The organism is Halalkalicoccus subterraneus (genome assembly GCF_003697815.1).
Taxonomy (GTDB): Archaea; Halobacteriota; Halobacteria; order Halobacteriales; family Halalkalicoccaceae; genus Halalkalicoccus; species Halalkalicoccus subterraneus.
The window spans coordinates 1-51,652 of the sequence record NZ_RDQG01000051.1 but is presented as its reverse complement, the minus strand read 5'-3'; the positions used below and the strand labels follow the sequence as shown (position 1 = coordinate 51,652).

At 66.6% G+C, this 51,652-nt stretch carries 60 protein-coding genes, 2 tRNA genes and 1 pseudogene; 38 read left to right on the top strand and 25 right to left on the bottom strand.

Annotated elements, in window-relative coordinates; all coding sequences use genetic code 11:
• Positions 1–715: orotidine-5'-phosphate decarboxylase (gene pyrF / locus EAO80_RS12800; RefSeq protein ID WP_122090272.1), on the top strand; the 715-nt coding region annotated here is incomplete at its 5' end.
• A 52-nt stretch (positions 716–767) separates the two neighbouring features.
• Complete coding sequence (locus EAO80_RS12795) at positions 768–1,562, top strand: inositol monophosphatase family protein (RefSeq protein WP_122090271.1); 795 nt, start codon at positions 768–770, stop codon at positions 1,560–1,562.
• A gap of 79 nt (positions 1,563–1,641) precedes the next feature.
• On the opposite strand, the gene EAO80_RS19780 is transcribed toward EAO80_RS12795, so the two are convergent.
• Entirely contained in the window at positions 1,642–1,782 is a 141-nt protein-coding gene (locus EAO80_RS19780; protein WP_162993995.1) for a hypothetical protein, read from the bottom strand.
• Between the two features lie 73 nt (positions 1,783–1,855).
• On the opposite strand from EAO80_RS19780, the gene EAO80_RS12790 reads away from it, so the two are divergent.
• Complete coding sequence (locus EAO80_RS12790) at positions 1,856–2,311, top strand: J domain-containing protein (RefSeq protein ID WP_122090270.1); 456 nt, start codon at positions 1,856–1,858, stop codon at positions 2,309–2,311.
• An 83-nt stretch (positions 2,312–2,394) separates the two neighbouring features.
• Positions 2,395–4,014 (top strand): GTPBP1 family GTP-binding protein, encoded by a 1,620-nt coding sequence (locus EAO80_RS12785; protein ID WP_122090269.1) that lies wholly within the window; start codon positions 2,395–2,397, stop codon positions 4,012–4,014.
• Here EAO80_RS12785 and EAO80_RS12780 read toward each other — a convergent pair.
• The 4 genes from EAO80_RS12780 to EAO80_RS12765 form a co-directional block, all read right to left on the bottom strand.
• Entirely contained in the window at positions 3,996–4,472 is a 477-nt protein-coding gene (locus tag EAO80_RS12780) for a hypothetical protein (RefSeq protein ID WP_122090268.1), read from the bottom strand. The two genes, EAO80_RS12785 and EAO80_RS12780, sit on opposite strands and share 19 nt — an antisense overlap.
• Entirely contained in the window at positions 4,469–5,401 is a 933-nt protein-coding gene (gene mch, locus EAO80_RS12775; RefSeq protein ID WP_122090267.1) for a methenyltetrahydromethanopterin cyclohydrolase, read from the bottom strand. Before mch ends, EAO80_RS12780 begins: the two co-directional genes overlap by 4 nt.
• 38 nt (positions 5,402–5,439) lie before the next feature.
• Positions 5,440–5,748 carry an MTH1187 family thiamine-binding protein gene (locus tag EAO80_RS12770; protein WP_122090266.1) on the bottom strand — a complete coding sequence of 103 codons (309 nt, stop codon included), beginning with the start codon at positions 5,746–5,748 and terminating at the stop codon, positions 5,440–5,442.
• Positions 5,749–5,817: 69 nt separating this feature from the next.
• Positions 5,818–8,043 (bottom strand): CDC48 family AAA ATPase, encoded by a 2,226-nt coding sequence (locus EAO80_RS12765; protein WP_122090265.1) that lies wholly within the window; start codon positions 8,041–8,043, stop codon positions 5,818–5,820.
• A gap of 195 nt (positions 8,044–8,238) precedes the next feature.
• Between EAO80_RS12765 and larC the strand changes: the two genes are divergently transcribed.
• Positions 8,239–9,486 carry a nickel pincer cofactor biosynthesis protein LarC gene (larC, locus tag EAO80_RS12760; protein WP_122090264.1) on the top strand — a complete coding sequence of 416 codons (1,248 nt, stop codon included), beginning with the start codon at positions 8,239–8,241 and terminating at the stop codon, positions 9,484–9,486.
• 83 nt (positions 9,487–9,569) lie between these two features.
• On the top strand, positions 9,570–9,716 hold the full coding sequence (locus tag EAO80_RS19775; RefSeq protein WP_162993994.1) for a hypothetical protein: 147 nt from the start codon (positions 9,570–9,572) through the stop codon (positions 9,714–9,716).
• A 1-nt stretch (position 9,717) separates the two neighbouring features.
• On the opposite strand, the gene EAO80_RS12755 is transcribed toward EAO80_RS19775, so the two are convergent.
• A complete protein-coding gene (locus EAO80_RS12755; RefSeq protein ID WP_122090263.1) occupies positions 9,718–10,443 on the bottom strand; it encodes a hypothetical protein in 726 nt (241 codons plus the stop codon).
• A 77-nt stretch (positions 10,444–10,520) separates the two neighbouring features.
• On the opposite strand from EAO80_RS12755, the gene radB reads away from it, so the two are divergent.
• The 6 genes from radB (at position 10,521) to EAO80_RS12725 (ending at position 14,432) form a co-directional block, all read left to right on the top strand.
• Positions 10,521–11,222, top strand: coding sequence for a DNA repair and recombination protein RadB (radB, locus tag EAO80_RS12750; protein ID WP_122090262.1), 702 nt, complete (start codon positions 10,521–10,523; stop codon positions 11,220–11,222).
• A 285-nt stretch (positions 11,223–11,507) separates the two neighbouring features.
• Complete coding sequence (locus EAO80_RS12745; protein WP_122090261.1) at positions 11,508–11,831, top strand: 30S ribosomal protein S24e; 324 nt, start codon at positions 11,508–11,510, stop codon at positions 11,829–11,831.
• On the top strand, positions 11,831–11,965 hold the full coding sequence (locus tag EAO80_RS12740) for a 30S ribosomal protein S27ae (protein ID WP_122090260.1): 135 nt from the start codon (positions 11,831–11,833) through the stop codon (positions 11,963–11,965). Before EAO80_RS12745 ends, EAO80_RS12740 begins: the two co-directional genes overlap by 1 nt.
• A gap of 17 nt (positions 11,966–11,982) precedes the next feature.
• Complete coding sequence (locus tag EAO80_RS12735; protein ID WP_122090259.1) at positions 11,983–13,548, top strand: bifunctional N(6)-L-threonylcarbamoyladenine synthase/serine/threonine protein kinase; 1,566 nt, start codon at positions 11,983–11,985, stop codon at positions 13,546–13,548.
• Positions 13,549–13,587: 39 nt separating this feature from the next.
• Complete coding sequence (locus EAO80_RS12730) at positions 13,588–13,863, top strand: DUF5808 domain-containing protein (protein ID WP_122090276.1); 276 nt, start codon at positions 13,588–13,590, stop codon at positions 13,861–13,863.
• Between the two features lie 38 nt (positions 13,864–13,901).
• On the top strand, positions 13,902–14,432 hold the full coding sequence (locus EAO80_RS12725; protein ID WP_122090258.1) for an XTP/dITP diphosphatase: 531 nt from the start codon (positions 13,902–13,904) through the stop codon (positions 14,430–14,432).
• A 5-nt stretch (positions 14,433–14,437) separates the two neighbouring features.
• Here the strand turns inward: EAO80_RS12725 and EAO80_RS12720 are convergent, their stop codons facing one another.
• The 4 genes from EAO80_RS12720 to EAO80_RS12705 form a co-directional block, all read right to left on the bottom strand.
• The gene (locus tag EAO80_RS12720) at positions 14,438–14,623 is read right to left on the bottom strand and encodes a hypothetical protein (protein ID WP_122090257.1); all 186 of its coding nucleotides are present in this window, start codon (positions 14,621–14,623) and stop codon (positions 14,438–14,440) included.
• 38 nt (positions 14,624–14,661) lie between these two features.
• On the bottom strand, positions 14,662–15,132 hold the full coding sequence (locus EAO80_RS12715) for a DUF7384 family protein (protein ID WP_122090256.1): 471 nt from the start codon (positions 15,130–15,132) through the stop codon (positions 14,662–14,664).
• Positions 15,133–15,300: 168 nt separating this feature from the next.
• A complete protein-coding gene (locus EAO80_RS12710; RefSeq protein WP_122090255.1) occupies positions 15,301–15,975 on the bottom strand; it encodes a potassium channel family protein in 675 nt (224 codons plus the stop codon).
• Positions 15,976–16,035: 60 nt separating this feature from the next.
• On the bottom strand, positions 16,036–17,088 hold the full coding sequence (locus EAO80_RS12705) for a DNA-methyltransferase (RefSeq protein ID WP_122090254.1): 1,053 nt from the start codon (positions 17,086–17,088) through the stop codon (positions 16,036–16,038).
• Positions 17,089–17,294: 206 nt separating this feature from the next.
• Here EAO80_RS12705 and mbhE point away from each other — a divergent pair, with 206 nt between their 5' ends.
• The 8 genes from mbhE (at position 17,295) to EAO80_RS12665 (ending at position 23,684) form a co-directional block, all read left to right on the top strand.
• On the top strand, positions 17,295–19,649 hold the full coding sequence (mbhE, locus tag EAO80_RS12700; protein ID WP_122090253.1) for a hydrogen gas-evolving membrane-bound hydrogenase subunit E: 2,355 nt from the start codon (positions 17,295–17,297) through the stop codon (positions 19,647–19,649).
• Complete coding sequence (locus EAO80_RS12695; protein WP_122090252.1) at positions 19,646–20,104, top strand: MnhB domain-containing protein; 459 nt, start codon at positions 19,646–19,648, stop codon at positions 20,102–20,104. Before mbhE ends, EAO80_RS12695 begins: the two co-directional genes overlap by 4 nt.
• A complete protein-coding gene (locus EAO80_RS12690) occupies positions 20,101–20,454 on the top strand; it encodes a sodium:proton antiporter (RefSeq protein WP_122090251.1) in 354 nt (117 codons plus the stop codon). The genes EAO80_RS12695 and EAO80_RS12690 overlap by 4 nt, the downstream gene beginning before the upstream one ends.
• A complete protein-coding gene (locus EAO80_RS12685; protein ID WP_122090250.1) occupies positions 20,451–22,034 on the top strand; it encodes a complex I subunit 5 family protein in 1,584 nt (527 codons plus the stop codon). The genes EAO80_RS12690 and EAO80_RS12685 overlap by 4 nt, the downstream gene beginning before the upstream one ends.
• Positions 22,031–22,603 (top strand): Na+/H+ antiporter subunit E, encoded by a 573-nt coding sequence (locus tag EAO80_RS12680; RefSeq protein ID WP_122090249.1) that lies wholly within the window; start codon positions 22,031–22,033, stop codon positions 22,601–22,603. The genes EAO80_RS12685 and EAO80_RS12680 overlap by 4 nt, the downstream gene beginning before the upstream one ends.
• The gene (locus EAO80_RS12675; RefSeq protein WP_122090275.1) at positions 22,596–22,889 is read left to right on the top strand and encodes a monovalent cation/H+ antiporter complex subunit F; all 294 of its coding nucleotides are present in this window, start codon (positions 22,596–22,598) and stop codon (positions 22,887–22,889) included. The genes EAO80_RS12680 and EAO80_RS12675 overlap by 8 nt, the downstream gene beginning before the upstream one ends.
• Positions 22,886–23,233, top strand: coding sequence for a monovalent cation/H(+) antiporter subunit G (gene mnhG / locus EAO80_RS12670; RefSeq protein WP_122090248.1), 348 nt, complete (start codon positions 22,886–22,888; stop codon positions 23,231–23,233). Before EAO80_RS12675 ends, mnhG begins: the two co-directional genes overlap by 4 nt.
• 97 nt (positions 23,234–23,330) lie before the next feature.
• Complete coding sequence (locus EAO80_RS12665; protein WP_122090247.1) at positions 23,331–23,684, top strand: 4a-hydroxytetrahydrobiopterin dehydratase; 354 nt, start codon at positions 23,331–23,333, stop codon at positions 23,682–23,684.
• Between the two features lie 499 nt (positions 23,685–24,183).
• Here the strand turns inward: EAO80_RS12665 and EAO80_RS12660 are convergent.
• Positions 24,184–24,255: transfer RNA gene (locus tag EAO80_RS12660), tRNA-Thr, on the bottom strand.
• A 61-nt stretch (positions 24,256–24,316) separates the two neighbouring features.
• A complete protein-coding gene (locus tag EAO80_RS12655) occupies positions 24,317–24,958 on the bottom strand; it encodes a DUF7114 family protein (protein ID WP_122090246.1) in 642 nt (213 codons plus the stop codon).
• A 53-nt stretch (positions 24,959–25,011) separates the two neighbouring features.
• Between EAO80_RS12655 and EAO80_RS12650 the strand changes: the two genes are divergently transcribed.
• Entirely contained in the window at positions 25,012–25,686 is a 675-nt protein-coding gene (locus EAO80_RS12650; RefSeq protein ID WP_122090245.1) for an enoyl-CoA hydratase/isomerase family protein, read from the top strand.
• Positions 25,687–25,690: 4 nt separating this feature from the next.
• Here the strand turns inward: EAO80_RS12650 and EAO80_RS12645 are convergent, their stop codons facing one another.
• On the bottom strand, positions 25,691–26,479 hold the full coding sequence (locus EAO80_RS12645; protein ID WP_122090244.1) for an NAD+ synthase: 789 nt from the start codon (positions 26,477–26,479) through the stop codon (positions 25,691–25,693).
• 177 nt (positions 26,480–26,656) lie between these two features.
• On the opposite strand from EAO80_RS12645, the gene EAO80_RS12640 reads away from it, so the two are divergent.
• Positions 26,657–26,727: transfer RNA gene (locus EAO80_RS12640), tRNA-Gly, on the top strand.
• A 101-nt stretch (positions 26,728–26,828) separates the two neighbouring features.
• Positions 26,829–27,110, top strand: coding sequence for a hypothetical protein (locus EAO80_RS12635; protein ID WP_122090243.1), 282 nt, complete (start codon positions 26,829–26,831; stop codon positions 27,108–27,110).
• A 3-nt stretch (positions 27,111–27,113) separates the two neighbouring features.
• Here the strand turns inward: EAO80_RS12635 and EAO80_RS12630 are convergent, their stop codons facing one another.
• Together EAO80_RS12630 and EAO80_RS12625 are read right to left on the bottom strand one after the other, a co-directional pair.
• Positions 27,114–27,737, bottom strand: coding sequence for a hypothetical protein (locus EAO80_RS12630; RefSeq protein ID WP_122090242.1), 624 nt, complete (start codon positions 27,735–27,737; stop codon positions 27,114–27,116).
• 169 nt (positions 27,738–27,906) lie between these two features.
• Positions 27,907–28,815, bottom strand: coding sequence for an acyltransferase (locus tag EAO80_RS12625; RefSeq protein ID WP_122090241.1), 909 nt, complete (start codon positions 28,813–28,815; stop codon positions 27,907–27,909).
• Positions 28,816–28,958: 143 nt separating this feature from the next.
• On the opposite strand from EAO80_RS12625, the gene EAO80_RS12620 reads away from it, so the two are divergent.
• Together EAO80_RS12620 and EAO80_RS12615 are read left to right on the top strand one after the other, a co-directional pair.
• A complete protein-coding gene (locus tag EAO80_RS12620) occupies positions 28,959–30,002 on the top strand; it encodes an aldo/keto reductase (protein WP_122090240.1) in 1,044 nt (347 codons plus the stop codon).
• Between the two features lie 13 nt (positions 30,003–30,015).
• Positions 30,016–30,177, top strand: coding sequence for a hypothetical protein (locus tag EAO80_RS12615; protein WP_211330705.1), 162 nt, complete (start codon positions 30,016–30,018; stop codon positions 30,175–30,177).
• Positions 30,178–30,183: 6 nt separating this feature from the next.
• Here the strand turns inward: EAO80_RS12615 and EAO80_RS12610 are convergent, their stop codons facing one another.
• From EAO80_RS12610 to EAO80_RS20400, 3 genes and pseudogenes are all read right to left on the bottom strand, one after another.
• Positions 30,184–30,378 carry a hypothetical protein gene (locus tag EAO80_RS12610; protein ID WP_122090238.1) on the bottom strand — a complete coding sequence of 65 codons (195 nt, stop codon included), beginning with the start codon at positions 30,376–30,378 and terminating at the stop codon, positions 30,184–30,186.
• Entirely contained in the window at positions 30,375–32,114 is a 1,740-nt protein-coding gene (locus EAO80_RS12605) for a heme-binding protein (protein WP_122090237.1), read from the bottom strand. The genes EAO80_RS12610 and EAO80_RS12605 overlap by 4 nt, the downstream gene beginning before the upstream one ends.
• A 41-nt stretch (positions 32,115–32,155) precedes the next feature.
• Positions 32,156–32,412: pseudogene (locus EAO80_RS20400) on the bottom strand (hypothetical protein).
• A 77-nt stretch (positions 32,413–32,489) separates the two neighbouring features.
• On the opposite strand from EAO80_RS20400, the gene EAO80_RS12595 reads away from it, so the two are divergent.
• The gene (locus EAO80_RS12595; protein ID WP_122090236.1) at positions 32,490–33,008 is read left to right on the top strand and encodes a PadR family transcriptional regulator; all 519 of its coding nucleotides are present in this window, start codon (positions 32,490–32,492) and stop codon (positions 33,006–33,008) included.
• Here EAO80_RS12595 and EAO80_RS12590 read toward each other — a convergent pair.
• Genes EAO80_RS12590 through pyrH form a run of 4 tightly spaced genes read right to left on the bottom strand, consistent with a single transcriptional unit; the run spans position 33,005 to position 37,417 of the window.
• Entirely contained in the window at positions 33,005–34,759 is a 1,755-nt protein-coding gene (locus EAO80_RS12590; protein ID WP_122090235.1) for a site-2 protease family protein, read from the bottom strand. The genes EAO80_RS12595 and EAO80_RS12590 overlap by 4 nt on opposite strands.
• Positions 34,760–34,804: 45 nt before the next feature.
• Positions 34,805–34,984, bottom strand: coding sequence for a DUF7836 family putative zinc-binding protein (locus EAO80_RS12585; protein WP_122090234.1), 180 nt, complete (start codon positions 34,982–34,984; stop codon positions 34,805–34,807).
• 41 nt (positions 34,985–35,025) lie between these two features.
• Positions 35,026–36,702, bottom strand: a complete 1,677-nt coding sequence (gene lysS / locus EAO80_RS12580; RefSeq protein ID WP_122090233.1) for a lysine--tRNA ligase — start codon at positions 36,700–36,702, stop codon at positions 35,026–35,028.
• On the bottom strand, positions 36,692–37,417 hold the full coding sequence (pyrH, locus tag EAO80_RS12575; protein ID WP_122090232.1) for a UMP kinase: 726 nt from the start codon (positions 37,415–37,417) through the stop codon (positions 36,692–36,694). The genes lysS and pyrH overlap by 11 nt, the downstream gene beginning before the upstream one ends.
• 90 nt (positions 37,418–37,507) lie before the next feature.
• On the opposite strand from pyrH, the gene EAO80_RS12570 reads away from it, so the two are divergent.
• From EAO80_RS12570 to EAO80_RS12560, 3 genes are all read left to right on the top strand, one after another.
• Positions 37,508–38,335 (top strand): molybdopterin synthase, encoded by an 828-nt coding sequence (locus EAO80_RS12570; RefSeq protein ID WP_122090231.1) that lies wholly within the window; start codon positions 37,508–37,510, stop codon positions 38,333–38,335.
• A gap of 232 nt (positions 38,336–38,567) precedes the next feature.
• Entirely contained in the window at positions 38,568–38,813 is a 246-nt protein-coding gene (locus tag EAO80_RS12565; protein WP_122090230.1) for a DUF7123 family protein, read from the top strand.
• Positions 38,814–38,862: 49 nt separating this feature from the next.
• Positions 38,863–39,969, top strand: coding sequence for a site-2 protease family protein (locus EAO80_RS12560; RefSeq protein WP_122090229.1), 1,107 nt, complete (start codon positions 38,863–38,865; stop codon positions 39,967–39,969).
• A 1-nt stretch (position 39,970) separates the two neighbouring features.
• Here EAO80_RS12560 and thiL read toward each other — a convergent pair whose 3' ends face one another.
• A complete protein-coding gene (gene thiL, locus EAO80_RS12555) occupies positions 39,971–40,843 on the bottom strand; it encodes a thiamine-phosphate kinase (protein ID WP_122090228.1) in 873 nt (290 codons plus the stop codon).
• A gap of 88 nt (positions 40,844–40,931) precedes the next feature.
• Here thiL and EAO80_RS12550 point away from each other — a divergent pair, with 88 nt between their 5' ends.
• The 5 genes from EAO80_RS12550 to hisS all read left to right on the top strand — a co-directional run bounded on the left by EAO80_RS12550 (position 40,932) and on the right by hisS (position 44,845).
• Positions 40,932–41,393 (top strand): 30S ribosomal protein S19e, encoded by a 462-nt coding sequence (locus EAO80_RS12550; RefSeq protein WP_122090227.1) that lies wholly within the window; start codon positions 40,932–40,934, stop codon positions 41,391–41,393.
• Positions 41,394–41,436: 43 nt separating this feature from the next.
• Positions 41,437–41,790: a DNA-binding protein gene (locus tag EAO80_RS12545; protein ID WP_122090226.1), complete on the top strand. Its 354-nt coding sequence runs from the start codon at positions 41,437–41,439 to the stop codon at positions 41,788–41,790.
• Positions 41,791–41,797: 7 nt separating this feature from the next.
• The gene (locus EAO80_RS12540) at positions 41,798–42,388 is read left to right on the top strand and encodes a DUF7411 family protein (protein WP_122090225.1); all 591 of its coding nucleotides are present in this window, start codon (positions 41,798–41,800) and stop codon (positions 42,386–42,388) included.
• 36 nt (positions 42,389–42,424) lie between these two features.
• A complete protein-coding gene (locus EAO80_RS12535) occupies positions 42,425–43,285 on the top strand; it encodes a DMT family transporter (protein WP_122090224.1) in 861 nt (286 codons plus the stop codon).
• A gap of 261 nt (positions 43,286–43,546) precedes the next feature.
• A complete protein-coding gene (gene hisS, locus EAO80_RS12530; RefSeq protein ID WP_122090223.1) occupies positions 43,547–44,845 on the top strand; it encodes a histidine--tRNA ligase in 1,299 nt (432 codons plus the stop codon).
• Positions 44,846–44,964: 119 nt separating this feature from the next.
• Here the strand turns inward: hisS and EAO80_RS12525 are convergent, their stop codons facing one another.
• Positions 44,965–46,257, bottom strand: coding sequence for an MFS transporter (locus tag EAO80_RS12525; RefSeq protein WP_245998610.1), 1,293 nt, complete (start codon positions 46,255–46,257; stop codon positions 44,965–44,967).
• Positions 46,258–46,447: 190 nt separating this feature from the next.
• Here EAO80_RS12525 and truA point away from each other — a divergent pair, with 190 nt between their 5' ends.
• Both truA and EAO80_RS12515 read left to right on the top strand, forming a co-directional pair.
• The gene (gene truA / locus EAO80_RS12520; protein ID WP_122090222.1) at positions 46,448–47,248 is read left to right on the top strand and encodes a tRNA pseudouridine(38-40) synthase TruA; all 801 of its coding nucleotides are present in this window, start codon (positions 46,448–46,450) and stop codon (positions 47,246–47,248) included.
• Between the two features lie 38 nt (positions 47,249–47,286).
• The gene (locus EAO80_RS12515) at positions 47,287–47,520 is read left to right on the top strand and encodes a hypothetical protein (RefSeq protein WP_122090221.1); all 234 of its coding nucleotides are present in this window, start codon (positions 47,287–47,289) and stop codon (positions 47,518–47,520) included.
• Here the strand turns inward: EAO80_RS12515 and EAO80_RS12510 are convergent.
• Complete coding sequence (locus EAO80_RS12510) at positions 47,508–48,830, bottom strand: M28 family peptidase (RefSeq protein WP_122090220.1); 1,323 nt, start codon at positions 48,828–48,830, stop codon at positions 47,508–47,510. The two genes, EAO80_RS12515 and EAO80_RS12510, sit on opposite strands and share 13 nt — an antisense overlap.
• A gap of 90 nt (positions 48,831–48,920) precedes the next feature.
• On the opposite strand from EAO80_RS12510, the gene pepF reads away from it, so the two are divergent.
• Together pepF and EAO80_RS12500 are read left to right on the top strand one after the other, a co-directional pair.
• Positions 48,921–50,711: an oligoendopeptidase F gene (gene pepF / locus EAO80_RS12505; RefSeq protein WP_122090219.1), complete on the top strand. Its 1,791-nt coding sequence runs from the start codon at positions 48,921–48,923 to the stop codon at positions 50,709–50,711.
• A 53-nt stretch (positions 50,712–50,764) separates the two neighbouring features.
• A partial coding sequence (locus EAO80_RS12500; protein ID WP_122090273.1) for an AAA family ATPase occupies positions 50,765–51,652 on the top strand: 888 nt, incomplete at its 3' end.

The following is a 51,652-nucleotide window of genomic DNA, read 5'->3' as shown; positions in this document are numbered from 1 at the left end:
CGACCTGCCCCGCTGGGCGTTCAACCGTCGGATCATCGACGCGACCCACGAGCACGCCGCCGCCTACAAGCCCAACGCCGCCTTCTACGAGGACAGTGAGGGCTGGCGTGCGCTGACTGAGACGATCGCCTACGCCCACGGGAAGGACGTTCCCGTGATCCTCGACGCGAAACGCGCCGACATCGGCAACACGGCGAGACGGTACGCGAAACTCGTCGATCCCGATCGGCCCAACAGCGCCGACGCCATCACCGTCAACCCGTATATGGGTCGAGATTCGCTCGAACCGTTCCTCTCGAAGGCAGAAACGGGCGTGTTCGTGCTCTGTCGAACCTCGAATCCCGGAGGAAGTGACCTCCAGGACCTCGAACTCGCCTCCGGCGAGGCGGTCTACGAGCGGGTCGCCGCCCTTGCGGACCTCTGGAACGGCAACGGGAACGTCGGATTGGTGGTCGGCGCGACCGCGCCCGACGAACTGGAGGAACTCCGAGAACAGGTCCCCCGCCTCCCCTTCCTCGTGCCCGGCGTCGGCTCGCAGGGCGGGGACGCCAAGGCTGCCGTCGAGTTCGGGCTCGCGGATGGAATGGGACTGGTCAACTCCTCGCGGGGGATCATCTTTGCGGCGGAGGGCGGCCCGAACGAGGACGAGGGGTTCGAGAAGGCCGCAGGCGAGGCGGCCAAACGTCTCAAAAAGCGGCTGAACCGGTATCGGTAGGGACGCCGACGAACACCCGACGGTATATGTGACCGGCCCGACCCACGCCTGTATGGACGACCTGACGAGGCGAGCCGAGGTCGCGGAACGCGCCGCCCGCGCGGGCGGCGAACTGGCGCTGTCGCGCTTTCGCGACGACATCGCGGTCGAAACGAAAGGCGAGAAAACCGACGTCGTGACGCAGGCCGACCGGGACGCCCAGTCGCGCGTGATCGAAGTGATTCGCGAGGAGTTCCCCGGCGACGCGATCGTCGGTGAGGAGGAAGACGAGTTGAAGGAAGTCCCTGCGGAGGGCCCTGCCTGGGTGATCGACCCCATCGACGGCACCAACAACTTCGTACGGGACGTCCGGATCTGGGCGACGAGCGTCGCCGCGGTGATCGACGGCGAGCCCGTCGCCGCGACGAACGCCATGCCCGCCCTCGACGACTACTACGTCGCCGACAGCGAGGAGACGTGCCTGAACGGCGAGCCGGTAACCGTCAGCGACCGGACGGATCCCGAGACCTGCACGGTTTCGCCGACGCTGTGGTGGGACTTCGACCACCGCGAGGACTACGCCACGGCGGTGCGGGCGATCGTCGAGCGCTTCGGCGACATGCGCCGGTTCGGCTGTGCGCAGGCCACGCTGGGCATGGTCGCGACCGGGGCGCTCGACGGCACCCTGAGCGACGTCCGCCCGAACCCCTGGGACACCGTTGCCGGTGTCCATCTCGTGCGAAACGCCGGCGGAAAAGCGACCGATATCGAGGGCGAGCGCTGGCACCACGATAGCCAGGGTCTGGTCGTCTCGAACGGTCGGATACATGAGACGGTCCTCGAGGCCGTCCGATCGGGTCGCAACTGAAGGCCTGCCATGGTTCCGCGTCCTCCTCGGCGTCCCAGCCTCGCGACCGACGCCACGATCTCGCGGTCGCGGCCGGGGGTCATCCCATCCCGACCGAACAGCTCGCACACTCCCGTTTCTCGCGGTCGAAGTGTCGCTCACAGACCAGGCTCCCACAGTTCGGGCAGGTGTGGTTCGCGAGCGCGCTCTCGCAGTGTTGACAGAGACCCAACTGGCTCATACCGTCCGTCGATCGTGCCGACCCTTCAGTCTCCCGGCGGGACGTTTACGGTGTCACCGTCCCTAAAGCGCCCGTGACCGGATCTCGGCTACTCGTGGGGCTCGCGTCGGTGTTCGGCGCGCTCGCCGTCGTCATGGCCGTGCTGGCGTCGGCCTACCGGACGCCGGTGCCGCTCGCGATCGCGCTGCCGTTCGGCGCCACCGGCTACATCCTCTGGTACCAGGGTACCGGCCGGCTCGCCCTGCGGATGCGCGAACGCGCCCGCCGACCGAACGGGCGAACGAGGACCCGAACCCGAGCGGGCCCGCGCAAGGGACCAGCGGGGGCGAACCGCACCCGCCCGCCGCGCCAACCCACCGGCCCGACACGCGAGGAGGCCTACCGGACGCTGGACCTCGACCCCGGTGCCGGGGAGAACGAGATCAAACGCGCCTACCGCGAGAAGGTCAAGACCACGCACCCCGACCGGGGCGGCGACGAGGAGCGCTTCAAGGAGGTCGCAAACGCCTACGACCGGCTGACGGAGTGAGTACGGAGCGTAAGGGATCGTTACTGTGTGTAACGGTATCACGAAACGAGTGGTTTTTGTTCGCCTCGCGCTACTCACACGATATGAGCGCCGACCGGGCCGTGTTGCGCGAAGCGATCGAACACGGCGAGCGCGAGGGCGGTAGCGTCGAGTTCAAGGAACGACTCACCAGAGCCGAACACTTGGAGGGCGGCCGGATGGAGAGTTTGGCCGCCCAGCTTCGCCACCGCGTGCTTTCCGGCGACGGCGAGGCGACCTACGTCGTCGGCGTCACCGATTCGGGGGGTATCGCCGGTATCAGCCACGACGCGTTCTCCGAATCCATGGACGTTCTGTCCTTGCTTGCCGAGGAGGCGAGCGCTCACATCCACGACGTCCAGACGTGGAGCACCGACGGGAACGGCCTCGTCGGTGTCGCGACCCTCAGGAACGGCGCGATGCTCGAAACGGACGACGAGCACGTCGTGATCGGCACCGCCGGCCACGTCGACCACGGCAAGAGTACCCTCGTCGGCAGCCTCGTCACCGGCCAGCGCGACGACGGCGAGGGTAGCACTCGGGGGTTCCTCGACGTCCAGCCCCACGAGGTCGAACGCGGCCTTTCGGCTGACCTCTCCTATGCCGTCTACGGCTTTCGTGACGGCGAACCCGTCCGCATGGACAATCCCCATCGGAAGGACGACCGGGCGGGCGTCGTCCGCGAGGCCGACCGGTTGGTCTCCTTTGTCGACACGGTGGGCCACGAGCCGTGGCTTCGAACCACCATTCGTGGTTTGGTCGGACAGAAACTGGATTACGGGCTGTTGACCATCGCCGCCGACGACGGCCCCACGCGGACCACCCGCGAGCATCTCGGGGTTCTCTTGGCGACCGACCTACCGACGCTGGTCGTGCTCACCAAGACCGACCTCGTCGACGAGGAGCGCCTCGAGGAGGTCACCCGCGAGGTCGAGCGCCTGCTGCGGGACGTGGGTCGAACCCCGCTACCCGTCGCGCGCCACGGCGTGAGCGCTGCGATCGAGGAGATCGACGAGACCGTCGTGCCCGTCGTTCGGACGAGCGCCGTCACCGGCGAGGGTCTCGAAACGCTGGATGCGATCTTCGAACAGCTCCCGAAACGCGCCGTCGACGACGGCGAGTTCCGGCTGTACATCGACCGAAGCTACTCGGTGACGGGCGTGGGCGCGGTCGCGTCGGGCACCGTGAAATCGGGCGTCGTCGAGGCCGGCGACGAACTCCTCTTGGGGCCGCTCGCCGACGGCACGTTCGCGGAGGTCGAGGCGCGCTCGATCGAGATGCACTACCACCGGGTCGATCGGGCCCAGTCGGGCCGGATCGTCGGGATCGCTCTCAAGGGGGTACGGGAGGCCGACATCGAGCGCGGAATGGTGCTGCTCCCGCGGGAGTCCGATCCCGAGCCCGTCCGCGAGTTCGAGGCCGAAGTGATGGTGCTCAACCACCCCACGCGCATCGGCACGGGCTACGAGCCGGTCGTCCACCTCGAAACCATCAGCGAGGCCGCGGTGTTCACTCCCGACGGAGGGCGCTTGTTGCCGGGCGACACCGGCACGACGCGCGTCCGGTTCAAGTTCCGGCCCTATCTGGTCGAGGAGGGCCAGCGTTTCGTCTTCCGGGAGGGTCAGAGCAAGGGTGTGGGGACGGTCACCGCCGTGAACCCCGACGGTCAGGACCGGAGCGAATAGCCGTCGTTTCGGCGCTCCGCGAGCCCGAACCGCACGAACCAGTCGAGCAGGCGTTCGATCCGCTCGCTCCAGACCGCCTCGGGATCGGGGTGATGATGGCGATCCCAGTACGGGATCGCCTCGAAGCGCTCGAACACCTCCTCGCTCGAGAGCGGGCGGTCGCTGTCGCGCAGTATCCCCTCGATCTCGCGTCCGCCGTACACACCGGCGAGTAGCGCCGCTCCGAGGTCCTCCGGCTCCTCTCGAACCCGATAGAACCCCGCGTCGCCCTCGTGGATCATACCGAGTCCCTTGAGAAACGTCAACCAGTCGCTCGCCTCGTCGGGAGCGACACCAGTGCGCGCGACGAGGCGGTCACAACAGCTTTCCTCGGGCTCGGGGACGAGCGGGACGGCCTCGCGGATCGTCTCGACCGCTGTGAGGGTGGCGGGCGGCGCGGGGACCGATTTGACCCTCATAGGCCGAAGCTACTGGTCAGAAGCTCCTCGTCGGTTCGTCCGTAGTGGTAGGTCCCGCCGCCAAGCACGTCAATGGTGACCTCCGCCGGCGCGAAGATCGACTCGGGGACGTCGTAGAGCTCCCAGTCGACGTCAGCGAAGATCTCGGCGAAGGGGCGGCCGTACTCGTCGCTTGCGCTCGAGGCGACTTCATCGAAGCGGTCGAACTCCTCGCGGACGACGACGTGGGCGCGCCCGCCGTAGGCCAGCGCGTCGTTGGTTCGGCCGATGGCGGCCTCCTCGCTGGCGGCGACGGGCGCGACGGGCGCGCTCGCGCTCGCGCTGACGATGTCGAGCGGGTCGTAGCCGAGTTCGGAAAGCCGGAAGACGGCGAGTTCGGCCGCGCGGGCGGCCATGTTGACGCTACCGGTGAGGCTCGCCGTCGAGAACGCCGGCAGGAAGACCGCGCCTGGATCCGTTCCGGTTAGCTCGGCGACCTGCTCTGCAGCCGCGTCGGTGGGGAGCTCCTCGCTCTCGACGGCAAGCACCGCGAACTCGAAGACGTCCTCGTAGCCCACGCGGGCGAACTCCTCCTCCTCGGCGACGAGCGCGCGGGCCGGCCCCGAGCCCAACCCCTCGAAATCCTCGGTGCCGAGTTCCCAGCCGGCCTTCTGCGAGCAGAGCACGGCGAGTGCGGGCTGGTCGGTCGAGAACTCGACGAACGGCATGGGGACGCCGCCGACCTCGTCCATGCGGGTCTGGACGGTCGCGAGCCCCGCGGTCTGGATCTCGACGAGCAACAGCCCGGCTTCGAGGCCGCCGTCGACGTCGACGCCGAAGTCCAGCACGGTGGTTTCGGTGTCGAGTTCCGAGACCGCGATGTCGAGTTCGTCGGTGAATTCGATCGCCTCGTCGACGAGTTCGAGCGCCATCCGGTTGAGACTGTCCATGCCCTCCGGTTACGGGGGGGTCCCCTTGGACATACCGGTCACTGGCTTCGGGCCTCGCGCCCCAGTTCCTGCTCGACGGCCGCGACCTTCTCGTCTGCGCTCCCATCGCTCGTGCGCTTGTCGTCGATCTTCAACACCGTGCTCACCCGGTCGCCGTCGACGGCCTCGTGGGCCGCCCGCGCGGCGGAAAACAGCTCCTCGATGGTTTCGGCCTCGATGACGGTTCCCATCGGGTTGGTCTCGTAGCTGACGTCGAACTCCTCCAGGGCGTCGACGGCCTTCGCGACCTCCGCGCCCATGCTTCCCTCGGTGACTGGCGCGACGCTCAGTAGTGCAACGACTGTCATACGCGAGTCGTCGCCAGCCACGCACCTAAAACGAGCGGTGCTCACGAAAGCGACCACGAGGTGGGGCGATTATTGGAAGCCGATCCGACCGCCCTGTCTGCTCCGGCCGGGTTCCGCGGTGCCGCCGGCGAACTCGTCCTTGATCTGTTCGTAGTAGTCGAGGATGTCGTCGGTGATCGTGGGCCGAACCGACTCCATCGCCCCGCGGAAGTGGCGCATCTCGACGACGTCGGCGTCGCTGTCCTCGCGAAGGGCCGTCATCGCGGCCTCGCGGGCGATGCTCGCGAGATCGCTGCCGACGAACCCGTCGGTGATCTCCGCGAGTTCGTTCAGACTCACGTCCGCGGCCAACGGGATCGGGTCGGTGTGGATCCGCAGGATCTCCTTTCTCCCCTCCTCACCGGGCTGGCCGACCATCACGAGTCGGTCGAACCGACCCGAGCGGATCAACGCGGGATCGATCATGTCCGGCCTGTTGGTCGCGGCGATCACCATCACGTTCTCCATCTCCTCGAGCCCGTCGAGCTCCGTCAGGAGCTGGTTGACCACCCGCTCGGAGACGTTCGAACCGACCTCTCCGCCTCGTGCGGGCGCGAGACTGTCGAGCTCGTCGAAGAAGATCACCGTGGGAGAGACCTGTCGGGCCTTCCGGAACGTCTGCCGGATCGCCTTCTCCGATTCGCCGACCCACTTGCTGAGTAGCTGGGGCCCGCGGATCGAGATGAAGTTGGCGTTGGTCTCGTTGGCGACCGCCTTCGCCATCAGCGTTTTCCCCGTGCCCGGCGGGCCGTAGAGGAGAACGCCCGCCGGCGGATCGATTCCCAGCCGGTCGAAGCGGTCGGGATTGGTCAGGGGCCACTCGACGCTCTCCTTGATGTCGCCGATGGCGTCCTCGAGCCCGCCAACGTCGTCCCACGTGATCTTCGGGAGTTCGACCAGCACCTCGCGCATCGCGCTCGGCTCGACCTCGCCTAGCGCCCCGCGGAAGTCCCCGCGTTTGACGATCATCCGGTCGATCAGCTCGGGGGGCACCTCCTCCTCGTCCAGATTTATCTCCGGGAGGTAGCGCCGCAGCGCGCGCATCGCGGCCTCCTTGGTCAGGCTCTCGACGTCCGCGCCTACGAAGCCGTGGGTGTCGTCGGCGAGCTCCGAGAGGCTCACGTCGTCCGAGAGCGGCATTCCACGCGTGTGGATCTGGAGGATCTCCTCTCTCCCTGTTTCGTCGGGCACGTCGATCGAGATCTCCCGGTCGAACCGGCCCGGTCGCCTGAGAGCCGGATCCACGCTGTCGACCCGGTTGGTCGCGGCGATGACGATGACCTGGCCACGGGATTCGAGGCCGTCCATCATCGTCAGCAGTTGGGCGACCACCCGGCGCTCGACCTCACCGGTGACGTCCTCGCGTTTCGGCGCGATCGAGTCGAGCTCGTCGATGAAGATGATCGAGGGCGACTCCTCGCTTGCGTCCTCGAAGATCTCGCGCAACTGTTGTTCGCTCTCCCCGTAGTACTTCGAGATGATCTCGGGGCCGGCGATCGAGAAGAAGCTCGCGCTGGTCTCGTTGGCGACGGCCTTCGCGAGCAGCGTTTTACCCGTCCCTGGCGGACCATGGAGAAGGACCCCCTGGGGCGGCTCGATCCCCAGCTTCTTGAAGATCTGGGGGTGTTTCATCGGCAGTTCGACCATTTCTCGCACACGCTGGATCTCGTTCTGGAGGCCGCCGATGTCCTCGTAGGTGATCCCCGAGCCGGCCTTCTCGAAGCCGGAAATGGGCTCTTCTCGCAGTTCGACGTCGGTGTCCTCGGTGATCAGACAGACGCCCTCGGGCTCGGTTTCGACCGCGATGAGAGGAATCGCCTGGCCGGGCGAGCGCATGAAGGGATGGTTCGTGCTCGACATCACGGGGACGATGTCGCGCTCGACGACCGGGCGCTTGAGGATCTGACGTTTGACCATGCCGGCGGCGTCCGAACCGAACTGGACCGACGCCTCCTCGGGCGGGGCCAACACCAGCTTCTCGGCCTTCGTCGCGTCGGCCTTGCGGATGGTGACGCGCTCGCCGATACCGACGTCGGCGTTCTGGCGGGTGAACCCGTCGATCCTGACGGTGTCGGTGTTCCAGTCCTGGCGGTCGGCGCGCCAGACCTTCGCGGCGGTCGTGTCGCCGCCTTCGATCTCGATGATGTCTCCGGGACTCAGCTTCAGGTGCAACAGCGTATCCGGGTCGAGGCGGGCGATGCCCCTTCCCGAGTCGTTCGGGTAGGCTTTCGCCACCTCGAGTTGTACTTCGTTCATGATGGGGCTGCGGGGATGAGGGAGTGTCGGGCAGCGGCCCCGATAGGTCTTGTGCTGGCGGCCGCTTCCGACACGGTTGTGTGGTAGTTCTTCGCATAGTATGCTACGAACGACGGGGTACAAAACACTACTGCTTGGACGGGTCGGGAGGCGGCGGATGGTGTGACCTTTTGCCCGCGAGCGCGAGACTCCGGTATGAGCACGCTTGCGTTCGACGGCCGGACCGGTGCGAGCGGCGACATGATCGTGGGGGCGCTGCTGGCCGCCGGCGCGGATCCGGACGTTCTCGGGCCGGTCGAGTCGACGCTCGACGTCCGCTACGGGATAGATGACGTGATGAAAAACGACATCCGGGCGACGGGTGTGGACGTGGTCCGCGACGACCGTTCGGACCCGGGACACGACCGGCACGGAGAGCACGATCAGGGGCGTACACACGCCGAGGGGACGGGCCCACACCGCTCGTACCGCGAAGTGTGCGAGCTCGTCGAATCGATGGGACTCGCCTCCGAGGTCGAGGCCGACGCGCTCGCGATCTTCGAGACCCTCGGGGAGGCGGAAGCCAGCGTCCACGGCGCAGACCTCGACTCGATCCACTTCCACGAGGTGGGGGCGGACGACGCCATTGCGGACGTGGTCGGCGCCGTTCTCCTCCTCGCGGATCTCGATCCGGATCGAGTGGTCACGACGCCGCTGTCGGCCGGCGGCGGTGTGGTAGAGATGAGCCACGGCACCTACCCGGTGCCGGGTCCCGCGGTCGTGAAGGTCGCCGAAAAAGCGGACTGGTCGATCCGCGGCGGTCCCGTCGAGGCCGAACTGCTGACCCCGACCGGCGCCGCGATCCTCGCGGTCGTCGCCGAGGGATGCGAAACGCTTCCCGACCTGCGCGTCGAGGGTTCGGGCTACGGTGCCGGCGACAGAGATCTGGACGGGCACCCGAACGTCCTGCGCGCGATCGTCGGAGACGCCCACGGGAACCACGCCAGCCACGAGGGGATCACGGTCCTCGAGACCAACGTCGACGACATCCCCCCTGAGATCCTCGGCGGACTCCAAGACACCCTCGCGGGGGCGGGTGCTCGTGACGTGACCGTCCTGCCGGCGACGATGAAGAAGTCCCGGCCCGGCCACCTCGTGAAGGTGATCTGTCGCCCGGAGGACGCCCGAGCGGTCGCCCGGAAACTCGCGGCGGAGACCGGGACGCTGGGGGTGCGCGCGACGCCCGCCACGCACCGCTGGGTCGCGGGCCGCGAGATCGAGACCGTCTCCATCGCGGTCGACGGTGAGGACTACGGGATCGCGATCAAGATCGCGAGCGACGACTCTGGAGAGGTTTACGACGCTAGCCCGGAGTACGACGACGCGGCAGCCGTCGCCCGCGAGACGGGTGCGACGATCCGGGAGGTGATGGCCCGCGCCGAGTCTGCGTGGCGCGAGCTCTAACCATAATACGGAACTATACTCATATTATCTTCAAATCAATATCAGGGGTACGGTTATACGACGGACACGGTTAGCATCCGATAATGACGCAGACACTCACTGCTCCGAAGACGAACGCGGAATCGACCCCGGCCGAACCAACCCGTTTCGAGAGCGCCGCCTGCCCCGACTGCGGCGAGCGTGCGATCAACGTTCAGGGCCTGCTCGATTGTCCTGATTGCGGCCGTTAGACTACCGCTCGCGGTGTTCTTCTAGGGCTTCCTCGACGGTGAGTTCGCCATGAGCGACTCGCCTCGCTAGTCCCTCGTCGATCTCGCGGTTCTCCGGTGAGCGCTCCCGGGAGCGCCGCTTGATCGTCGTCAGCTCCCCGTCGGTCGGTTCGATCTCGCGGCTTTCGATCGCCTCTCCGTCCAACCGTGCGATGTTGACCGCCGCGAGCACGTCGCCCATGCCCCGTGCGCCGGTGCCAAGCGAGGGGGTCGTCCCCGTTTCGTCGACCAGTTCCACCCGGACGTCCTCGAGGGCGTTGACGATCGTCGCACCTTGTAGGCGTGCGCCGTCGCCGATCCGGACCAGGGGATCGACCCCCTCGCGTACTTCCTCGCGGACGATTGCCGGGGCGTCCGCCAGCGGCACCTGAAAGGCCGCGACGATCGTCTCGCCCGAGCAGACCACGATCCCCGGTCGATCGCCGGGATCGACGCCGATCACCGTCCGGCCGTCACCGCCCCGGAGGATCGACAGCGCGGCTTCGACCGCCTCCCGGGGGTCCTCGGGGTTCGCCTCGACGCGCTCGATGCCCTCAATTGGCGGCTCGCCTCGCCCGGTGATCGCGACCCGGGTGTGTTCGGGGAGCTCCTCGCCGGGTTCGATCGTCGTGAACTCGACTCCCCGCTCGCGGAGTTCGCCCACGACGCCGTGGTACACCTCGAAGTCCTCGGTGGCGACGACGATCACGACCGGGGTTCGCCCGGCGAGCGCTAAACCCTTTCGCGGACCGGGGCGTTTTTGCCCCCGTCGACCCGATTCCCCGCGTGAACGACGCCATCCCCGTCGGTTGTTCCCCGATCGACGACCTGCTGGGCGGCGGGATCGAGCGCGGGACCGTCACGCAGGTGTACGGCCCGCCCGCCGCCGGCAAGACGAACTTCGGGCTGTGTGCCGCCGTCGAGTGCGCTGCGGCCGGCGAACGGGTCGCCTACATCGACACCGAGGGGCTCTCGCCCGATCGATTCGAGCAGCTCCTTTCCGCCCGCGGGGACGAGCCCATCGAATCCCTCTCCTCGCGGATCGTCGTCAGCGAGGCCCACACGTTCGAGGAACAGGAGGAGGCGGTGCGGGACGTCGAGGACCTCGCCGGGGAGGTGTCGCTGATCGTCCTCGACAGCGCAACGGGGTTCTATCGGCTCCAGCGAACCGAGGACGAACGCGAGGGCGACGCGCTTCGCTCGGTCGCCCGCCAGGTAACTCATCTACTCGCGCTCGCGCGAAAGCACGATCTGGCGGTCGTGATCACCAATCAGGTCTTCTCGGATCCCGACTCGGACATGACCCGTCCGCTTGGAGGTAACACGCTCGAACACTGGACCGGCACAGTGGTGAGAATCGACCGGTTTCGGGGGGGAAAGCGCCGAGCCACCCTCGAAAAACACCGCTCGAAACCCGCCGGCGAGAGCGCCCAGTTCCGGATCACCGACGCGGGTCTTGAGGGGATCGACGAACTGGCGGGGACGTAGGCTGTGCTGACCGAGCGTGCTTTGCTCGCTCGGTTTTTTAGTGCGCTTACTGAGCAAAGCTCAGTAGCGTCAGCGGGACCTCCGGTCCCGCCAGACAGGTTTTTGCGAGTAGTGTGGGACTGAAGATCCCGCGGACCATGCGAACGGCGGCTTCGCCGCCGTGAGCAAGGAGTGGTGCCCGCAGTGCGGGCTTCGGCCGCACGAGGACACTCGACAACGAAAAACGTGCGTGCGGGTCGAAATCCTTTTACCCGCTTCAGGGAGAAGTACAGGCAACTGAGTATCATGGACATCTCAATCGTTTCCGAGGAGGAAAACCCGATGTTGCACCGCACGGACGTCACCTTCGAGATCACCCACGACGAGGCCACCCCCGAGCGTCTCTCCGTCAGGGATAGCCTCGCGGCGAAGCTCAACAAGGACGCAGAAGAGGTCGTCATCCGCGAGATGAACACGAAGTTCGGGATGCGGACGACCGTCGGCTACGCGAAGGTCTACGAGAGCCCCGACTTCGCGCGCGACGTCGAGCAGGAACACATGCTCGAGCGCAACAAGATCAGCGCCGGCGAGGCCGACGGCGAGGGCGCCGATGAGGGTGAGGAGGCATAATGGCCCGACACGAACTCTACGCCGAGGACGGCTCGACGGATCGCGAACAGTGTCCTCGCTGTGGCGACTCGTTCCTCGGGGACTACGGCGACCGCATGCACTGCGGGCGCTGTAGCTACACCGAGTGGCAGTAGTCCGGTAGCGCGAGACGATGCGCGTTCTCGGGATCGAAGGCACCGCATGGGCCGCGAGCGCCGCGTACTTCGATTCCGCAACCGACGAGGTCTTCATCGAGTCCGATCCCTACCAGCCCGACAGCGGCGGTATTCACCCTCGCGAGGCCGCAGAACACATGAGCGAGGCGATTCCCCAGGTAATCGAGTGGGCGCTCTCGGAGGCCGAGTCGGTCGACGCGGTCGCCTTCTCGCGGGGGCCCGGACTGGGTCCCTGTCTACGGATCGTCGCCAGCGCCGCCCGGGCGCTCGCCCAATCCCTCGACGTGCCGCTGGTCGGCGTCAATCACATGGTCGCGCACCTCGAGATCGGCCGGCATCGCTCGGGGTTCGCGAACCCGGTCTGTCTGAACGCGAGTGGCGCGAACGCCCACGTATTGGGCTATCACAACGGCCGGTATCAGGTGCTCGGCGAGACGATGGACACGGGCGTGGGCAACGCGCTGGACAAGTTCGCACGTCACCTCGACTGGGGCCATCCGGGCGGGCCGAAGGTCGAGGACCGTGCGAAAAACGGCGAGTACGTCGACCTGCCATACGTCGTCAAGGGGATGGACTTCTCGTTTTCGGGGATCATGAGCGCCGCGAAGGACGCCGTCGATTCCGGCGAGCGAATCGAGGACGTCTGTTTCGCCCTTCAGGAGAACGTCTTTTCGATGCTGACCGAGGTGAGCGAGCGCGCACTTTCCCTTACTGGTAGCGACGAACTCGTTTTGGGAGGTGGGGTCGGGCAGAACGCCCGGCTACGCGGGATGCTCGAAACGATGTGCGAGGCACGGGACGCGTCCTTCTACGCGCCCGAACCGCGATTCCTGCGGGACAACGCGGGCATGATCGCCGTGCTCGGTGCCGAAATGGCCGCGGCGGGCGACACCCTCGCGATCGAGGAGTCGCGAGTCGACTCGGACTTCCGACCCGATCAGGTCGAGGTGACCTGGCGCGGCGGGGAATCGGTTTCGAAGCGGGTAGAGACCGGGTCGGACGTCGCGGGTGCGGAGGCGACCGTGGAACTCGGCGACGTCGTCCGAAAACGCCGGCATGCGAGGGCGTATCGCCACCCCACGCTCGACGCGCGCTTGCGTCACGAGCGCACTGCGAGCGAGGCCCGCCTGACGAGCCTCGCCCGGCGCGCGGGGGTTCCGACGCCGGTCGTCCGGGACGTCGACCTCCGCGAGGGAACGCTAGTCCTCGAACACGTGGGACGGGCGGACCTGAGCGCCGACCTCGCCCCCGAGCGGGTTCGCGAGCTCGGCACTCACCTCGCGACGCTACACCGAAACGGGATCGTCCACGGGGATCCGACGCCGCGAAACGCCCGTCTCTCGGAGGATCGCCTCTACTGCATCGATTTCGGGCTGGGCTATCACACCGACGAACTCGAGGACCACGCGATGGACGTACACGTCTTCGAGCGGGCGCTCTCGGGGACGGCCACCGACTTCGAGGCCTGCCGGGAGGCGTTCGAGGCCGGCTACCGCGAGGCCGGTGATCCCGCGGTTCTCGATCAGCTCCGCGAGATCGAGGGTCGGGGACGCTACCGGTAGTCCTGAGGCTTTATAATGCGGGCGGACCTCAGGGGAGGTATGGCCGAGAAAGAAGACTTCGGAACGTTGTTCGGCATGCCGTACAACTTCGAACGACCGAGCGTCGGGCGCCTGCTGTCGGCGTACTGGCAGCCGGGCAAAGGGATGCTCGTCGAGAAGCCGTTCGGCGTCGGCTACACGCTGAACCTCGCGAGCTGGCGCTCGTGGATCGTACTGCTCGTGGCCGCGGTCCTGCTCTACAACGAGCGAAGCGGTACCGAAGAGCCCGAGGAGGCCGACGAGGAGGAGCCGGTCGAGGTCATCGTCGACGACTGATCGACGCGGCTTTCCGTTTTCGCCGCTCCGGTTTCGGTATGCTACGGTTCGTGACGAGCAACGCCGGCAAGGCCCGCGAGGCCGCCCAGTACCTCCCCGAGGAGGTCGAGCGGATCGAGTACGACTACCCGGAGATCCAGTCCGATAGTTTGGCGGAGATCGCTGCCGCGGGCGCACGCGACGCCTACCGCGAGATCAGCGAGCCGGTCTTCGTCGACGATTCGGGGCTGTTCATCGACGCATTCGACGGCTTTCCGGGACCTTATTCCTCGTACGTCGACGAGAAACTCGGCATCGAGCGCGTCCAGGCCCTCGCCGCCCGCGAAGAAAACGACCGGGCGCGGTTCCGGTCGGTCGTCGCCTACGTCGATAGTGGGGGGGTCGAAACGTTCGAGGGTGCGGTGCGCGGTCGGATCGTCCCGCCGCGGGGGTCGGGCGGCTTCGGCTACGATCCCATCTTCGAACACCGCGGACAGACGTTCGCGGAGATGGACGTCGAGGAGAAAAACGCCGTCTCCCACCGGGGGCGCGCGCTCGCGGCGTTCGGCGACTGGCTGGCAGAGCGGTAGCTCGCTCAGTCGAAACCCAACAGCGCGAACACTGCGATCAGAACCCCGCTCGCGGCGATCGGGGGTCCGGCGTACCCGATTGACTGACTCCCGTCGATTCCGATCGAGAGGATGACGACTGTCGCGATGAGCACGAATGCACCACTGACCGCGAGCGTTCGGGAGTCGACCCCGGATATATTCGATATCATAATATTTGAATAAATATACGAATATATATGCGTTGTGGCTAAAATCGTGGGTCCCGGTCGGGACCGGGGTAGGATCCGTCTTCGACGGCCGGGTAGAGCCGTTCGGGGTCGAAGACGGTGAGGAAGGCGTCGGGCGAGCGGACGCTCGTCGCGACGTGCGGTCTGAGTTTCGCTCCCGTCTCGGCGCTCGCGAGCGCCTCGTCGAACGAGAGCACCTGTGCGGCGTCGCCCCGATAGGCGGCCGCGAGCGCGGGGTGATCGTCCGGCGGCTGGTCGACTACCTGTGCAAGGGTTTCGATCGTCGTCCGCCACGCGAGCGCGAGGTCCGCGTCGGCGAGTTCCGCGATGATCCGTTGGGCGTCGTCGAACAGCGGTTCGGTGGCGACGAGGGTGAGCCACGAGTGGCTCCTGACGCGGTCCATCGCCTCGCGGGCCGACCCACCCGCGAGCAGATCCGCCGCGAGCACGTCCGCGTCGGCGATGATTCGCGTCGGATCGGGCTCGCTCATTCGCGAAGCTCCGCGAGTCGCTTCTGGATCGTCTCTTCGTCCGTCCCGTTCGGGGCGCGCTCGAACAGCTCCGCCCAGCTGAACCGCGTCATTCGGTCGTCTGACATAGATTTATTGGCCATCGAGTCGGATCAGTTGATAGGGCGCGAGATCGATCCCACCCACACGTCACGCGCCCACCTGTTCCTCGGTTCCGAGAAGCGCCGTCCTGACCCCTTCGACTCCCTCCTGTTCGACGATGACGGCGACCCGGTCGCCCGTTTCGATCGTCGTCCGTGGAAGAGGGATCGTCATCGCCTCGTGGTTCGCTCCGTGTGCGTAGATCCGTGCGCTATCGGGGAGGTCGACCTCAGTGACACGCTGGCCGAGCGCGGGCGATCCCTCGCGGACCGTTATCGTGACGAGCTGCAGCCGTTCGGTGAGGTCGGTAACGAGGTTGAAATCCCCACCCAACAGCGCCGTCTTTGCCCCCGCGGCGCCGAGGCGTTCGGGGTAGACGATCTCGTCGACGTCGTCGGCGTACTGCTTGTAGACGTCCTCGCGGTAGTCGTTATCGATCCGCATGACGGTCCGACAGTCGTGATGGTTGCCGATGGTACACGTCGCGAAGTTGGTGTTGAGGTCGCCGGTCAGCCCCCCGACCGCGTCGGCGTCCTCGATTCCGACGGCTTCGAGGATCCCCTCGTCGCTGCCGTCGCCCTCGACCGCCTCGAATCCCGCGTTTTTGGCCCGCTTGACCTTGTCCGGGTCGTTGTCGACGATCACGACCTCGTGGCCCTCCTCGTCGAGGATCCGTGCGGTCCGCATTCCGACCCGACCGTACCCAACGATAACGAACTTCATGCACTCCCTATGCTCACCCGCTAGAAAAACGTTAGCCCCTCATCGCCATCGACCCGCTGGTCACTCGCTTCCCTCGAACGGGCGGTACTCGACCCGATAGCCCGAACCGTTGTCGTCGGTTTCCCCGCGTTCTCCGACTCCTTCGACGCTGTACAGCCTGATCTCCCGTTCCTGTTTCGTCCGTACGGGGAAGTCGTAGTGGGTGGCGTCGTAGGAGAGATCGTCGGCCCCGACCCGCTCGACGAACTCGCGGTGAGCCGCGAGTCGGCCTTCGAGCACCTCCTGGGAGAAGGTGGACAGATCTTCGATTCGGTCGTCGAACCGCCCGATCAGTTCGGGATCGAGTTCGTAGCCCACGGAGTTCCGGCCGGCGACCATCGCCGCGAGCGTCGTCGTTCCGGTCCCCCAGAACGGATCACAGACCGTATCGCAGTGGACCGAGAACATGTTGATGAGCCGGTAGGGTAGTTCGAACGGGAACGCCCCCGAGCGCTCGCGGGTCTCGCTGTCGAGGCGCTGGTCGACCCCTCTTACGTCGGACCAGAGGTCCGAAAACCAGCGGTTTCGCTCCTCCCAGAAGTACGCGCTCTCGTAGCGCGCCTCCGAGTGGGGCTCGAACCGTCGGGGACCGCCCTTGCGAAAGACCAGTATGTGCTCGTGTTCGAGGGTGGGGTAGGCGTTGGTCGGCACCATCCCCGAGCCCATGAACTTCGCGGCGCTGTTGGTCGGCTTTCGCCAGAGGATGCCCGGCAGGGAGACGAACCCTCGCTCGCGAAACGCCTCGGTGATCCGGACGTGGTTCGGGTAGGTCTGGAACGTGTTCTCGACCGTGCGGGTCGCGTCGCCGACGTTGATGCAGGCGATCCCCCCCTCCCGGAGGACACACTCGAGCCGGTCCCACACCGAATCGAGCACCCCGTGCATCAGCTCGAACGCCCGGTCGTCCTCCTCGGCGTTGAGCGCGGCTTCGACCTCGGGGTCGAGGCTCGAAAACGCCTCGTCCCACATCTCGATCATCGGGTACGGCGGCGAGGTGACGACGAGATCGACCGACCCCTCGGCGAGCGCGAGGTCCCGCGCGTCGGCGGCGCGGAGGGTGTGTTCGGTCCGCATACGCGACCGTTCGCCGCCAGCGGGTTATATGCTCGTATTGCTCGCCTTGATTCAAGATGGCCTGTTACGTCGATGGCGGACGCGTTCGGACCGTCTCTCCGCCCGCGGAGATCGGGAGATCCGCGGATGGAAGTGCCGCCGCGTTGGCCGGTCGGTTTCGAACGAATGGACAATAGCTAAGGAGCGTCCTCGATCAGTGTGAGTATATGGTTTCGCCCGTCGGCCCGGAGGTGACGGTTCTCGCCGTCTGTCTGCCGTTCGCCGTCGCCGTGTTGGTTCCGGCGGTCCACCGGGCGGTCGGCGAGCGAACCGGCTACGTCGGGGCGGCTGTCGCGCTCGCGTGTTTCGGGATGCTAGCCACCCAGATCGGCTCGGAGGCGACCGTTTCGATCCCGTGGATCCCCGCCTTGGAGGTCTCGCTTCGATTTCACGTCGACGGCTGGGCGCTGCTGTTTGCCCTGCTCGCGAGCGGGATCGGCGCGCTGGTGTTCACCTACTCGGTGGGATATATGTACGGCGAGGAGGGACTGGTGCGGTACTACGCGGCGTTGCTCGCCTTCATGGGGTCGATCCTCGGAGTGGCGCTGTCGGCCGATCTGATCGCGCTCTTTCTGTTCTGGGAGCTCACGAGCGTCTGCTCGTTCCTGCTGATCGGCCACCACACCGGCGAGGCCGACTCGCGGTATGCCGCCCGGATGGCGATGATCGTCACGGTCGGGGGCGGGCTGTTCGTCCTCGTGGGCTTTCTCGCGCTGTTCGTCGCCTCCGGCAGCGCGCTCGGAACGGAGACGTTCTCGCTGGTGGCGATGCTCGAACAGCCCGCTGCGATGCGTGCGGCGCTTCGGGATGCGGGTCTGTTCGTCCCCGCGCTGTTCTTGCTCGCGGTCGGGGCGGCCTCCAAATCCGCACAGATACCCCTCCACTTCTGGCTGCCCAACGCCATGGAGGCGCCCACGCCCGTCTCGGCGTTTCTTCACTCGGCGACGATGGTGAAAGTCGGTGTCTACTTCATCGGACGGCTCAGGCCGCTCTTGGAGAGTCCCGAGTGGATGCTGTTGTTCGCAACCCTCGGTCTCGCGACGATGGCGGTCACCGCTATACTGGCGGTGGCCTCGACGGACATCAAGGAACTGCTCGCGTACTCGACGGCGAGCCACCTCGGGTTGATGGTCGCGGCGTTCGGGTTCACCGTACCCTATGGTGCCGAAGCCGGCGTCTTTCACCTGCTGAACCACGCCCTGTTCAAAGCGCCGCTGTTCCTGATCGCGGGGATCATCGCCCACGAGGCCGGCACCCGCCGGATCGACGAGTTGGGTGGGCTCCGGCGCGACCTCCCCGTGACGGCGCTCCTCACCGCCGTCGCGGCGCTCGGCATGGCCGGCTTTCCCCCCTTCAACGGATTTTACTCGAAGGAGTTGCTGTTCGAGGCGGCCTACGAGGTCGCCCACACCGCCGGCGGTCTGGCGTGGCTCTACCCCGTCCTCGCGGTGTTCGCGAGCGTCTTCACCGTGTTGTACTCGCTTCGATTCCTCGCGCTCTTCTTCGGAACGCGCCCCGACGAGTTGGGCTCGATCCACCACCCGCCCGCGACGTTGCTGGTCCCGCCCGCCGTCCTCGTGGCCGTCGCGGCCGTCGTCGGCATCGCTCCCCAGTTCGCGGTCGATAGCTTCGTCGGATGGGCGGTCGAGCCGACCGCACTGGAGGCTCACGAGATGCACGCCGGGCTCCCGAGCTCGCTCACCCCGCCGGTCGCGATGTCGATCATCACGATCCTCGCCGGGCTGGCCGCCTACCCGTTCTACGATCGGATCCGTGACGGCGTCCGGGCGCTCACCGCGGCCGGGCCGGTCCGCGCGAACTGGTGGTACGACGCCGGGCTGGCTGGTCTGGAATCCGCGAGCGCCCGGTCGATACCCGCGATCCAAAACGGGCGGTTACGGACGGCCGTGACGTGGGTGCTGGGTGCGACGAGCGCGCTCGCGCTCGCGGGTTACGCCGCGACGCGCGTCTCGCTGCCGGCCTACGACGGGCTCGGGGTGTCGCTGCCGACGATCCTCGTGCTGGTCGTCGCGGTGTCGGTCGCCCTCGCGGTGACGCGTGCGCCCTCGCACATCGCCGGCGTGCTCACCCTCTCGGTCCTCGGGGTGATGATCGCCGTCTTCTACATCCTCGCGAGCGCCCCGGACCTCGCGTTGACCCAGCTCGTCGTCGAGACGCTGTTGTTGCTCGTCTTCCTGCTGGTCGTCGAGGAGCTCCCCGAGTTCTACGGCGACCTCGATTCGGGTCGGGCCGTCCGCGACGGGCTGCTCTCGGTCGGCGTCGGCGCGACGGTCTTTCTCACCGTCTTGCTGACGACGCGCTCGCCGCCAGGGGGTGGTGACTCGATCGCGCGCTACTTCGCCGAACAGGCGGTCCCCGAGGGCGGCGGGACCAACATCGTCAACGTGATTCTCGTCGATTTCCGCGGGTTCGACACCCTCGGCGAGATCACGGTGGTCGCGCTCGCCGCCATCGGGGTGCTCGCGCTCATGAGCAGGCGCGACAGGGGTGACACTGCGTGACGACGGTCATCATGCGGACGACCGCGCGGGTGGTCGTCCCGCTCATCCTCGTCGTCGCGGTTTCGCTGTTCCTCCAAGGTCACAACCTGCCCGGCGGCGGGTTCATCGGGGGCGTGCTCGCCACGACCGCGTTCGCGCTGGTCTACATCTCCTACGGGCTCGACTTCCCGCGCGTGCTGGGACATGATCTGGAGCCCGTCGCGGACGTCCTTGACGACCCGATCGTCGTCCTCTACCGCCGGGCCTTCCTGCTCGGGCTGGTGATCGCAATCGGCGGCGGGCTCGTCCCGCTGTTGTTCGATCTGCCCTTCCTCTCACAGACGTACGTGATCCTCCACGACGTCCCGATCTACGGCGAGGTCGAGATCGCGAGTGCGGTCGTGTTCGACCTCGGCGTGTTCCTCGTCGTCGTCGGCGGCTTCCTCACGGTCCTCTCGGTGGTGGGTGCCGAATGACCGCGTTCGTCCTCGCGGCCGTGGTGGGAACGCTCTTTGCCGCCGGCACCTTCCTGTTGCTTCGCCGGGACGTCCTGCACGTCGTCTGGGGGCTGACGGTGCTCAGCCAGGCCGCGAACGTCTACCTCATGACGATGGGTGGCATCGTCGAGCCCTCGGGCGACGCCGTTCCCGTGCTGGCCGGCCACGGCGAGCACGTCCCCCAGACCACCGACCCGCTCGTCCAGGCGCTCGTCCTGACGGCCATCGTCATCAGCTTCGCCATGACCGCTTTCGCACTCGTGTTGACCTACCGCGTCTACCAGGAGCACCACACGCTGGATCTCTTGGAGATCGGGGGTGAGCCATGACCGACCCGTTCGTCATCGCGCCGATGCTCGTCGCGCTGCTCAGCATCGTCGCGACGCTCGGAACCCGCCGTCGGCTGGGCGTCCAGATCGTCCTAAGCCTCGCTGGCGTGCTCGCGTACGCGGGGACGATCGGGGCGATCGCCTGGCGGGTCGCGCTCTCGCCGGGTGCGAGCCCCGCGACCTACCAACTTGGGGGCTGGCCCGCCCCGTTCGGGATCACCCTCGTCGCCGACGCCCTCTCGGCGTTCATGCTCACGATGGCGGCCGTCGTCGGCGTCGGGGCGCTCGTCTTCTCGGTGAGCTACATGCCCCCCGACGAACAGCGCGTGTTCTATCACCCGCTGTTTCACGCCCTACTGCTCGGCGTCACCGGTGCCTTCCTCACGGGCGACCTGTTCAACCTCTTCGTCTGGTTCGAGGTGATGCTGATGGCGAGCTACGCCTTCGTCGCCTTCTACGGCCGGGCCGAACACACCCGCGCCGCGCTCCGGTACGTCTCGCTCAACCTGATCGGCAGCGCGGTCATGTTGCTCGCGATCGGCGGGCTCTATGCGGTCACGGGCACGCTCAACATGGCCGATATGGCGACTCGGCTCGCCGATCCGGCCGCCGCCGGGATCGAAACCGACGCCGTGGTGGGTCTCTCGGCGCTGCTGTTTGCGGTGTTCGCGCTCAAGGGCGGGCTGGTCCCGTTCCAGTTCTGGGTGCCTTCGGCCTACCGCGCTGCCCCCCTGCCCGTGACGGCGCTGTTCGCCGGCGTGACCAAGAAGGTCGGCTTCTACGCGATCGTCCGGCTCTACTTCACGGTCTTCGGGGCCGCCGAGCTCTCGGTTTCGATCCCCGGCGTGAGCGGGGAGTCCCTCCTCGCGTTCTACGGGCCCGTCCTGTTCTGCATGGCGGTAGCGAGCGTCGTCGTCGGCGCGCTCGGCGCGCTCGACGCCGACTCCCTTGAGGGAGTCTTCGCCTACTCCTCGATCAGCCAGCTCGGCTTTATCGCGATCCCGCTGGCGATCGGGGCGGCGGCCACGACGCCCGCGATCCGCCGGTTCGCGGTGCTTGCGGCGCTGGTCTACGCGCTCAACCACGCGCTCGCGAAGGCGGCGCTGTTCCTCGCGGCCGGCACGGTCCGTGACGCCGTCGGAACCAGCCGACTCGGGGATCTGGGCGGGCTTGCTGGACGGTCGCCGGTCCTCGCGGGCGTGGTGTTCGTCTGTGCGCTCGCGCTCGTGGGAATCCCGCCGCTGTCGGGCTTTTTCGGCAAGCTGCTGGTGTTCGACGTCGCGGTGCGGGCGGGGGCAGTCCCCGGATTAGTGCTGTTGATCGGCGGGACGGGCCTGACCATCGCCTACACGACGCGGGTGTGGAACCGCGCGTTCTGGGGCGATCCCTCGGCGGTGGTCGACGCTTCGAGCCCCGACCCCGTACAGTTGACCGTGTTGGTCGCCTTCGCGGTCGCGCTCGTCGCGGTCGGCATCGGGTTCGACCCGGTCTATCGCTTCGCCGACGCGGCCGCGACGGCCGCGACCGATCGGGGGGCGTATATCGATGCCGTCGACCTGACCGGGGGTGGAGGCGCATGAAGGCCCGAACCTGGCTCGTCGTCGGCGTCGGCCTCGGCGTGATGTTCGTATTCGCCCGCGACGCCCAGACGACCCCTGTGGGAGTCTTCGGGCAGTTCCTGACGGGCGTCGTCGTCGGGCTCCCGATCGCCTACCTCTTCCGGCGGCTGTACGACGACCGGATCGCCCTCGGACGGCTGGTGACCGCGGTCCCCTACGTCGGGCTGTACCTGATCACGTTCACTCGGGAGGTCGTGGTCGCCAACCTCGACGTCGCCTACCGCGTGCTCGCGCCGGGCTCGACAATCCACCCCGAGGTCATCCTGATCCCGCTTCGTGTGCAGGGGGACTTCGGGGTCACGACCATCGCGAACACCATCACCATCACGCCCGGGACCGTCACCCAGGACTACGACGAGGCCAGCAACGCGCTGTACGTCCACGTGATCGACGGGCGCGATCCGGAGTCGGTCGTCGGGACGATCCGGCGCTGGGAGGACTACGCGCTGTTGATCTTCGACGAGGAGCTCGATCCGGGCTCGCCGGCTCCGGAGATCGTCGTCGACGGGGGTGGCTCCGATGGTGACTGAGGGTGCCGACCCCGCGTTCGTGACCCTCACGGTTCGCGCCGGGCTGGTTGTGGTCGCGGCGCTGTGCGTTCTCTGTGCCTACCGCGCGATCGCCGGGCCGACGGTGCCCGACCGCGTGGTCGCCATCGACGCGATCGTCACCAACGTCGTCGCGATCGCGGTGCTGTTCGCGCTGCTAACCGGGCGTAGCCTCTTCGTTACGGGCGCGCTCGTGCTCGCGATCATCGGCTTCATCACGACCGTCAGCGTCGCGAAGTTCGTCACCGAAGGGGAGGTGATCGAATGACGCTCGCCACGCTCCACTCCGTCCTGATCGTCGCGCTGATCGTCGTCGGGTGTTTCTTCCTGACGGTCGGAACGATCGGACTGCTCCGATTCCCGAACGTCTACAACCGGATGCACGCCACCAGCAAGCCGACGACGCTCGGCACGGCCGCGATCTTCTTCGCGGCGTTCGTCGAATTCGGACCCGGAAACGCCGGGCTCACGTCACTGCTCGGGATCTTCTTCCTCTTTCTGACCGTGCCGACGGGCGCGCACATGATCGCCCGCGCCGCCCAGCGCATGGGCGTGCCGTTCATGGAGGGCGTGACCTGGCCCGAGCCCTCCGACGACGACTCCGAGGAGTGACCGTCTCTCTCAGCACGACCCGCCCGCCGTGGGAACGGCTGAGCTGATCGACGGCTCTGGGCGAAGCTACAAGCGTCGGGAGGGGAATAGGAACGATATGGCACAGCGACTCGCGGATCAGGAGTGTGAGGCGTGTACCTCTGAGGACGACTCGCTCAGCGAGGACGAATACGCCGAATATCTGGAGGAACTCGACGGCGAGGTCTGGACGGTCGTCGAGGACCACCATTTGGAAGGGGCCTACGAGTTCGAGGACTTTCGGAACGCCCTGGAGTTCACCTACGAGATCGGCGAACTCGCCGAGGAGGAGTGGCACCACCCGGACCTCCACCTCTCGTGGGGCGAAGTGGTGGTCGAGATGTGGACACACAAGATTGACGGCCTCCACACGAGCGATTTCGTGATGGCCGCGCGGATGGACCGGATCTACGAGGAGTACGCGCCGGAATGAGCAGTACAGGCCCGGACCGTTCGGTTTCGCGGCCGGTTCGGTGAGAGGTCCCACGGTAGCGAGCCGCGGAACCGGGACCGTGGTTGAAACCGTCGTTCATGCCGGACGGTGATCATCGGGCCGAACGACTCGACGTCGCTTACCTTCGGAACTTCTTCAGGAGTTTTCGGAGCGCTTTCATCGTGAGGATTCGCTTGAGCAGGCTTTTGAGTCCGATTTGCATACTTCCATTTCGATCACTCCGGCACTAATGCGTTGACCCGTCGTGTGAAAGGACGTTGATCGTCGAACCGGGCGTGGGTAACGCTGCGAATCCAGTCTGGAGTCCACCGACGGGGTCGGCGAACTCACAGTGGGGATACGAGAACGCCCGCAAGTAATCGAAAGGAAACGAGCGGTATAGCAGAAGCCTTCCGATGGTCGTCTTTTGCGCTTTTGGTGCAGCTTTTGCCCAGCGGCTGAGCGAAGCGAAGGAGCGCAGCGCAAAAGCTGCGTGCAGAGCCTAGGCCGGGATTTGAACCCGGGCTCTCGTCCTTACCAAGGACGCGCTTTACCGCTAAGCTACCCAGGCGCGCATCGCTTCCTTCCCGTGGAACGTTTTTAAGGGTTTCCATCCGCGCCCCCTCGTGTGGTTAGGTGTCGGTCGCCGACGCTTTGGCCTGTCCGTCGGTTCCCATGAGAGCAGTCCCGGAAAACAGCTCCTCGGCGTCCGCAAGCGGCCGGCCGGCCCGTGCGGCGAGACGCTCGACGGTCCCGCCCAGCGTATCGGGGAGCGATCCGTCAGTGGCGCTCTCGCCGGCGACGCCCGCCAGCGCGATCACGTCCCGTTCGAGCGAACTGTCGAGCGCCTCCCGGTCGGCGTCGGGCTCGCGGCGGTGGGTCTGATCCCGGCCAAAGGCGCGGATGGTCTCGACGGCGGTCGCTGCGGCCTCGGTGGTCGCGAGCAGGTAGAACCCCCGGGAAACGAGGATGTCGGCGGCGAGAACGTCGAGGTTCGCGGCGGTATGCTCCTCCGAGTCGGCCCACGGCTCCTCTTGGGCGAGCCGGCGGGTGAGGCGAAGCCCCTCGTAGATGAGCTGAACCCCGGCGGCGCGTTCTGCGACCGCTTCCCGGTCAGCCTCGGGATCGGTCCGCTGGGCCAGCAGACAGACGAGCGCGCCGGGGGCCATGGAGGCGCCGGCGAGGATGGCGTCGATGCGCTCGGCCAGCCGCGGTGGTTCGATGTCGGCCACGGCCTCCCGCACGCCGTCGCGAGCCAACTCGGCCTGTTCCATTTGACTGCGGTAGGGATGGAAGGGGCAAAGACCTTTGGAAACCACCCGTCTGCATGATCGAAACTCGCTCCGAAGGCGACGTTTGCCACGTCACGCTCGCCCGCCCCGACCGGCGCAACGCGCTCACCCCCGACGGCCTCGACGCGCTGGCTCGCGCCGTCCGTGGGGCCGACGAACCCGTCGTCTACCTCTCGGGGGCCGGCTCGGCGTTCTGTGCGGGCGCGGATCTGGACGTGGTCGCCGACCTGGAGGACGGCCGGGCGTTCGCCGAGCGGGGCCAGCGCACCGCCCGCGCGATCGAAGGGGCCGAGAGCGTCGTGGTCGCGGGGGTCGACGGCCCGGCCCGCGGCGGCGGCCTCGAAATGGCGCTGGCCTGCGACCTGCGGATCGCAACCCCTGAGGCGACTTTCGGCGAGCCCGGCGTCGGTTTTGGCCTGTTCGGCGCGTGGGGCGGCACCGTCCGTCTGCCCCGCCTTGTCAGTGGGGCCGACGCGGCGGACCTCTCGCTTTCCGGTCGGGTAATCGACGCCGAGGAGGCCCTCCGAATGGGACTGGTCTCGCGGATCGTCGAGGATCCGGAAACGGTCGCCCGCGAGGTCGCCGAAAACGATCACCGCGCGCTCGCGCTGACCAAGAAACGGCTCCGGGACGTCTCTTCGAGTACGGAACAGGAAACGGCGGAGGCGACCGCGTTCGCCGAACTGATCGGGCGATACGAGCGCCCGTAACCCGCTAGCGCTCGGGTGCGGGCGGCACCGCACGCTTGTGGGCGCTTCGCTCGTAGAGCGTCCGGACGTCCTCGACCACGCGCTCCTCGCAGCCGACGGCTTCACTGGTCGCCGAGGTCGACAGCGGCCCGTCGATGTGCAGTGCGAGCACCGCGTCGAGGGTGTCGTAATCGATCCCGAGTTCGCCCTCGTCGGTCTGGTCCTCCCAGAGTTCGGCGGTGGGGGTCTTCGCCGCGAGGTCCTCGGCGACGCCGACGTGGCGTGCGAGCTGGCGGACCTGCTGTTTGTAGAGGTTTCCGATGGGATGACAGTCGACCGCGCCGTCGCCGTACTTCGTGAAGTAGCCCACCGCGGCTTCGGCGCGGTTGCCGGTCCCCAGCACGATCCGGTTCTCGTGGTTCGCCAGCAGGTAGTTGAGTACCGCCCGGACCCGCGCGCGGGCGTTGCCGACAGCGACGTGATCGCCCTTGACTTCCGGTACCGTCGAGACGAATGTGTCGACGATCGGGTCGATCTCGATCACGTCGTACTCGATTTCGAGATCACGGGCGACCCGTTCGGCGTCGCTCATGTTCTCCTCGCTGCTCACCTGTCCGGGCAGGACGAGTCCGCGGAGGTTCTCCTTGCCGAGTGCGTCGACGGCCAAGTAGGCGGTCAGCGTGCTGTCGATCCCGCCCGACAGCCCCAGGATCGCGCCGTCGGCGCCCGCCTCGTCGATCGTGTCGGCGATGAATCCGGTGATCCGGTCGTGGACGGTGTCGAGTTCCTCCTCGGAGAATCGCAGGTCGATCATGGCTACCCGTAGCGACCCCAGCGTCTAATAGCCATCTGTAGGACCGGAAAACTGGATACGTGTCCACCGGAACGAAGCGCTACGTTCAAGTGACGCGGTCGGCTACCTCCGATCGAGCGCTGGTGTCTCACCGAGTGCAGGAATGGGGCTCGGCGCGCGAGAAACGAAGCGACGAACGCGCTGGTGGTCTAGTGGTAGGACATGAGCTTCCCAAGCTCATAGCCCGGGTTCAATTCCCGGCCAGCGCACTTCTGCCGGGCGCGATGTCGCCTGGTGTCTCCGCCGGGTTCCCCCCCCGGCGAGCGGCCACCAACGATTATAACGGTCCTCTAGTAACTACCTCGTAGCTATGTCAGCTCCCGATTCCCTGGACGACGTCAAAGAACTGCTCGAAGCGGGCTGGGAGATCCACTGGGACGGCCGCACCGGTGCGGACTACCCCCCGAACTACCGGATCGTCGAGTTCGAGAAACCCGACGGCATGGCCGACTACACGCCGGTCAAACAGCTTCACCTGCTGGCGAAGGACTACGAGGACGTCGAGAAACTGCGCGAGGAGGGCGACGGAACCGCGGCCGAAGGTGATGAAGACGACGAAACCGACGAGAGTAACGACGAGAACGGCGAGTAACGACTACTCCTCGGTATCGTCTTCGTCGTCGTTCTCGGCGACCTCCTCTTCCTGCTCGTCTGTCTGGAGGCTTCCTTCGTTGAGCTCGTCCGTGTCCGTATCGACCATTTCGACGTCGTCGGCCGGATGCCCTTCGGAGCCACCTTCCTTATCCGTCTCGGGGACCGCGTCGCCCTCCGTCGGGCCGGCGATCTCGGCGTCCTCACCGGCGCCCTGGGCCTCGTCATCGGGCGTCTCGCCCGTCTCGGGGTCGCCGAAGTCCCGCGGTGATTCGGTGTTCTCCTCGGCGATCACGCCGGGCTCCTCCTTTTTGGGATCGTCGTCATCGTCGCTCGTCCACGGCTCGCTGACCTCGACGTCGGCGTCCGAGGCCTGCTGCTGGGCGCGCCCGATGGCGATCCAGCCGGCCCCGACGGCGATCTGGCGCAGGGCCTTCCCCTTGCTCGAGCGCAGCGACGCGAGCCCCTTCAGGACCGTATAGCCGCCGGCGAGCAACGAGAGCGTCCCCATCCGGCCGTGTTTGACGACGATCGGCCGCAGCGTCTCGACCGCCGATCGCACGCCCGCCGGCAGTCGATCCTCGCTATCCGTCGAAACCGCGAGCGGCACGTACTGTTGTGGTTGCATCGCCCGGAGCTACTCGACCTAGACGCTTAAAAGTACGACCGGCAGGCGCGATCGCGTCGGTCGATAGTCGACCTCGGGTCGGTTCCTCCGCGAGCGCACGGCGTCCCGGCAACGACACGTTCGCCCCATAGTGATCGCACTCCTTCGGCTCACCCCGCCCGAGTGTGTCCTATCCAGTCCCGTCCGTCGTCCCGAAATCCCGACCGAACTCGTCGAAGCGCTCAAGCTCGTCCGGCAGTTCGTAGGGAACCTCGCGGTCGTCCCGTCGGTTCGTCAGACCGTCCCCGATCGGTTCGGCCCGGTCCTCGAAACCCGGTTTGATCCGCACGCTTCTCGCGGGGGAGCCGACGACGACGTGGTGGGCCGGGACGTCGCCCTGGACGATCGCACGCGCCCCGACGATGCTGTTCTCGCCCACCACGCAGCCCGCCCGGACCATCGCGTCGTAGGTCACCCGCGCGTCGTCCTCGACGACGGTCCGGAAGTTCGTCACCTCGGTCTGATCGACGACGTCGTGGTCGTGACTGTAGAGGTGCGCGCCGTCGGAGATCGACGCCCGATCCCCGATCTCCAGTCGTCCGCGGTCGTCGAGGTGGACGCCGTCGTGGATCACCGTGTTATCGCCGACGGTGATGTTGTGGCCGTACGTAACCGAGATCCCTTTGAAGAAGCGACAGCCCTCGCCACAGTCGGCGAAGAGGTGGCTCGCGAGCATCCGCCGGAACCGAAGCGCGAACTCGACGTTGTCGGCCATCGGTGTGGCGTCGAACTGCCGCCAGAGCCACTGGAGGTGTTTCGAGCGTCTGAACTTCGCCTCGTCCTTCTCGGCGTAGTACTCGCTTTCGAGGGTGGCGTTACACGGGTCGTACCCCTGCAGGCGAACCCGTTCTGCGGGCGAGACCTCCTCGCCGGCCTGCCAGCGCTCGTAGGCCTCCCGATCCCCGTAGAGGTCCACGAGGGTGTCGCGGACGACCTCGCAGGTGTCCTCCTCGCCGGCGAGCCGGTCGTCGACCTCCGCGATGAACGCCTCGACCCCTTCTTCCGCCTCCTCGGGGAGCGAGACGTGACGTTTCGTCATGCCGCTCGTTTCGGCAGGACCGTTCAAATGGGGTTCGGTTGCGGAAGGGAGCGGGTGGTCCGGTCGCCATGGGCTCGGGACCGATTTCCGGGCTCCGGGAACGGTCCGCATCCGCTAAGTATCCCCCGTGCCATACCTCGAGTATGCACTACCGCACGCTCGGCGACTCGGAGGTCGAGGTCAGCGAGGTCGGCTTCGGCGCCTGGACCGTCGGCACCGATTGGTGGGGCGACCGGACCGACGAGGACGCGATCGGGATGCTCGAACACGCCCTCGAACAGGGGATCACCTACTTCGACACGGGCGACGTCTACGGCCATGGTCGCTCGGAGGAGCTGGTTGGCGAGGCCTTCGCCGACCGCCGCGAGGAGGTGACCATCGCCACGAAGGTCGGCTACGACTTCTACAACAACCCCCAGGCCGGCCACGGCGAACTCCCGAAGGAGATGGACCCCGACTACCTCCGCGACGCCGTCGAGAAGAGCCTCGATCGGCTCGACACCGACTACATCGACGTGCTCCAGCTCCACAACGCCGACGCCGAGGAGCTCACCCCCGAGGTGCTCGACGTGCTCGACGAGCTCGAAGACGAGGGTCGGATCCGCGCTCGCGGGCTCGCACTCGGCCCCTCCATCGGATGGCTCGCCGAGGGCGATACGGCCATCGCCGAGGGGTTCGACGCCGTCCAGCTCGTCTGGAACCTCCTCGAACAGGAGGTCGGCAACCATTTCCTCGAGACCATCGAGGAGCTCGACGCCGAGACGAGCCTCATCCCCCGCGTGCCCCATTCGTCGGGGCTGCTCAACGAGCAAGTCACCCCCGAGACCGAACTCGGAGAGGGCGATCATCGGGGCTTTCGCCCCGATGCGTGGTACGAGACGGGCTGGGAGAAGCTCGAAACGCTTCGCTTCCTCGAACGAGAGGGAGAACGCACGATGGGACAGGCCTCGATCAAGTGGCTCCTCGCCCACGACGCCGTCGCGAGCGTGACGCCCACCTTCCGCACGACCGCCGACATCGACGAGTGGGCAGATACGAGCGAAGTCCCGCCGCTCTCCGAAGGGGAACTCGACCGCATTGCCGAGCTCTACGCGACGAACTTCGGGATCGAGCGCGACGACGGTATGGACAGTCTCCGATCCTCGGTCGACGGCACGGACCTCCGTGAGGCGGGCATCGACAAGTAGCCCGCCGACTGACGTGCGCCGGTTCCTCGTGCTGACCGCCGGGTTTCACACGGTTCTGGCTGTCGGCGTCCTGCTTCACGCCCGGCGGCGGGACCGCTCGGCCGGAAAATGGATCGCGCTCACGCTCGCCTTCGGGCTCGGCGGCGTCGCGGGCTACCTGTTCGCGGGCCACTGACCGCGTTCAGCCCGCGAGCCGCCCGTAGATGACGACCGCGAGTGCCAGCCCCAACCCCATTCCCGCGCCGATCACCAGCCCCGAGCGGGCGTTTCCACCCAGTAGCCCGATCAGGAGCGCTACGACGACGGGAAACCCCGCCAGAATCGCAATCCGCAGCCCTCCAGCAGCGTGTCCCTCGGCCGGCTCCGAGTTCCTCATGCGAGGAAGACGTGGCGGGGCCGGTCCGCGAGGACGTCACGACCCCACTGGACGGTATCACGGAAGGCGTCGGAGCGGAAGAAGCCCATCGCGTCCTCCTTCGAGCGCCACTGGCTGGCGATAAACATGTCGTTCTCGTCGGCGACGTTGACCATCAGGTCGGTGTCGTGGTGGCCGTCCATGTCCTCCAGCAGGCCGCCCACGACCCCGAATTTCTCGACGAAGTCCTCCTGGTAGTCGGGCTTGACGGTGTAGAACATCCCCATCGTCCCGAAGCCCGATTCTTCTCCCGCACGAGCGACGATACCGGGCAGGTCGGCCAAGAAGCCGCCGGCGGTGTCGGCGGCGTCGGCCGTCCCCCAGATGCTGACGACGGCCGAGCGGCTCCCGTCTTCCGCCTGATAAGTCGCGGTCTTGACGTGGGTGTCGTAGCGGTCGAAGCCGTCGGAGAGGTCCTCGACCGCCGGGGCCAGCTCGTCGGGGTCGGCCTCGGAGTAGAGCACCATCGCGTAGACGTCCTCGCCGTGGGGCTTGCCCGCGTAGATGTCGAGCTCCGCGAGCTCGCCGCGGATGTCGTCGGTGTCAGCCTCGGCCTCGCCGGTCTCCTCCGGCTCGACGTCCTCGTCGGCGAGCGCGCCCGCGATCACCTCGTGGACGCCCGGTAGCTCTTCGAGGAACCCGCGCGCCGTACCCGCGGCGCGTTCGGTCTCCCAGACGCTGACGATCGCCGCTTCCCCCTCGTCCTCTTTGACCTCCGTCAACACGTGACTGTCGTAGTGTTCGAAGTTCCCGCGCAGCCCGTCGACCTCCTCCCGGACCGTCTCGACGTCCACCTCCGAGCGAAGCACGAGACCGTGGGCGCCCTCGGGGATGTCGACGGTGACGCCGAGGCGGCCGAACTCCTCGGCGAGTTCGGTGTCGACGGCCCCCTCGCCTCCGCTCTCGTCGATCCCATCGAACGAGACCGACTCGCCGGCGAGGAACGCGTCCAACTGCGCGGGCGCGAACCGCCGACCCGTGTAAAAGCGCCCGAACTCGGCGTACTTCGAGGAGGAGGGATCGAAGCGCATCTCGGTGAGGAGCTGTTTGATGTCGGTCATGTCGTCGGCGAAGAGGGTGACGCCCCACTCGTGGTCATCGAAGCCGACGCTGCCGGAGATGATCTGGGTGACCTTCCCCGCATACTCGCGCCCGATGTCGCCGTGGGCGGCCATGAGTTCCCGGCGCTCGTCGAAGGGCAGGTCGTACCAGTTGTACTCGGGGTCGCGGCGTTTCGACATCGGGTAGAAGCTGACGAACTCCGTCTCGGGGAGTTCGGGATGGAGCCGTGAGTCCATGTAGCGCTGCAGCCCGGGGTCGGCCTCGGCGTCGGGATCGAAGTAGTCCTCCGCGGCCTCGGTGTAGCCCGACGCCTCCGCGACCGAGAGATAGGAACTCGCCCGGTCAGTGAACGACGCGAGCGCACAGCCCTCAAACTCGCGTTCGGCCCGGTCGAGTGCTTCGAGCGTGGGCCGGAGGTGAACGACGAGTAGATCGGCCTTGTGGCCCAGGACGCTGAAGACCGCCGTGTCACCCTCCTCGACGGCGGCGTGGTCCTCGAGGTACGCGACACCGTCCTCGATTGCGGCCTCGCGGTCGCGTTCGGCGGCCCCGCGCCAGGCATCCCAATCGACGCGCCGGAGGTCGTGTAGCACGTACAGCCCCTCTTCGGTTCTCGGCGGGTCACGTCGTTCCATATCGGGCGTTGGGGGGCGTGCCGGAAGGACTTTTCTACATTCTACACGGCATCGTCGGGGTCGTGGCAGTCACGCACACGCTCGACTTCGGCGGCGTAGACCTCGCGGGTTTCGGGATCGCTTACGTGACCGAGGTTGTCGGGATCGACCGAAGGCCAGACCTTCGCCTCGCGGCCGGGTCCCGAAAACCTCGGCAGGGCGCACTCCTTCCGGAAGTCGCGTAGATGAGGACGATGACGTTCTGCTCGTCGTCGGAGTAGGTGCGTTCGACCAGCCGGACGCGAACGCGCTCACTCAGGTACGACTGTACGGCAGCCTGACGGGTTGAGTATCGGAAACGAAACGCTTTCACCTCGCCCGTCTGAACAGTGGTCAATGCGAAAGAGTGGGCCGCCGAAAGGGGTCATCTCGTATCTCGTTCTCGAACTCCTCGACGAAAAGCCCCGCTACGGCTACGAGATCTTGAAGGAGATCACCGAGATCAGTGGCGGCCACTGGGAACCCTCCTACGGATCGGTCTACCCCATTCTCTATAAGTTCGAGGAGGAGGGCTGGGCCGAGCGGATCGAACGCGAGGACGAACCTGACCGCAAGTACTTCGCGCTCACCGAGTCGGGTCACGAAAAACTGGAGAAGAAGCGCGAATCGACCGCCGAAACGGGCCAGGAGTTCGCCGACGTGATCCTGGGGTTTTACCACGTCTACGTCGCGCTCGCGACCGACGAGCGGTTCGACCTCCCCGCCGCCGAGGGCCACTGGAACTTCGACGAGACGTTCAGCGCGTGGATCGCAGAACAGGTGATCCGCCACTACGAGCGCGATTTCGGTGAATTCGACCGAGTCTCGGAAACTCCCGAGGAGTTCGCGGAACGGTACGGGTTGGAGGAGCGTTAGGCGAGCAGCCCCTGTCCGAAGATCATGAGCAACAGCCCCATCAGCATCGTCACGCCCACCGAGACCGTCACCGTCTTCGTCAGTTCGTAGCTGCCCTCGATCGGAAGTCGGGAGACGATCGCCTCCGTACTGGTCCGGAGGATATGCCCGCCGTCGAGGGGGAAGGCCGGAATGCAGTTGAAGAAGCCGAGGTTGAGATTGATCCAGCCGGTCCAAAACAGCATGTTCGCGAGCAGGAAGACGCCACTACCGAGCGGCGCGAGCGCGCCCTCGACGACATAGAAGTTCGTCACGAAGCCGGTGAAGCCCGCGAAGTTGAAGGGCAGGCCGAACCCGCCGATGCCCGCAATGGGGAGGATCAGCGCGAGCGTGATCGCGCCGATGAAGTTGCCGCCACCCTCGCCGCTCACGAAGCCGAGGTACGTCGCGGCGGGGTAGGGCTGGATGCCCAGATCGTCGAGCACCAGTCCGGTGATACCGGGCTGAACGTTGATCCCGACCTGTCCATAGCCGTCGGGATGTTCGCCGAGTTCGACGCTGTAGGTCTCGGTCTCGCCGCCGACGACGGCCTCGATCTCGACCGTCTGGCCGGGTTCGGTGCCCTGAAGCACGCCCGTCAACTCCCCACTGTCGAGGACGCGTTCGCCGTCGACCGCGGTGATCACGACCGACTCGCCCTCGGGCATTCCGGCCTCGGCACCGGGCCCGTCGACGACGCTTGAGAGCGCACCCGCGGCGAAGGTGTGTTCCTCGCCGTCGCCCGTCTCGACGGTCACAACGGGCTCCTCGCCGATCGCCTCGCGGAACTCGGTTTCGGTCGTCACCGGCTCGCCGTTGACGGTCGCGATCGAGTCGCCGGTTCCGAGCCCGCTGGGGCCACTTTCGACGGCTTCGACGACGCTCACCTCGCGCTCGACCGCGACCTCGCGCTGGTCGTCGCCGTCCGCGAGCGTCACCGCCACCTGGCCGTCGGCTTCTGCCAGCGCGTCGGTGAGTTCGCCCTCGTCGGCTACCGACTGGCCCCCGACGGCGGTGATGCGGTCGCCCTCGCTGATGCCGGCCTGGTCGGCCGGCGATCCGGGGAACGCCCCGCCGACCGCCGCGCCCGGCGCGACCGCGATCGAGCCGGCGACCGGGCCGAACAGCAGCGCGAAGACGAGGACCGTTACGAGGAAGTTCGCGGTGACGCCCGCGGCGAACATCCGGGTTTTGCCGCCGCGGTCAGCTCTCTCCTGGCTCTCCTGGTTCGGCTCGACGAACGCGCCCATCGGGATGATCGCGAGCAGCGCGACACCCATCGACTCGATGTCGATGTCCTCGACCCGACAGAGCAGTCCGTGGGCGCCCTCGTGGGCGACCAGCGCGATGAGCATGCCGACAATGATATGCGGGGCCGCCGACAGCGGGAGGAAGTCGTTGACGCCGGGAATAATCACGACGTTTCTCGGTTCGGTGACGGCGCTCGCGGTCGTTTCGGGGGAGTACAGCGCCTGCACCGCGGCGAAGAGGACGAACACGAAACTCAGCGCCATCACGACGAGCGCGATCCCGACGCCGACGTTGCTGAAGGCCCGCCAGAACCGTTTGGGGCGCGCGAGCGTGTCCAAAAGGACCCGCCCGCGTTTCGTGTGGAGGGTGATGATCGGGCCCTGCGTCCCGACGTACTCGGGCAACAGCCCCCGGCTGCGAGCCGAGAGCAGGATCGCCCAGTAGAGCGCGAGACCCACGAGGACCCACGTGAGCGTACTCATTACCCTCTTTCAGGTGGCCCCGCTCAAATGGGTTTGGTTCCGGCGTTACTGGAACTGTTTCAAAACGTCCAGATCCCGGTCGGTCCGGGCGAACTCCGCGGTCCGGCGTTCGGCCTCGCAGCTGTCGCAGGCGAACCCCTCGGTATGGGTCGGTAGCTCCTTGGGTTTTCGTTCCCAGGATTTCCCGCACTCGGGACACAGCAGGCGCACGAACGTCTCGTTCATGTGTGCTACAGAATACCACGAAACAAAAGCTTTGTCCCGGCTCAGCGCTCGCGGCGAAGCCGCGCGAGGACGAACTCCCGGTCGAGTTTGCCGAGGAACTGACCCAGCTTGGGACCTTGGTCCTGATCGAAAAAGAGGCGATAGCCCGTGGCGAAGAACTCCCCGATCGGGACGTCGTTGCGCTTTGCGACCTCGTAGATCTCGCCCTGGATCTCCTCGGGTGTGTGGCCCGCCTCGACGAAATCGGCGAGCTCTTCGAGTGCCTCCTCCGTGCGCTCCGAGACGGCGACGTCGGGGAGTTCGGTCCGCTTGAGGTCGTAGTCGTACTCGTTTCCGGTCTCGCGCGCCCAGTTTCGCGCCAGTTCGACGCGCTGGAGGGCTGCCTCGACGGCCCAGTCGGGGGTATCCTTCGGGATGTGACCCTCGTGGCGGGCGATCTCCTCGCGCAGGTCGGGGTCGTCGGTCATGCCCAGCACGGCGGCGAAGGTGTAGGGCAGACGAATCCGGTCTTCGCGTACCTCGTCGACGCAGAACGGGTAGATCCGCTCGGCGCGCCGCTGTTCGCGCTCGTCGGCCTCGACCTCCCCGAAGTAGATCCGCTCGAGCCGGTCGAACTCATCAACTAAAAGATCGATCCGCTCGACGTTGAAGTCCCGCGCGCGGCCCGGGTCCTTCGCGAAGAAGTACCTGAGCACCTCGGGCTCGATCAGCTCTAAGACTTCGGAGACGAGCATGACGTTGCCCGCCGACGAGGAGAAAGCCTCGCCGTCGAGGGTGAACCACTCGTAAACCATCGGCACCGGCGGCTCGAACTCGAAGACGTTTCGGGCGATATCGACCCCGCTCGGCCACGAGCCTTCGGCGTGGTCCTTGCCGAACGGCTCGAAGTCCACCCCGAGTGCGCGCCACTGGGCGACCCACTCGAAGCGCCACGGGAGCTTGCCCTCCCGGACCGTTGCGGTTCCCTCGTGGCCACAGCCCTCGATGACCTGCTCGCCGGCCTCGACGTCCACGCACTCGTACTCGACCGTGTCCGATTCGAGGTTCACGCCCGTGATCCGGTCGGTCAGGTGCCCACAGTTTGAACACTCGGCGAGAAACGGGACGTAGTTCTCGTCGACGCCGTCCTGATACTCCGAGAGGACTTCGCGGGCACGTTGGCGGTGTTCGAGCAGATACCGCGTCGAGTCTTCGAACTCCCCGTCGGCGTACATCGCGGTGTTCGATTCGATCTCGATGGGCACCCCTAGGAGCTCGGCGCTTCGCCCGATCAGCGTCGAGAAGTGCGCGCCGTACGATTCACAACAGCCGAAGGGGTCGGGGATCGCGGTGTAGGGCTTGCCGAGGTTGCGCCCGAGCGCCCCGGCATCCACGTCGCCCAGATCGACGATGTCACCGTCCAGATCCGCGAGCTTTCGGGGCAGCCCCCGGAGTCGGTCCTTGTCGTCGGCGGTGAAGACCTGTCGGACCTCGTGACCGCGCTCGCGGAGGACCTCCGCGACGAAGTACCCGCGCATGATCTCGTTGACGTTGCCGATGTGGGGCACTCCGGAGGGGGAGATCCCCCCCTTGATGACGATCGATTCGTCGGGGTTTCGGGCCTCCACCTCGTCGGCTACCTCGTCGGCCCAGAAGACGAACCCGCGTTCCCCGGTTCCGTCCTCGTCTTCGTCACGGAGCGTGTACGGGTCGGCGTCCGCGTCGACGCTATCGCTCATCCTCGGCCCAGTAGGTGGGTTCGTCGCCCACACCCTCGGGGACGACGTCGGTTCCCTCGTGATCGCCGTACCTGATCGCGCTCGCGATCCGTTCGGGTTCGGTGCCGTCGAGGACGATGGTACGCATCCCGGAGCGTTCGATGATCTTCGCCGCGAGCAGGTCGACGGGCGCCGAGGAACCCGCACTCATCTCGATGTCGGCGATCGTATCGACCAGTTCGCTCGCGGTCACCTCCTCGAAACGCTCGGCGTCGGGGTTCTCGTTGGGATCGGCGTCGAAGACACCCGGGACGCTCGTCGCATAGACGAGCAGATCGGCGTTGGTGTACTCGGCGAGGGCGGCGCTGACCGCGTCGGTGGTCTGAGCCGGGGCGACCCCGCCCATCACGCAGACGTCGCCGTCCCGCAGGACTTCGCCGGCCTCCTCGTAGGTTTTGACCGGTGCGGGGACGACCGCCTCGCCCAGCGCGGCGATCAGCAGCCGGGCGTTGAGGCGGGTGACGTCGATCCCGATAGTGTCGAGTTCGATCTCGTTTGCTCCCAGCCCGCGAGCGGTGGAGATGTACTCGCGTGCGATCCCGCCGCCGCCGACGACCGCGCCGATCGAACAGCCCTCGTCGGCGAGCTCCCGGATGACTCCGGCGTGGTCCTCGACCCGGTTGGCACCGAGATCCGGCGCGAGGACGCTGCCGCCGATAGAAACGACCACGTTCATGCTTGCACCCGGGTAGCCCCGTCCTCGGCTTAAGGATTGTCAACTCCCGATGGCGACACGTACAAGGCCGAACCGACCGTTCCCACGCATATGTACGTACTCGGAGTCGTCGGCCCCGACGACGCAGGGAAAACCCACCTGCTCGAATCGCTCGTGACCCACCTCGCGGAACGCGGCCGCGTCGCGACCGTCGAGCGCTGCCGGGACACTCCCGATATCGACACCGGCGACACGGATACGGACCGCCATCGCGAGGCCGGCGCCGACGCGACCTACGGACTATCCGGGTCGGGCTGGTTCGCCGCCGGAAAGGACCGTACACTCGCCGAGACGCTCGACGACCTCGCGCCGACGTACGAGTACGCGATCCTCGATGGATTCGACGACGCGGCGGTCCCGCAGGTGGTCCTCGCTGACCACGAGCACGCCGGCGAGGCGCTCGCGACCGGCGAGCGCGCCGGCGAGATCGACGTCGACGCGGTGATCGACTCCCTGGAAGCGACCGAGCCATACGTTACCCTCGAGTCGTTGGTTCGGGAGGCGAAGGAGTCCCCTCGTGCTGATCGTGCCGGCGCGATCGCCACCTTCACCGGGCGGGTGCGCGAGAAGGACTCGGCCGACGATGCATCCACGGAGTTCCTGGAGTTCGAGACCTACGAGGGGGTCGCCGAGCAGCGCTTCGCGACGATCCGCGAGGAACTCGAGGCCCGCGAGGGCATCTACGAGGTCCTGCTGCACCACCGGACCGGCGTGATCGAGTCGGGCGCCGACATCGTCTTCGTCGTCGTCCTCGCGGGCCATCGGACGGAAGCGTTCCGAACCGTCGAGGACGGCATCGACCGGCTCAAGGACGAGGTCCCCATCTTCAAAAAGGAAGTGACTGACGACGAGGAGTTCTGGGTTCACACCCGCGTTTGAGCCTCCAGAGACGGCAATGATTCCGATCAACACTCCGAACCGGAAGGGTCGTACGGTTCGAACACGTATTAGTAACGAAGAGTTGAGAGAGAACAATAAACGATATAGAGGTCAAATAAAACGTTTCGAACGGTTTTAATCACTCTAATTCTATCTAAAATATATGTAATTGTATTCAAATATCCTATGCTTATATCCTTAGTGCTCTGTTAAGGACCACTCGAAGCAGACGATGAGCACTACCACACAGCCCTCCACGACCCAGGAATCGAAGGAAGACCGGCTTAAACAGTACCTTAATCACCGCGCTGCCGATGGCGAGCTCTACTTCAAGAGCAAGTTCATCGCCGACGACGTCGGCCTCTCGGCGAAGGAGATCGGCGCGCTGATGGTGAAACTCAGCGCCTCCGAGGAGGATCTGGTGATCGAGAAGTGGTCCTATACGAGCGCGACGACCTGGCGCGTGACGTCGGTCTGAGCCAACCAGTCGTCGAACCCTTATACTTCTCGGGTTCCAACCTCGGACGATGAGCGCGCCCCAGTCGGGTCCCCCCATTGTAGACGTCGAGGACGTCTTCTCGGTCTACGAAACCGAGACCGACGGCGAGGTCCTTCGCTACTACGGCAGCCCGCGTGCCCCCGGTCGGACCGTGCTACGGGAGCTCTGGCCGGTCTTCCGCGAGCGGGGCTACGAACTCCGATTGACCCGCGAGTACGGCGAGTGGGTACTCATCGCCGAGCCCCTCGATCTGGGTGTCAATGGTGTCCCGTGGACCAACGTCGTCCTGTTCGTCCTCACGGTCGCCTCGACGCTGTTCGCCGGCTCGATCTGGTATCACCTCGATCCCTTCTCGGCGGAGGTCATCCATGCGTGGCCCTTCACGGTCGCGATCATGGGCGTGCTCGGGGTGCACGAACTCGGTCACTACGTCCTGAGTCGGTACCACAAGGTCAGCGCCTCGCTTCCCTATTTCATCCCGATTCCCACACTCATCGGAACGATGGGTGCAGTCATCAAGATGAAAGGCCAGATCCCGAGCCGGAAGGCGCTGTTCGACATCGGCGTCGCCGGGCCGCTGGCTGGGCTCGCCGCGACGGTCGTCGTCACGGTTGTCGGGCTGCATCTCCCACCGGTGATGGCCCCCGAGAGCTTGATCGGAAACCCGAACGCGGTCCAGATCGAACTGGGCTACCCGCCGCTGTTGCAGGGGCTCGCATGGCTCGTCGACCAGCCCCTTCACTACGACGACCCCGCGATGGCGGTCAATCCCGTCGTGATCGGGGGATGGGTGGGGATGTTCATCACGTTCCTCAACATGATCCCGGTCGGGCAGCTCGATGGCGGACACGTCCTTCGCGCGATCCTCGGCGAGAGTCAGGACAGGGTCGCGGCGTTCGTCCCCGCGATCCTCTTCTCGCTCGCGGCGTACCTCTACTACGTTCGAGACGTCCCCGCCGATTCGGCGTTCATCTGGGCGTTCTGGGGCTTTCTCACCCTGCTGTTCTCGTTCGTGGGCTCCGCAAGCCCGATCGACGACCGGGAACTCGGAACCGGTCGGATCGCGGTCGGCGTGTTCGCCATCGTTCTCGGGCTACTGTGTTTCACGCCCGTCCCGATCCGGATCGTCGGCTGAGTTAACCGTGGGTAAAACCCCGATCCGAAAGCGCCTCACCGTCCATTTCGATGCCTTCCTCGGTGACTTCCCCGATCACGGTGATCGGTGTCGGAGATGCGGCCTCGACTGCCGATAGATCGTCCTCGGGAATCGTACAGACGAGTTCGAAGTCCTCGCCGAAGGAGACGCTCATCTCGTGGGCGTCCACCTCGTCGTCTGCGACCTCGTCGACCGCCCCGTCGATCGGGATCCTCGAACGCTCGATCGCGAACCCGCAGTCGCTCGCCTCCGCGAGCTGGTGGAGCGACCGGGCGAGCCCGTCGCTCGAATCCATCATCGCGCTCGCGTGCGGGGCGAGCGCGCGCCCGGCCCCGACGCGGGGCTCGAACCGGAAGAGCTCGTTCGCCCGCGTCGATTCGCCGTCCTCGAACAGCCGTAGAGCAGCCGCACTGCGCCCCAGGGTGCCGGTGACACAGACCGCCTCGCCCGGCCGCGCGCCCGAGCGATAGACGGGGTCGTCCGACCGACCCACGACGGTGCTTACAACGGTGAACTCCTCGTGGGTGTCGAGATCGCCGCCGACGTACGCCCCGCCGACCGCCTCGCAGACGTCGCCCGCGCCCGCGACGAACTCGCGGACCTCCCCCTCGCGAAACTCGGGGGCAGCGTAGACCGCGACCGCAGCCGCGACCTCGCCGCCCATCGCCGCCACGTCCGACAGCGATGCGCCGACGGCCCGCCAGCCGGCGGTGTACCGGGTCGTCTCCGCCGGAAAATCGGTCCGTTCGTGAAGCATGTCGGTGGTGAGCAGGAGCCCGTCGACGACGGCGGTGTCGTCGCCGGCGTGGCAAAGCGATCCCGAGAGCAGTTCCAAGACGGCGCGTTCGTCCATGCCAGTGCATCCATCGAGATGGGCAAAAACGGCCCGGTCGAAACGGGACAACGATGCTTTTAAACACGGCAGCACCGAACTGCGGGCAATGACGACGCTCTACGACGTGCCCGCGGAGGAGATCATCGAGGAGCTTTCCGATCGGCTCGCGGATCGACTCGAACAGCCCGACTGGGCCGCCTACGCGAAGACCGGCGCCAGCCGCGAACTCCCGCCCGAACAAGAGGACTTCTGGGCGGTTCGCGGGGCGAGCCTGCTGCGGAAGGTCGCCGTCGACGGCCCCGTCGGCGTCGAACGCCTCGCGACCCACTACGGCGACGCGAAGCGCGGCTCGAACCGCTATACGGTCGCCCCGCCGAAACAGACCGACGGTAGCGACAACATCATTCGGACGATCCTCCAGCAGCTCGAAGACGAGGGGTTCGTCGAACAGCAGGGCGACGCCGGCCGCGTCCTGACAGCCGAGGGCCGCAGCTTCGTCGACGAAGCCGCCGGTGACGTGCTCTCCTCGCTCACCGAGGAGCGCCCCGAACTCGAGCGCTACGCGTAGGGTCTCCGTAATCGTTTTGTCGCCCGCGTCGGAACAGTTGGGTATGAGCGAACGCCCCGACGACGATCGACTGGAGGAGCTTCGACAGAAGAAGCTCGAACAGCTACAGGACCAACAGGAGGGCGGCGCCGGGAACGAGAAGGCCCAGCAACAGGCCCAACAGCAGGCCGACGCCCAGAAGAAGGCGATGTTGCGCCAGCACCTCACCGACGGGGCGAGAAAACGGCTCAACTCCGTGCGAATGAGCAAGCCCGACTTCGCTGACCAGGTCGAACAGCAGGTGATCGCGCTTGCCCGAAGCGGGCGCGTCCAGGGCAAGATCGACGAGGAGAAGATGAAGGCGCTGCTCAAGGAGCTGAGCCCCGACCAGCAGCAGTTCGATATCAAGCGGCGCTGAGGTCGCGATGGACCTCGGGCTGCTGTACAGCGCCGGTAAGGACTCCTCCCTCGCCGCGTTGCTGCTCGACTCGTTTTACGACGTGACCCTCGTCACCGCGACCTTCGGGATCACCGACGACTGGACGCACGCCGAGCGCGCCGCCGAATCGACCGGCTTTCCGTTCGAACACCTCGAACTCGACCAGCCGGTCGCCGAGGAGGCCGTCGACCGGCTGGTCGAGGACGGTTTTCCCCGCAACGCGATCCAGCGGGTCCACCTCCACGCCCTGGAGGAGCTCGCGGAAGATGAGTTTTCGGCGATCGCGGACGGAACCCGCCGGGACGACCGGGTTCCGTCCGTCTCGCGGGCCCAGGCCCAGAGTCTGGAGGACCGTCACGGCGTCGACTACGTCGCCCCCCTCTCGGGGTTCGGTCGGAGCGCGGTCGACCGGTTGGTCGAGGCCCACCTCGACGTCGAATCGGGCCCCAGCGAATCCATCTCGCGAGCGGACTACGAGGCCGAGCTCCGCACGCTGCTCGTCGAGCGAGAGGGTCGAGACGCCGTCGCGGAGGTGTTTCCCGATCACGAGCAGACCTACGTCACCGGATTTCGATAACGAACCGTTCATTGTTCGTAGCGGCGACCTCCCGGCATGGACCCCGGACTCCTCGCGAGCGTCCTCGCAGCCCTCCTCTGGGGGAGCTATCTCTTCGCGCTCAAACGCTTCTTTTCGAACTACTCGGCGAGCGAGATCATCGTCGTCGTCCACACGATCGCCATCGCCTTTTATCTCCCAGTCGCGGCCGCCACCGTGCCCCGCGAGGCGCTCGGTAGCCTCGTCTCGGGCGGGCCCGGCCTGGCCGTGATCGTCGTCGCGAACTCGCTCGCCTTCGTGGCGTTCATCGAGGCGATCGACGCCGGCGAGCTCTCCTATGTCGCCCCGATCAGCAAGATCGTCCCCGCCTTCGTCCTCCCGATCGAGATCCTGTTCCTCGGGGAGTTCCTCGCGCCGATCCAGCTCCTGGGCGTTGCGCTCGCGACGCTTGCGGTCTACGTCGCGAACTTCACCGGCGGGTCGTTGCTCGACCCGATCAGAGACGCGCTCGGCTCGCGGGCGGCCGGGTTCGCCCTGCTCAGCGCGGCACTCTATGCGGTCGGCGACGTGGGCCGGCGAGTCACGCTTCAGGAGCTCGCCTTACCTCCGGAACTGCTCGTTCTCGGGATTCTCGCGGGGATGATCGTCATCCTCTCGCCACTGGCCGCCCGCGACTGGAGCGCCACCGCGGGGGACCGACCGAAGTTCCTCGTGGCGGGCGCACTGGTGGCGTCCGCCGAGCACGTCACGGCGCTTGCCTTCTCGCTGGTGCCCGCGAGCATCGCCTCGCCGATCATCAACACGCAGGCGATCGTCGTGGTCGTCCTCGCCGGCCTCTTCCTGCGCGAAGAGGCGTTCAGAACGCGACTCGCCGCGGCCGCCCTCGCCGTGATCGGCGTGGCACTGATCGCGCTGTAGGAACGCCGACGAGACCTTGTGAGTCGGGAACCTATCGTCCCGCGTGATCCCACCGCTGGTCCGTCGCTGTCCCACCTGTGGCCACCTCGGGCTGGGTCCCCGGTTCTCAGCCGTCGAAACCGAGGCGAGCCGTAGTCTCGAGTGCCCGGCCTGTGGCGCCCGGTTCGAGCCGGTCGACCGCCCATGGTTCAACTGACCGCCACGGCCGGATCATGAGCCAAGAAGAACAGTTTCAAGCGCCCCTCACGCGAACCACCGTCCATGTACGAGCGGATCAAGGGGTTTCGTGATTTCTACCCCGAGGAGATGCGCGCGCGGCGGGCCGTGACCGACGGGCTGGAGGACGCCGCCCGGCGCTACGGCTTCCGGGAGATCGGGACGCCCGCGCTGGAGCGGACCCAACTGTATATCGACAAGAGCGGCGAGGAGATCACCGACGAGCTCTACAACTTCACCGATCAGGGCGGGCGCGACGTGGCGATGACGCCCGAACTCACCCCGACGGTGGCGCGGATGGTCGTCGCCAAACAGCAGGCGCTCTCGAAGCCGATAAAGTGGTTCTCCACGCGGCCGTTCTGGCGCTACGAGCAGGTCCAGCAGGGCCGCTTTCGCGAGTTCTACCAGACCAACGTCGACGTCTTCGGCTCCAGCGAGCCGGAGGCCGACGCCGAGATCCTCGCGTACTGTGCGGACGCCCTGACCGGGCTGGGACTCGACGGTGAGGACTTCGAGTTCCGGGTCTCCCATCGCGACATTCTGGGGGGGCTGCTCGAAGCCTTCGACGGGGCGGTCGACACCGAGGCGGCGATCCGTGCGGTCGACAAGCGCGAGAAGATCGAGACGGGCGAGTACTACGGTCTGCTGACCGATGCCGGTCTCGATTCCGCGGACGCCGAGCAGTTCGACGCCCTGCTCTCGACGGACGACCTGACGGAGCTCGTCGACTTCGCGGGTACCGACCGCGTCGCGGCCGCCGTCGAGAACCTCGAGAACGTCCTCGCGGCGGCCGAGGACTTCGGCGCCCGGGAGTACTGTACGATCTCGCTCGAAACCGCCCGCGGGCTCGATTACTACACCGGCGTCGTCTTCGAGTGTTTCGACTCGGCGGGCGACGTGAGCAGGTCGGTCTTCGGCGGCGGCCGGTACGACGACCTGATCGAGGGATTCGGCGGCCAGCCGACGCCCGCAGTGGGGTTCGCCGTCGGCCACGAGACGCTCTCGCTCCTGCTGGATCGCGCCGACGCCCGCTCCGACGGGGCCCTCGACACCGACTACTACGTCCTCACGGTCGGCGATACCCGCCCCGTCGCCGCCCGGATCGCCCGCGACCTACGCGAGCGGGGTCACGTCGTCGAGACCGACGTCTCGGGGCGGAGCTTCGGCGCACAGATGAACTACGCCGACTCGATCGACGCCGAGACCGTCGTGATCGTCGGCGAACGCGACCTCGAAAACGACGAGATCACTGTCAAGGAGATGCACTCTGGGGAACAGACGACCGTCCCCGTCGAGGCGTTCCCCGGCGAGCACGAGCGGCCCACATACGACGACGTCGCGTAGCGGGGCGGCTCCTACCGTTGGCTGTCGTCCTGTGAAGACGCATCCGATAGCTGTGCGTTTCAGGCTTTGAGTCGTACAAAACCGAGACGTACTGTTTCATGACGGTACAGCCGACGGCATCAGTCCCGGGCGAGAGTCCCCCGGAGGTCCTCGAGGAGGAACTCGATCCCGCCGCCTTCGATGGTCTCGTGGACCTGCGTGTAGACGAGCACGATCCCGAGACACGCGAGCACCCCCCCGAAGACGAAGGGGGTGGGGTAGCCGTACTGTATCAGGAATCCCGAGGCCAGCGGGCCGATCGCGGTCCCGAGGCCGAAGGCCATCGTCAGCACCGACAGCTGGGTTCCCGACGCTCCCTCGCTCGCGAGATCGCCCGCAAGGGCGAGCGCGGGCGCGAAGACCATCGCCGCCGCCAGCCCCTGGATGGCCCGGGCCGCGATCATCTGCCAGGGTGCGACGACGAACCCCTCCACGACGGTGACCGGCGCGAGGACCGCGAGCCCGAGGAGGATGAACGGTCGGCGACCGTAGCGGTCGCTCGCGCTGCCGATGGGTGCCTGTACGAGCACCTGTACCAGGACGAACGCGGCGAACTCGATGCCGAAGAGGGTCGCATCCTGTCCGAGGCGGGCGTTGACGCTTGGTTCGATCGCCGAGAGCAGCGCGATCCCGATCGCCATGAAGAGCGAGGCGATCCCGAGGGTAAAGACCGGATCGAGCAGTCCCTCGGACTCGTGATCCAGGATCGCGATCGACGTGTTCTCGGAGCCGCCCGTGCGCTCGATGTCCGGGTCGTTTACGAGGAGCGTCACGAGCAGGAAGCTGATCACCGCGGAAACCGCCGCGATGTAGAAGGAGGCCTCGAACCCGCTCATCCCGACGCCACCGATCGTGTAGGGTCCGCCGTTGACGACGGTCCCGGCGGCGATCGGGCCGATCCCGAACCCGAGCAGTCGGAAGGTGTTGTACGTCCCCATGCTCCCGCCGCGGGTGGTGTCGGTCGCGAGTTCGTTGACCAGCGCGATCGAGGCCGTGATGGTGAACGCGACCCCGATCCCCTGGGTGGCGCGGATCGCGAGCAGCGCCCAGTAGCTCGACCCGAACGAGTAGGCGAAGTTCGCGACCGCGAGCACCCCGAGCCCGAACAGGACGAACGGCTTGCGTCGGCCGACCGCGTCGGTGATCCGGCCCGCAAAGGGCTGGAGCGCGCTGTTGAACAGGCCGAACGCCGAGAGGATCAGTCCCGTCAGAAGCGCCTCGCTCAGCCCGTAGGTGGCCCCCGAGACGACCCCGCTCGCGACGTACAGCGGCAGGACGACGATCAGAAACGAGTTGCCCACCGCGTCGGCCGCCCGCGCGAGAGAGAGCGTCAACACCTGGCGGTTGGCGCCGAACAGCGTCGGTTCGCTCACGGACGTCTCGCCCCCGCTCGTCGCTCCAGCGCGGACGGGTCGGCCCGCATCCGGTGTGTGTTCCGAGAAAACATCAGTCTTCGATAGGTTCGTCGCTCGGTCTGATCAACGCTTCGAAGGGAGTAACCCACGGGGGATTTCGAGAGATCGGTGCCGAGGGGACTATCGGTACCGACCCGCTATCGGACGTATGCGCGCCTTTCGCGTCGCCTACGACGGCACGCCCTACTACGGCTTCCAGCGCCAGCCCGACGTCGAAACGGTCGAGGGGACGCTGTTTCGCGCCCTCGACCGGCTCGTCGGGTTCGAGGGCGCGAAACCCGACGGGTACGCCGCTGCCGGACGAACCGATCGGGGGGTGTCGGCGCTCTTCCAGACGGTCGGTTTCGAGGCCCCCGAGTGGCTCACGCCCGCCGCGTTCAACAGTGAACTCCCCGGCCACATTCGAGTCTGGGCGGCGGCCGACGCCCGCTCGGGATTTCACGCGCGATACGACGCCCGATCGCGCGAGTATACCTACCTCCTCCACGCGCCCGATATCGACATCGATCGCCTCCGGGCGGCGCTCGCCGAGCTACCGGGAACGCACGACTTTCACAACCTCACGCCCGAGGACGGCGAGACGACGCGGGCGATTTGGGACGCTCGGGCCGAGAGAGACGGGTCGTTCGTCGCCATCACGCTTCGGGCCGATAGTTTCCTCCAGCGACTCGTCCGTCGGCTCGTCTCGCTCGTTTCGGCGGTCGCCGCCGGCGAGCGCGACCCGACGTTTCTCGATCGGGCGCTCTCCGAGGAACGTCTCTCGGGTCCCGAGGGGATCGCCTCGGCCCCGCCCGAACCACTCGTGCTCACCGACGTCGCGTACGGTTTCGAGTTCGCGGTCGACGAGGAGGCGGCCGCGAGCGCACGCACTGTGTTCGAGCGAAAGCGGATCGACCGCGAGACGGGCGCGCGGGTCGCCGGGCGGATCGCGGGCGAACTCGACGGGTAGCCACAAGGACTATGCTGACGCTGTGTCCTCGTCGAGCTATGGCGGATTCGAGCGGGCAAACGGACGCCGCGGTGACCCTCACGGCGGGGTCGATTGTCGCTGGACTCGGGGTGAACGGGTTCGGGTTCGCGCTGGGATCCGGTTCCCTTGCCGTACTGGTTGTCGGGGCGATTATATCTGCCCTCGTGCTTTTCGCCGGCTGGTGGCTCGTCGTCAACGCGCTCGTCCTCGTCGTCAGGATCGCGCTGTCCGAGGGGCCTCACTCCCAGTGATCGGGCCACACTTCGGCCGCGCGCATCCCGACCTCGGCATCGCTTTCCTGTAACCGTTCGCGCAATTCTCCCTCGTCGATCCGGGGGAGTTCGCTCCGGGTGAGTTCTCGTACCACCAGTGCCGTAAGCATCGCGTGCTCGCGGAGGTTCCGTCGATCGACCTTGTCGCGGGTGTCGGCGTGGGTGTGGCCCCATCCTCGTCCCCGCTCGGCCCCGCTTGGTGCCTCGCTGTGTAGCTGGAGCGCCGGAACGCCGCGCTGGAGAAAGGGCCAGTGGTCGCTGTAGGGATGGGGATCGCGAGAAAAGGAAACCGGCTGGCCCCACTCCCTACAGACGCTCCCGGCGAGCTCCCCGACCCGTTCGGAGCCGTGGAGGTACGCCTGCAGGTTTCGGAACCGGCCCGCTCCGTCGACGTTGACCACGGCTCTGACGGACTCGAGGTCCAGCGAGTCGGCGAGCGCCCCCGCGCCGATCAGCCCGACCTCCTCGCAGCCGACGCCCGCGACCCGGACCCGACAGTCGAGATCCATCTCTGAGAGGAGGCGGGCCGTGCCCGCGACGACGGAGATCCCACACCCGTTGTCGAGCGCGCCCTCCGCGATGTCATGGGCGTCGTAATGTCCTAGCAGGACGATCTCCTCCTCACCCTCCCCTAACGTCCCGTGGACGTTCTGGCTCGTCCCCGGCTCCGTGTCGGCCGCGACCGAGAGCTTCGCGCGTGCGCCCCGCTCGGCGTAGTCGCTCAGCCATGCGCCGGTCTCCTTCGAGACGCCGACGCCGGGGGCGGCGGCCTCGGCGTCGAATCGTAGCGCTCCCGTCGGCGGGAGCTGACCGGGAACGTGGTTCGCGAAGACGAACGCTTCGGCGCCCGCCGCAATCGCGTGGCCGAACTTCTCCATGCGGTGGACGAACCGCCCCTTCTCGGGGGGCGTGGTCGTGCTCGCGACGACGATCTTGCCGGCGACGTCGCTCTCCTCGATCTCGTCGGGCGTGCCGTAGCCGACGTCGACGAGTTCCCCCGAGACCTCGCCGGCCGCCGAGTACGGCAGCGCGAGCGTCTCGAAGGAGCGCTCGACGGGCTCGGTGACCGCCAGCTCCGCGCGCCCACGGTCCCAGCGGTTCATTTCGAACTCCTCGATCTCGATCTCCTCCACGCCGCCGTCCTCGAAGCTCTCGGCGACGTACTCGGCCGCGCGGCGCTCGCCGGGATGGCCGCCCATGCGCTCGTCGAGTTCGGTCAGTCGGGTCAGCAGATCCCACGCCGCGTCGTCGTGCCACGCCCGTCCGAGAAGCGTGTCGATATCGGCCATATTCGGAACTATCGCGCCCGCCACATGGTCGTTGTGTTGCGTGTGGGCGAACCGCTAGTGTTTAGGGCGTACTGACACGTACCACGTGTAATGAGTTCGGTTCCCGAACGCGAGGAGATCGCCACGGAGTACACGTGGGACCTCGAGAGCATCTACGCGAACGACGACGACTGGGAGGCCGCCTACGAGGCGGTCAAAGAGCGGATCCCGGAGCTCGAATCCTACGAGGGGCGCGCGACCGAGAGCGGCGAGACGCTGTCCGAGTTACTCGACCTTCGCGAGGAGGTCATGCGCGAGCTCTCGCAGGTCGCCGCCTACGCCCGGATGCGCCGCGACGAGGACACTCGCGATCAGGAGTACCAGGCGCTGACCGCCCGATCCCAGTCGCTGGCTTCCGAAGCGTCGAGCGCGGTGAGTTTTCTGGAGCCCGAACTCCAGGCGCTCTCGGAGGACGAACTCGACGCGCTGATCGACGAGGAGCCCGCCCTTTCGGAGTACGACCACTACTTCGACGACGTGTTGCGGATGAAACCCCACACCCGATCGGCGGAGGTCGAGAGCCTGCTGGCCGAACTGGGCGAGGTGACCGGCGCGTCGGGCGAGATCTACACCATGCTCTCGAACGCGGATCTCGAATTTCCCACGATCGAAGATCCCGACGGCGAGGCCGTCGAGATCACGCAGGCGAACTTCACGAAACTGCAGAAGCATCAGAACAGAGAGTTCCGTCGCGAGGTCTACGAGGCGTTCTACGACACGTGGGAGGAGGTCCGAAACGCGGTCGGCGCCTCCTATAAGAACAGCGTGAAGGCCGACGTGAAGCTCGCGCGAGCGCGAAACTACGACACCGCCCGCGAGGCGGCGATGGACGGTCCCAACATCCCCGTGGAAGTCTACGACAACCTCGTCGACACGGTCCACGAGAACCTTGATGCGCTCCATCGTCACGCCGACCTCAAACGCGAGGCGCTCGGCGTCGACGAGCTCCAGATGTGGGACCTCTACATGCCGGTCGCTCAAAGTGAAAGTCCTGACATCGAGTACGACGAGGCCACAGAGCACGTCGTCGAGGCGCTCGCGCCGCTGGGCGAGGAGTACCAATCACGGGTCGCGGAGGGGCTCGATTCGCGGTGGGTCGACGTCTACGAGAACGCCGGCAAGCAGTCGGGCGCGTACTCGGGGGGAACCTACGACACTCAACCGTTTATCCTGATGAACTACCAGGACGACATCCCCTCGATGTATACCTTGGCCCACGAGCTGGGCCATTCCCTCCATTCGCAACTCACCAGCGAACATCAGCCCTACACCTATTCTGGCTACGAGATCTTCGTCGCCGAAGTCGCCTCCACGGTCAACGAGGCGCTGCTCACGCATCACCTGCTCGACACCGTCGAGGACGAACGGTTCCGCCTGCACGTGCTCAACGAGTACCTCGAGCGCTTTCGCTCGACGCTCTATCGCCAGACCATGTTCGCGGAGTTCGAGCACCGTGCTCACGAGATCGACGAGGAGGGCGGCGCGCTCACGCCCGACGCACTCGACGAACTCTACGGCGAGCTAAAATCGGAGTTCTACGAACCCGCCGTCGTCGATGACCGGATCGCCTGCGAGTGGATGCGCATTCCGCATTTCTACCGGGCGTACTACGTTTACCAGTACTCGACGGGAATCAGCGCGGCCGTCTCGCTCTCGGAGAAACTCCTCGAAGAGGGTGAGCCCGCAGCCGAGGCTTATCGGGAGTTTCTGCGGTCGGGTTCGACTGCTTACCCCCTCGAACTGCTCGATATCGCGGGCGTCGATATGCGTTCGCCCGAGCCCATCGAGGACGCGCTTGCCGTCTACGACGACTACCTCGACGAGATGGACTCGTTGTTGTAGGATCAGCCGCCACCCAAAGGCACTTTTGGCGCGCTTTCCTAGAAGGTACATCAATGGCCCATAGCCCCTCTGTTCCCGACCGACCGCATCTCGACCTCGACCCCGAGATGCCCGAAGGCGAGCAGCTCACCGCCCTGCGTGAACACTATACCGATATCGTCAGGATCAACGACCAGCTCGAAGAGCGCATCGACGAGGCCGACGATCGCCGCGAGACGCTCCACGAACGCGTCGACGACCTCGAACGCGAGAACAGTGCGCTCAAGACCGCCTCGCTGTACGTCGCGACCGTCGAGGAGTTCACCGAGGACGGAGCGGTCGTCAAACAGCACGGCACGAACCAGGAGGTCCTGACCGAGATCGACCCCGGGCTCGCAGAGGAGCTCGAGGCGGGCGACCGGGTCGCGGTCAACGACTCGTTCGGCGTGGAGACGACCCTGGACGTCGAGACCGATGCACGCGCCCAAGCGATGGCCGTCGAGGCGAGCCCCGACGTCACCTATGCGGATATCGGCGGGATCGACGAGCAGATCCGCGAGGTACGGGAGGCCGTCGAGGACCCACTGACGAACCCCGCCCAGTTCGAGGAGGTCGGTATCGACCCGCCGGGCGGCGTGTTGCTTCACGGCCCGCCGGGTACCGGAAAAACGATGCTGGCGAAGGCCGTCGCCAACGAGACCGACGCGACCTTCATCAAGATGGCCGGCTCGGAGCTGGTTCAGAAGTTCATCGGCGAGGGCTCGCGCCTCGTCCGTGATCTGTTCGAGCTCGCCCGTGAACACGAGCCGGCGATCGTCTTCATCGATGAGATCGACGCCATCGCAGCCACCCGAACAGAGTCCAAAACGTCGGGCGACGCGGAGGTCCAGCGCACGATGATGCAGCTGCTCAGCGAAATGGACGGCTTCGACGAGCGCGGGGAGATCCGCATCATCGCCGCC

What these genes read in the sequence shown, in the direction of transcription:
- EAO80_RS12795 (WP_122090271.1), top strand. Translation starts at nt 768, where the DNA reads ATGGACGACCTGACGAGGCGAGCCGAGGTCGCGGAACGCGCCGCCCGC.
- EAO80_RS19780 (WP_162993995.1), bottom strand. Translation starts at nt 1,782, where the DNA reads ATGAGCCAGTTGGGTCTCTGTCAACACTGCGAGAGCGCGCTCGCGAAC.
- EAO80_RS12785 (WP_122090269.1), top strand. Translation starts at nt 2,395, where the DNA reads ATGAGCGCCGACCGGGCCGTGTTGCGCGAAGCGATCGAACACGGCGAG.
- EAO80_RS12780 (WP_122090268.1), bottom strand. Translation starts at nt 4,472, where the DNA reads ATGAGGGTCAAATCGGTCCCCGCGCCGCCCGCCACCCTCACAGCGGTC.
- mch (WP_122090267.1), bottom strand. Translation starts at nt 5,401, where the DNA reads ATGGACAGTCTCAACCGGATGGCGCTCGAACTCGTCGACGAGGCGATC.
- EAO80_RS12770 (WP_122090266.1), bottom strand. Translation starts at nt 5,748, where the DNA reads ATGACAGTCGTTGCACTACTGAGCGTCGCGCCAGTCACCGAGGGAAGC.
- EAO80_RS12765 (WP_122090265.1), bottom strand. Translation starts at nt 8,043, where the DNA reads ATGAACGAAGTACAACTCGAGGTGGCGAAAGCCTACCCGAACGACTCG.
- larC (WP_122090264.1), top strand. Translation starts at nt 8,239, where the DNA reads ATGAGCACGCTTGCGTTCGACGGCCGGACCGGTGCGAGCGGCGACATG.
- EAO80_RS19775 (WP_162993994.1), top strand. Translation starts at nt 9,570, where the DNA reads ATGACGCAGACACTCACTGCTCCGAAGACGAACGCGGAATCGACCCCG.
- EAO80_RS12745 (WP_122090261.1), top strand. Translation starts at nt 11,508, where the DNA reads ATGGACATCTCAATCGTTTCCGAGGAGGAAAACCCGATGTTGCACCGC.
- EAO80_RS12740 (WP_122090260.1), top strand. Translation starts at nt 11,831, where the DNA reads ATGGCCCGACACGAACTCTACGCCGAGGACGGCTCGACGGATCGCGAA.
- EAO80_RS12735 (WP_122090259.1), top strand. Translation starts at nt 11,983, where the DNA reads ATGCGCGTTCTCGGGATCGAAGGCACCGCATGGGCCGCGAGCGCCGCG.
- EAO80_RS12730 (WP_122090276.1), top strand. Translation starts at nt 13,588, where the DNA reads ATGGCCGAGAAAGAAGACTTCGGAACGTTGTTCGGCATGCCGTACAAC.
- EAO80_RS12725 (WP_122090258.1), top strand. Translation starts at nt 13,902, where the DNA reads ATGCTACGGTTCGTGACGAGCAACGCCGGCAAGGCCCGCGAGGCCGCC.
- EAO80_RS12720 (WP_122090257.1), bottom strand. Translation starts at nt 14,623, where the DNA reads ATGATATCGAATATATCCGGGGTCGACTCCCGAACGCTCGCGGTCAGT.
- EAO80_RS12715 (WP_122090256.1), bottom strand. Translation starts at nt 15,132, where the DNA reads ATGAGCGAGCCCGATCCGACGCGAATCATCGCCGACGCGGACGTGCTC.
- EAO80_RS12710 (WP_122090255.1), bottom strand. Translation starts at nt 15,975, where the DNA reads ATGAAGTTCGTTATCGTTGGGTACGGTCGGGTCGGAATGCGGACCGCA.
- EAO80_RS12705 (WP_122090254.1), bottom strand. Translation starts at nt 17,088, where the DNA reads ATGCGGACCGAACACACCCTCCGCGCCGCCGACGCGCGGGACCTCGCG.
- mbhE (WP_122090253.1), top strand. Translation starts at nt 17,295, where the DNA reads ATGGTTTCGCCCGTCGGCCCGGAGGTGACGGTTCTCGCCGTCTGTCTG.
- EAO80_RS12690 (WP_122090251.1), top strand. Translation starts at nt 20,101, where the DNA reads ATGACCGCGTTCGTCCTCGCGGCCGTGGTGGGAACGCTCTTTGCCGCC.
- EAO80_RS12685 (WP_122090250.1), top strand. Translation starts at nt 20,451, where the DNA reads ATGACCGACCCGTTCGTCATCGCGCCGATGCTCGTCGCGCTGCTCAGC.
- EAO80_RS12680 (WP_122090249.1), top strand. Translation starts at nt 22,031, where the DNA reads ATGAAGGCCCGAACCTGGCTCGTCGTCGGCGTCGGCCTCGGCGTGATG.
- mnhG (WP_122090248.1), top strand. Translation starts at nt 22,886, where the DNA reads ATGACGCTCGCCACGCTCCACTCCGTCCTGATCGTCGCGCTGATCGTC.
- EAO80_RS12665 (WP_122090247.1), top strand. Translation starts at nt 23,331, where the DNA reads ATGGCACAGCGACTCGCGGATCAGGAGTGTGAGGCGTGTACCTCTGAG.
- EAO80_RS12655 (WP_122090246.1), bottom strand. Translation starts at nt 24,958, where the DNA reads ATGGAACAGGCCGAGTTGGCTCGCGACGGCGTGCGGGAGGCCGTGGCC.
- EAO80_RS12650 (WP_122090245.1), top strand. Translation starts at nt 25,012, where the DNA reads ATGATCGAAACTCGCTCCGAAGGCGACGTTTGCCACGTCACGCTCGCC.
- EAO80_RS12645 (WP_122090244.1), bottom strand. Translation starts at nt 26,479, where the DNA reads ATGATCGACCTGCGATTCTCCGAGGAGGAACTCGACACCGTCCACGAC.
- EAO80_RS12635 (WP_122090243.1), top strand. Translation starts at nt 26,829, where the DNA reads ATGTCAGCTCCCGATTCCCTGGACGACGTCAAAGAACTGCTCGAAGCG.
- EAO80_RS12630 (WP_122090242.1), bottom strand. Translation starts at nt 27,737, where the DNA reads ATGCAACCACAACAGTACGTGCCGCTCGCGGTTTCGACGGATAGCGAG.
- EAO80_RS12625 (WP_122090241.1), bottom strand. Translation starts at nt 28,815, where the DNA reads ATGACGAAACGTCACGTCTCGCTCCCCGAGGAGGCGGAAGAAGGGGTC.
- EAO80_RS12620 (WP_122090240.1), top strand. Translation starts at nt 28,959, where the DNA reads ATGCACTACCGCACGCTCGGCGACTCGGAGGTCGAGGTCAGCGAGGTC.
- EAO80_RS12610 (WP_122090238.1), bottom strand. Translation starts at nt 30,378, where the DNA reads ATGAGGAACTCGGAGCCGGCCGAGGGACACGCTGCTGGAGGGCTGCGG.
- EAO80_RS12605 (WP_122090237.1), bottom strand. Translation starts at nt 32,114, where the DNA reads ATGGAACGACGTGACCCGCCGAGAACCGAAGAGGGGCTGTACGTGCTA.
- EAO80_RS12595 (WP_122090236.1), top strand. Translation starts at nt 32,490, where the DNA reads ATGCGAAAGAGTGGGCCGCCGAAAGGGGTCATCTCGTATCTCGTTCTC.
- EAO80_RS12590 (WP_122090235.1), bottom strand. Translation starts at nt 34,759, where the DNA reads ATGAGTACGCTCACGTGGGTCCTCGTGGGTCTCGCGCTCTACTGGGCG.
- EAO80_RS12585 (WP_122090234.1), bottom strand. Translation starts at nt 34,984, where the DNA reads ATGAACGAGACGTTCGTGCGCCTGCTGTGTCCCGAGTGCGGGAAATCC.
- lysS (WP_122090233.1), bottom strand. Translation starts at nt 36,702, where the DNA reads ATGAGCGATAGCGTCGACGCGGACGCCGACCCGTACACGCTCCGTGAC.
- pyrH (WP_122090232.1), bottom strand. Translation starts at nt 37,417, where the DNA reads ATGAACGTGGTCGTTTCTATCGGCGGCAGCGTCCTCGCGCCGGATCTC.
- EAO80_RS12570 (WP_122090231.1), top strand. Translation starts at nt 37,508, where the DNA reads ATGTACGTACTCGGAGTCGTCGGCCCCGACGACGCAGGGAAAACCCAC.
- EAO80_RS12565 (WP_122090230.1), top strand. Translation starts at nt 38,568, where the DNA reads ATGAGCACTACCACACAGCCCTCCACGACCCAGGAATCGAAGGAAGAC.
- EAO80_RS12560 (WP_122090229.1), top strand. Translation starts at nt 38,863, where the DNA reads ATGAGCGCGCCCCAGTCGGGTCCCCCCATTGTAGACGTCGAGGACGTC.
- thiL (WP_122090228.1), bottom strand. Translation starts at nt 40,843, where the DNA reads ATGGACGAACGCGCCGTCTTGGAACTGCTCTCGGGATCGCTTTGCCAC.
- EAO80_RS12550 (WP_122090227.1), top strand. Translation starts at nt 40,932, where the DNA reads ATGACGACGCTCTACGACGTGCCCGCGGAGGAGATCATCGAGGAGCTT.
- EAO80_RS12545 (WP_122090226.1), top strand. Translation starts at nt 41,437, where the DNA reads ATGAGCGAACGCCCCGACGACGATCGACTGGAGGAGCTTCGACAGAAG.
- EAO80_RS12540 (WP_122090225.1), top strand. Translation starts at nt 41,798, where the DNA reads ATGGACCTCGGGCTGCTGTACAGCGCCGGTAAGGACTCCTCCCTCGCC.
- EAO80_RS12535 (WP_122090224.1), top strand. Translation starts at nt 42,425, where the DNA reads ATGGACCCCGGACTCCTCGCGAGCGTCCTCGCAGCCCTCCTCTGGGGG.
- hisS (WP_122090223.1), top strand. Translation starts at nt 43,547, where the DNA reads ATGTACGAGCGGATCAAGGGGTTTCGTGATTTCTACCCCGAGGAGATG.
- truA (WP_122090222.1), top strand. Translation starts at nt 46,448, where the DNA reads ATGCGCGCCTTTCGCGTCGCCTACGACGGCACGCCCTACTACGGCTTC.
- EAO80_RS12515 (WP_122090221.1), top strand. Translation starts at nt 47,287, where the DNA reads ATGGCGGATTCGAGCGGGCAAACGGACGCCGCGGTGACCCTCACGGCG.
- EAO80_RS12510 (WP_122090220.1), bottom strand. Translation starts at nt 48,830, where the DNA reads ATGGCCGATATCGACACGCTTCTCGGACGGGCGTGGCACGACGACGCG.
- pepF (WP_122090219.1), top strand. Translation starts at nt 48,921, where the DNA reads ATGAGTTCGGTTCCCGAACGCGAGGAGATCGCCACGGAGTACACGTGG.